Origin of the sequence: Comamonas sp. UBA7840 (assembly GCF_002501455.1) — a bacterium.
Classification (GTDB): Bacteria; Pseudomonadota; Gammaproteobacteria; order Burkholderiales; family Burkholderiaceae_C; genus Comamonas; species Comamonas jiangduensis.
This window is the reverse complement of record NZ_DLTI01000016.1, coordinates 1-56,803: the sequence shown is the minus strand read 5'-3', so window position 1 is coordinate 56,803 and position 56,803 is coordinate 1. Positions and strand designations below refer to the sequence as shown.

55 protein-coding genes (1 of these 55 cut by a window edge) are annotated in these 56,803 nt (G+C 57.6%); 33 read left to right on the top strand and 22 right to left on the bottom strand.

Translation table 11 applies throughout. From position 1 onward, the window contains the following. The 8 genes from B3R00_RS04865 to flgB form a co-directional block, all read right to left on the bottom strand. Positions 1-623, bottom strand: partial view of a flagellar basal body P-ring protein FlgI gene (locus tag B3R00_RS04865; protein WP_219163588.1) — the 5' portion only. 523 nt of this gene lie to the left of the window's left edge; the window shows 623 of its 1,146 coding nt (coding positions 1-623); it begins with the start codon at positions 621-623; its stop codon lies beyond the left edge, outside the window. 21 nt (positions 624-644) lie between these two features. Then, positions 645-1,388 carry a flagellar basal body L-ring protein FlgH gene (locus B3R00_RS04860; protein WP_219163589.1) on the bottom strand — a complete coding sequence of 248 codons (744 nt, stop codon included), beginning with the start codon at positions 1,386-1,388 and terminating at the stop codon, positions 645-647. A 120-nt stretch (positions 1,389-1,508) separates the two neighbouring features. After that, positions 1,509-2,291: a flagellar basal-body rod protein FlgG gene (flgG, locus tag B3R00_RS04855; RefSeq protein ID WP_286997766.1), complete on the bottom strand. Its 783-nt coding sequence runs from the start codon at positions 2,289-2,291 to the stop codon at positions 1,509-1,511. A 36-nt stretch (positions 2,292-2,327) separates the two neighbouring features. Continuing rightward, a complete protein-coding gene (gene flgF / locus B3R00_RS04850; protein ID WP_174862247.1) occupies positions 2,328-3,065 on the bottom strand; it encodes a flagellar basal-body rod protein FlgF in 738 nt (245 codons plus the stop codon). A 32-nt stretch (positions 3,066-3,097) separates the two neighbouring features. Further along, complete coding sequence (flgE, locus tag B3R00_RS04845; protein ID WP_286997765.1) at positions 3,098-4,396, bottom strand: flagellar hook protein FlgE; 1,299 nt, start codon at positions 4,394-4,396, stop codon at positions 3,098-3,100. A gap of 17 nt (positions 4,397-4,413) precedes the next feature. Then, positions 4,414-5,082, bottom strand: coding sequence for a flagellar hook assembly protein FlgD (locus B3R00_RS04840; RefSeq protein ID WP_286997764.1), 669 nt, complete (start codon positions 5,080-5,082; stop codon positions 4,414-4,416). Positions 5,083-5,101: 19 nt separating this feature from the next. Further along, on the bottom strand, positions 5,102-5,506 hold the full coding sequence (flgC, locus tag B3R00_RS04835; protein ID WP_286997763.1) for a flagellar basal body rod protein FlgC: 405 nt from the start codon (positions 5,504-5,506) through the stop codon (positions 5,102-5,104). Between the two features lie 28 nt (positions 5,507-5,534). Further along, complete coding sequence (flgB, locus tag B3R00_RS04830; RefSeq protein WP_284214384.1) at positions 5,535-5,960, bottom strand: flagellar basal body rod protein FlgB; 426 nt, start codon at positions 5,958-5,960, stop codon at positions 5,535-5,537. A gap of 170 nt (positions 5,961-6,130) precedes the next feature. Here flgB and flgA point away from each other — a divergent pair, with 170 nt between their 5' ends. The 3 genes from flgA to B3R00_RS04815 all read left to right on the top strand — a co-directional run bounded on the left by flgA (position 6,131) and on the right by B3R00_RS04815 (position 7,761). Continuing rightward, positions 6,131-6,874 (top strand): flagellar basal body P-ring formation chaperone FlgA, encoded by a 744-nt coding sequence (flgA, locus tag B3R00_RS04825; protein ID WP_286997762.1) that lies wholly within the window; start codon positions 6,131-6,133, stop codon positions 6,872-6,874. 90 nt (positions 6,875-6,964) lie between these two features. Then, a complete protein-coding gene (gene flgM / locus B3R00_RS04820) occupies positions 6,965-7,291 on the top strand; it encodes a flagellar biosynthesis anti-sigma factor FlgM (RefSeq protein WP_286997760.1) in 327 nt (108 codons plus the stop codon). A gap of 104 nt (positions 7,292-7,395) precedes the next feature. Then, entirely contained in the window at positions 7,396-7,761 is a 366-nt protein-coding gene (locus B3R00_RS04815; RefSeq protein WP_219163596.1) for a hypothetical protein, read from the top strand. A gap of 169 nt (positions 7,762-7,930) precedes the next feature. On the opposite strand, the gene B3R00_RS04810 is transcribed toward B3R00_RS04815, so the two are convergent. The 9 genes from B3R00_RS04810 to motA all read right to left on the bottom strand — a co-directional run bounded on the left by B3R00_RS04810 (position 7,931) and on the right by motA (position 17,589). Further along, a complete protein-coding gene (locus B3R00_RS04810; protein ID WP_174862257.1) occupies positions 7,931-8,647 on the bottom strand; it encodes an RNA polymerase sigma factor FliA in 717 nt (238 codons plus the stop codon). A 4-nt stretch (positions 8,648-8,651) separates the two neighbouring features. After that, positions 8,652-9,434 (bottom strand): hypothetical protein, encoded by a 783-nt coding sequence (locus B3R00_RS04805; protein WP_286997757.1) that lies wholly within the window; start codon positions 9,432-9,434, stop codon positions 8,652-8,654. Further along, positions 9,427-10,956, bottom strand: coding sequence for a flagellar biosynthesis protein FlhF (gene flhF / locus B3R00_RS04800; protein ID WP_286997756.1), 1,530 nt, complete (start codon positions 10,954-10,956; stop codon positions 9,427-9,429). The genes B3R00_RS04805 and flhF overlap by 8 nt, the downstream gene beginning before the upstream one ends. Next, positions 10,953-13,070, bottom strand: a complete 2,118-nt coding sequence (gene flhA / locus B3R00_RS04795; RefSeq protein WP_286997755.1) for a flagellar biosynthesis protein FlhA — start codon at positions 13,068-13,070, stop codon at positions 10,953-10,955. The genes flhF and flhA overlap by 4 nt, the downstream gene beginning before the upstream one ends. A gap of 21 nt (positions 13,071-13,091) precedes the next feature. Continuing rightward, complete coding sequence (locus B3R00_RS04790) at positions 13,092-14,243, bottom strand: EscU/YscU/HrcU family type III secretion system export apparatus switch protein (protein WP_286997754.1); 1,152 nt, start codon at positions 14,241-14,243, stop codon at positions 13,092-13,094. A gap of 250 nt (positions 14,244-14,493) precedes the next feature. After that, entirely contained in the window at positions 14,494-15,267 is a 774-nt protein-coding gene (locus tag B3R00_RS04785; RefSeq protein ID WP_286997753.1) for a protein phosphatase CheZ, read from the bottom strand. A gap of 4 nt (positions 15,268-15,271) precedes the next feature. Then, positions 15,272-15,664 carry a chemotaxis response regulator CheY gene (cheY, locus tag B3R00_RS04780; RefSeq protein WP_257469174.1) on the bottom strand — a complete coding sequence of 131 codons (393 nt, stop codon included), beginning with the start codon at positions 15,662-15,664 and terminating at the stop codon, positions 15,272-15,274. 77 nt (positions 15,665-15,741) lie between these two features. Beyond that, positions 15,742-16,728 (bottom strand): flagellar motor protein MotB, encoded by a 987-nt coding sequence (motB, locus tag B3R00_RS04775; RefSeq protein ID WP_286997751.1) that lies wholly within the window; start codon positions 16,726-16,728, stop codon positions 15,742-15,744. A gap of 3 nt (positions 16,729-16,731) precedes the next feature. Beyond that, positions 16,732-17,589 (bottom strand): flagellar motor stator protein MotA, encoded by an 858-nt coding sequence (motA, locus tag B3R00_RS04770; protein WP_219163604.1) that lies wholly within the window; start codon positions 17,587-17,589, stop codon positions 16,732-16,734. Between motA and B3R00_RS04765 the strand changes: the two genes are divergently transcribed. Beyond that, a complete protein-coding gene (locus B3R00_RS04765; protein WP_286997835.1) occupies positions 17,527-17,688 on the top strand; it encodes a hypothetical protein in 162 nt (53 codons plus the stop codon). The two genes, motA and B3R00_RS04765, sit on opposite strands and share 63 nt — an antisense overlap. A 116-nt stretch (positions 17,689-17,804) precedes the next feature. On the opposite strand, the gene B3R00_RS04760 is transcribed toward B3R00_RS04765, so the two are convergent. Further along, on the bottom strand, positions 17,805-19,556 hold the full coding sequence (locus B3R00_RS04760; RefSeq protein WP_286997748.1) for a flagellin: 1,752 nt from the start codon (positions 19,554-19,556) through the stop codon (positions 17,805-17,807). Positions 19,557-19,893: 337 nt separating this feature from the next. Here B3R00_RS04760 and B3R00_RS04755 point away from each other — a divergent pair, with 337 nt between their 5' ends. From B3R00_RS04755 to B3R00_RS04715, 9 genes are all read left to right on the top strand, one after another. Next, positions 19,894-21,711: a flagellin gene (locus B3R00_RS04755; RefSeq protein ID WP_286997747.1), complete on the top strand. Its 1,818-nt coding sequence runs from the start codon at positions 19,894-19,896 to the stop codon at positions 21,709-21,711. A 168-nt stretch (positions 21,712-21,879) separates the two neighbouring features. Continuing rightward, complete coding sequence (locus tag B3R00_RS04750; protein ID WP_286997745.1) at positions 21,880-23,610, top strand: flagellin; 1,731 nt, start codon at positions 21,880-21,882, stop codon at positions 23,608-23,610. 299 nt (positions 23,611-23,909) lie between these two features. Beyond that, complete coding sequence (locus B3R00_RS04745) at positions 23,910-25,292, top strand: flagellin (RefSeq protein WP_286997744.1); 1,383 nt, start codon at positions 23,910-23,912, stop codon at positions 25,290-25,292. Between the two features lie 280 nt (positions 25,293-25,572). Then, positions 25,573-27,345 (top strand): flagellin, encoded by a 1,773-nt coding sequence (locus tag B3R00_RS04740; protein WP_286997743.1) that lies wholly within the window; start codon positions 25,573-25,575, stop codon positions 27,343-27,345. Positions 27,346-27,472: 127 nt separating this feature from the next. Continuing rightward, positions 27,473-28,819, top strand: coding sequence for a flagellin (locus B3R00_RS04735; protein WP_286997742.1), 1,347 nt, complete (start codon positions 27,473-27,475; stop codon positions 28,817-28,819). A gap of 292 nt (positions 28,820-29,111) precedes the next feature. Beyond that, complete coding sequence (locus tag B3R00_RS04730; protein WP_286997741.1) at positions 29,112-30,914, top strand: flagellin; 1,803 nt, start codon at positions 29,112-29,114, stop codon at positions 30,912-30,914. Between the two features lie 343 nt (positions 30,915-31,257). Beyond that, positions 31,258-32,736, top strand: a complete 1,479-nt coding sequence (fliD, locus tag B3R00_RS04725) for a flagellar filament capping protein FliD (RefSeq protein WP_286997739.1) — start codon at positions 31,258-31,260, stop codon at positions 32,734-32,736. An 89-nt stretch (positions 32,737-32,825) separates the two neighbouring features. After that, positions 32,826-33,236, top strand: coding sequence for a flagellar export chaperone FliS (gene fliS / locus B3R00_RS04720; RefSeq protein WP_286997738.1), 411 nt, complete (start codon positions 32,826-32,828; stop codon positions 33,234-33,236). Positions 33,237-33,240: 4 nt separating this feature from the next. Then, entirely contained in the window at positions 33,241-33,552 is a 312-nt protein-coding gene (locus tag B3R00_RS04715; protein ID WP_286997737.1) for a flagellar protein FliT, read from the top strand. Between the two features lie 673 nt (positions 33,553-34,225). Here B3R00_RS04715 and fliE read toward each other — a convergent pair. Then, on the bottom strand, positions 34,226-34,549 hold the full coding sequence (gene fliE / locus B3R00_RS04710; RefSeq protein ID WP_174862267.1) for a flagellar hook-basal body complex protein FliE: 324 nt from the start codon (positions 34,547-34,549) through the stop codon (positions 34,226-34,228). Positions 34,550-34,735: 186 nt separating this feature from the next. On the opposite strand from fliE, the gene fliF reads away from it, so the two are divergent. From fliF to fliR, 13 genes are all read left to right on the top strand, one after another. After that, positions 34,736-36,421 carry a flagellar basal-body MS-ring/collar protein FliF gene (gene fliF / locus B3R00_RS04705; RefSeq protein WP_284214392.1) on the top strand — a complete coding sequence of 562 codons (1,686 nt, stop codon included), beginning with the start codon at positions 34,736-34,738 and terminating at the stop codon, positions 36,419-36,421. A 47-nt stretch (positions 36,422-36,468) separates the two neighbouring features. Beyond that, on the top strand, positions 36,469-37,464 hold the full coding sequence (gene fliG, locus B3R00_RS04700) for a flagellar motor switch protein FliG (protein WP_219163611.1): 996 nt from the start codon (positions 36,469-36,471) through the stop codon (positions 37,462-37,464). A gap of 30 nt (positions 37,465-37,494) precedes the next feature. Continuing rightward, complete coding sequence (locus B3R00_RS04695; RefSeq protein WP_286997736.1) at positions 37,495-38,304, top strand: FliH/SctL family protein; 810 nt, start codon at positions 37,495-37,497, stop codon at positions 38,302-38,304. A 40-nt stretch (positions 38,305-38,344) separates the two neighbouring features. Then, positions 38,345-39,712: a flagellar protein export ATPase FliI gene (gene fliI / locus B3R00_RS04690; RefSeq protein ID WP_286997831.1), complete on the top strand. Its 1,368-nt coding sequence runs from the start codon at positions 38,345-38,347 to the stop codon at positions 39,710-39,712. Positions 39,713-39,730: 18 nt separating this feature from the next. Further along, positions 39,731-40,195: a flagellar export protein FliJ gene (gene fliJ, locus B3R00_RS04685; protein WP_286997734.1), complete on the top strand. Its 465-nt coding sequence runs from the start codon at positions 39,731-39,733 to the stop codon at positions 40,193-40,195. Between the two features lie 2 nt (positions 40,196-40,197). Then, positions 40,198-41,457 carry a flagellar hook-length control protein FliK gene (locus B3R00_RS04680; RefSeq protein WP_286997733.1) on the top strand — a complete coding sequence of 420 codons (1,260 nt, stop codon included), beginning with the start codon at positions 40,198-40,200 and terminating at the stop codon, positions 41,455-41,457. A gap of 210 nt (positions 41,458-41,667) precedes the next feature. After that, positions 41,668-42,204: a flagellar basal body-associated FliL family protein gene (locus B3R00_RS04675; protein WP_286997732.1), complete on the top strand. Its 537-nt coding sequence runs from the start codon at positions 41,668-41,670 to the stop codon at positions 42,202-42,204. Positions 42,205-42,221: 17 nt separating this feature from the next. Then, positions 42,222-43,226, top strand: a complete 1,005-nt coding sequence (gene fliM / locus B3R00_RS04670; protein ID WP_219163617.1) for a flagellar motor switch protein FliM — start codon at positions 42,222-42,224, stop codon at positions 43,224-43,226. Next, positions 43,216-43,665, top strand: a complete 450-nt coding sequence (fliN, locus tag B3R00_RS04665; protein WP_219163618.1) for a flagellar motor switch protein FliN — start codon at positions 43,216-43,218, stop codon at positions 43,663-43,665. Before fliM ends, fliN begins: the two co-directional genes overlap by 11 nt. A 37-nt stretch (positions 43,666-43,702) precedes the next feature. After that, positions 43,703-44,011, top strand: coding sequence for a FliO/MopB family protein (locus B3R00_RS04660; protein WP_376747660.1), 309 nt, complete (start codon positions 43,703-43,705; stop codon positions 44,009-44,011). A gap of 8 nt (positions 44,012-44,019) precedes the next feature. Continuing rightward, positions 44,020-44,793, top strand: coding sequence for a flagellar type III secretion system pore protein FliP (fliP, locus tag B3R00_RS04655; RefSeq protein ID WP_370892292.1), 774 nt, complete (start codon positions 44,020-44,022; stop codon positions 44,791-44,793). 18 nt (positions 44,794-44,811) lie between these two features. Further along, on the top strand, positions 44,812-45,081 hold the full coding sequence (fliQ, locus tag B3R00_RS04650) for a flagellar biosynthesis protein FliQ (protein WP_219163619.1): 270 nt from the start codon (positions 44,812-44,814) through the stop codon (positions 45,079-45,081). Positions 45,082-45,108: 27 nt separating this feature from the next. After that, the gene (gene fliR / locus B3R00_RS04645) at positions 45,109-45,870 is read left to right on the top strand and encodes a flagellar biosynthetic protein FliR (RefSeq protein ID WP_286997728.1); all 762 of its coding nucleotides are present in this window, start codon (positions 45,109-45,111) and stop codon (positions 45,868-45,870) included. 99 nt (positions 45,871-45,969) lie between these two features. Here fliR and B3R00_RS04640 read toward each other — a convergent pair whose 3' ends face one another. Next, on the bottom strand, positions 45,970-46,599 hold the full coding sequence (locus B3R00_RS04640) for a response regulator (protein WP_284214396.1): 630 nt from the start codon (positions 46,597-46,599) through the stop codon (positions 45,970-45,972). 80 nt (positions 46,600-46,679) lie between these two features. After that, positions 46,680-47,768 (bottom strand): hybrid sensor histidine kinase/response regulator, encoded by a 1,089-nt coding sequence (locus B3R00_RS04635; protein ID WP_376747659.1) that lies wholly within the window; start codon positions 47,766-47,768, stop codon positions 46,680-46,682. Between the two features lie 141 nt (positions 47,769-47,909). Here B3R00_RS04635 and B3R00_RS04630 point away from each other — a divergent pair, with 141 nt between their 5' ends. From B3R00_RS04630 to B3R00_RS04600, 7 genes are all read left to right on the top strand, one after another. Continuing rightward, a complete protein-coding gene (locus B3R00_RS04630; protein WP_286997723.1) occupies positions 47,910-48,356 on the top strand; it encodes a hypothetical protein in 447 nt (148 codons plus the stop codon). Between the two features lie 50 nt (positions 48,357-48,406). Continuing rightward, complete coding sequence (locus B3R00_RS04625; RefSeq protein WP_219163624.1) at positions 48,407-48,769, top strand: response regulator; 363 nt, start codon at positions 48,407-48,409, stop codon at positions 48,767-48,769. 39 nt (positions 48,770-48,808) lie between these two features. After that, a complete protein-coding gene (locus tag B3R00_RS04620) occupies positions 48,809-50,956 on the top strand; it encodes a chemotaxis protein CheW (protein WP_286997722.1) in 2,148 nt (715 codons plus the stop codon). Between the two features lie 120 nt (positions 50,957-51,076). Further along, a complete protein-coding gene (locus B3R00_RS04615; RefSeq protein WP_174862276.1) occupies positions 51,077-51,565 on the top strand; it encodes a chemotaxis protein CheW in 489 nt (162 codons plus the stop codon). 98 nt (positions 51,566-51,663) lie between these two features. Continuing rightward, positions 51,664-52,530: a CheR family methyltransferase gene (locus tag B3R00_RS04610; protein WP_246253922.1), complete on the top strand. Its 867-nt coding sequence runs from the start codon at positions 51,664-51,666 to the stop codon at positions 52,528-52,530. Between the two features lie 102 nt (positions 52,531-52,632). After that, on the top strand, positions 52,633-53,271 hold the full coding sequence (cheD, locus tag B3R00_RS04605) for a chemoreceptor glutamine deamidase CheD (protein WP_376747661.1): 639 nt from the start codon (positions 52,633-52,635) through the stop codon (positions 53,269-53,271). A gap of 17 nt (positions 53,272-53,288) precedes the next feature. After that, a complete protein-coding gene (locus B3R00_RS04600) occupies positions 53,289-54,392 on the top strand; it encodes a protein-glutamate methylesterase/protein-glutamine glutaminase (RefSeq protein WP_286997717.1) in 1,104 nt (367 codons plus the stop codon). A 121-nt stretch (positions 54,393-54,513) separates the two neighbouring features. Here B3R00_RS04600 and B3R00_RS04595 read toward each other — a convergent pair whose 3' ends face one another. Next, positions 54,514-56,451, bottom strand: coding sequence for an ATP-binding cassette domain-containing protein (locus B3R00_RS04595; RefSeq protein WP_286997716.1), 1,938 nt, complete (start codon positions 56,449-56,451; stop codon positions 54,514-54,516). Positions 56,452-56,803 lie beyond the last annotated feature (352 nt).

The following is a 56,803-nucleotide window of genomic DNA, read 5'->3' as shown; positions in this document are numbered from 1 at the left end:
GTGTTCAGCCCCAGCTTGATGGTGTCGCCGTCATTGATGGGGGTGGGTACAGCACGCTCGACCTGTGCACCCAGCGGAATGCGTCCGGCACTCAGGTGGTTGATCTGTACCTTGGAGCCGCCTTGCGATGCGCCCGCACCGCCGATCACCAAATTGCCCTGAGCCAGCGCATAGATCTCGCCATCGGCGCCGCGCAGCGGGGTGGTGATCAGCGTGCCGCCCTTGAGCGACTTGGCATTGCCCATCGACGAGACGTTGATGTCGATCTGCTGGCCCGGCTGGGCAAAAGCCGGCAGCTCTGCCGTGACGATCACGGCGGCCACGTTTTTGAGCTGCAGGTTGTTGGTGTTGGCTGTGGCTGGCAGCGTGATGCCCATTTGCTGCAGGTAGTTGGACAGCGTCTGGGTGGTGTAGGGCATCTGGGTGGTCTGGTCGCCCGTGCCATCGAGGCCGACGACCAAACCGTAGCCGGTCAACTGGTTAGACCGCACGCCCTGAACCGAGGCCACTTCCTTGATGCGCAAGGCGTTGGCTGGAGTGGCCAGCAGACCGCCGCTGAGGGCGAGCAGCGCCAGGGCGAGGCGTGCTGGGCGGAATGTGGAGAGCGTGGACAGTACTTTCATACTGCCCAATTCTGGAGAGGATTAGAAAGGGATAAAGCTCAAAAAGAAACGGGACAACCAGCCAATTGCCTGCGCTGAATTTTGCTGGCCGCGGCCACGCGATTCCACACGCACATTGGCCACTTGGGTGGAACTGATGATGCTGTTGGGTGCCAGCAAATAGGGATCCACCGTGCCGGTAAAACGCAGCACATCCACGTTCTGGTTCACGCCGATTTGCTTTTCGCCGGTGACCAGCAAGTGACCGTTGGGCAGCACTTCCACCACCGTGGCCGTGATAGAGCCGGTGAACGTGTTGGCGCTGGTGGTGCCGCCACCGCCTTCAAAGTCGGTGTTGGAGCCTACGCCCAGCTTGCCGAGCTTTTGGGCCGTGCCCAGTGCGCCGCCGGTCAGCCCTGGCAGGTCTGTAATGCCTGCAGACATTTTGCTGTCGCGGTTGACTGTGGACGACGATTGCTGGCTGGCGGTGACCTTCTCTGCAATCTGGATGGTCACCAGGTCGCCCACCAGGCGTGCGCGGCGGCTTTCAAACGGGGGGCGGTAGCGATTGGCCTGAAACAGCCCACCGGTTGCCTGCGCTTGGGGCTGTGGCACGGCAATCGCCGTGGCTGGCAGGGGTTTGGTTTGGTCGTGCAGTTCTACGGGCGGCGGCTCGTTGAAGGCGCAGCCGCTGACCACCAAGCTGGCAGCCCCCCACAGCACAAGGCGTGGCGCGCGCTGTGCCAGCGCGAAAACAGGGTGGGTGGGGTGAGAGGCGGCGGACATAAGCGCTCCGAGAAAAACAAAAAAAGAGCTGCTTGCGCTTGTGTTTAAAAGGTTTTAGATGGTTTTGGATCTGAAAACCTTGTAAATCAATCGCTAGCTGCTCTGATTATCAAAGTGAAATTACAGCTGCGACAGCTTGGCCAGCATCTGGTCGCTGGTGGAGATGGCCTTGGAGTTCATCTCGTAAGCACGCTGGGTCTGGATCATTTGCACCAGCTCTTCCACCACGTTCACGTTGGACGATTCCAGAAAGCCCTGCATCACTGTGCCCAGATTGTTGGTGCCGGGGGTGCCGGTTTGTGGGGCGCCCGAAGCCGCACTTTCGCGGTACAGGTTCTCACCAATCGGCTCCAGACCCGGCGCGTTGACGAAGGAGGCGGTATTGAGCTGGCCGATTTGCTGGGGCTGTGCCTGGCCGGGCAGCGTCACCGATACGGCGCCCGAGCGGCTGATGCTCAGTTTGGTGGCGTCTTGCGGCACGGTAATGCCGTCCAGCAGCGGGTAGCCGCCGGCGGTTACCAGTTGGCCGTTGGCGTCCTTGCTGAACGTGCCGTCACGGGTGTAGGCGGTGGTGCCATCGGGCATTTGCACCTGGAAGAAACCGTCGCCGCTGATGGCCACGTCCAGGTCTTTGCCGCTTTCCAGGGGCGTGCCTTGGGTGAAATTGCGGGTGGTGGCCACGGTGCGCACACCCAGGCCCAGGTGCATGCCGGTGGGCAGAGTGTTTTGCTCGTCCGCTTGGGAACCCACCTGGCGCAGGTTCTGGTAGATCAAGTCTTCAAACACCGCGCTTTGGCGCTTGTAGCCGGTGGTGGAGACGTTGGACAAGTTGTGCGAGACCACGTCCATCTGCGTCTGCTGGGCAGACATACCAGTCTTGGCAATCCACAGGGAATTCATCATGGTGAAGTTTCCTTCCGTATTCGTTAGTGATCGGCTTTAGCCGTTCATGCTCAGCAGTTGGCTGGCGGTCTTGTCGTTGGTCTCGGCGGTGGTCAGCAGCTTCATTTGCTGTTCAAACTGGCGCGAGGCGGCGATCATGCCGACCATGGCTTCCACCGCATTCACGTTGGAGCCTTCCAGAGCACCCGCCACCATGGTGGCGTTGGCGTCTGCGGGCAAATCGCCTTGGGCGTTGCGAAACAGGCCATCATCGCCACGCTTGAGGGCCTGCTCCATATTGGGGGTCACCATCTTCAGGCGACCGATGTTGATGGGGTCTTGCCCATCCAGGGTGGCCACCACCGTGCCATCGCCGCCAAAGCTGATCTTGGCGTTCTGGGGCACATCCACGGGTGCACCGCCATCGGTGAGCACGGGCAAGCCGGTAGCGGTGACGAGCTGGCCGTCCGCAGTCACTTCCAGTGCACCGTTGCGGGTGTAGGCCTCCAGACCATCCAGGCCTTGCACGGCGAACCAGGAGTTGCCGCGCGCCATCAGGTCGGTGCTTTTGCCGGTTTGAATGGCCGGGCCTGCTTGCTCCAGGTAGCCGGAGGTGGCGTCCAATCCAAAGACACGCGTGCTGGAGCCCTGGCCTTCCAGCGGCACCGAACGGAAGGTGCTCAGCTCGGCACGGAAACCCGTGGTCGAGACGTTGGCCAAGTTGTTGGAAAGCACCGCCTGCCGTTGCGCAGCGGCGTTGGCGCCGGTCATGGTGGTGTAGATGATGCGGTCCATGTATTGCTCCTAGTCGCGCGTGTTCACACTGCTTAGCGCAGGTTGACCAAGGTCGAGAAGATTTGGTCTTGGGTCTTGATGGTCTGGGCGTTGGCCTGGTAGGCGCGCTGCGCAGTCATCATGCCCACCAGCTGGGCAGTCAGGTCGACGTTGGACTCTTCCAGCGCGCTGCCCTGGATGGTGCCGAAGCTGCCGGAGCCTGCCGCGCCATAGATGGCTGGGCCAGAGTCGCTGGAAGCCACCCAGTTGTTATTCCCATCGGGCTGCAGGCCCTGGGTGTTGGTGAATTTGGCCAGTGCAATCTGTGCCTCAGGGCGGGTGATGCCGTTGGAGTAAGTGGCCATCAAGGTGCCGTCCGAACCCACGTTCACCGATGTCAGCTCGCCCGAGGCGTAGCCATCTTGGGTCAATCGAGCCACCGAGAAAGCGCTGCCCAGTTGGGAGACGCCGCTCAGGTCGATGGAAACATTCCAAGGGCCTGGATTGGGGTTGTTCGGGTTGGTGGTTTGCACTTCAGTGGTCAAAGTAGTGCCAGCAGGTGCGTTAAAGGTATGGGTGTCGATGTAGCCTGGGTCTCCGGGGGCTACGCCATTGGCGTCGGTTCCTAAGCCAGCATAAGTGGAAACGCCTTGCAATTTGCCGGTGGAGTCAAACGTCAGCTGGCCAATCGGTGCATCCGTTGGATTGAGGCTGTCATACACCGTCCAGGTATTGCCATCAGTTTTTTCAAAGTACATGGCCAACGGCGTGGCCATACCTTGTTCGTCAAACACTTCCAGCGATGTGCCATAGGTTGCACGAGCCGGTGCGGGCACAGCGTCTTGGTTTACGCGTGCATCCAGGTTAATAGTGGCTTTGACGTTATCGGTTTGCTTTGCAGCAATTGGGGCGCCGGTGGGGAACACCAAATTGCTCAGTGCCACACTGGTGCGCACGCCAGTGTCCGGATTGATTGCATAGCCTTGCACTTTATCGCCGTTGACGGTGACCAGCTCGCCGGATTTGTTCAGTTGGAACGCGCCGTTGCGGGTGTAAGCAGTGCCGGTGCCGGTTTGCACGACAAAGAAGCCATCGCCATTGATCGCCATATCCAGGCCATTGGCGCTGGGGGTAATCACACCTTGGGTGAACTGTTGCGAAACGGCGGCCACGCTCACACCGATGCCGGTGTTGTTGGTGCTGGCGGCACCCATGGCGCTGGCGACCATTTCATTGAATTCAGCGCGGGAATTCTTGAAACCCACGGTGTTGCTGTTGGCGATGTTGTGGCCAATGACGTCCAGGTTTTTGCTGGAAGCGTTCAGGCCGGAAAGTCCGTGATGGAAACCCATGATTAGCTCCTACGAATTTAGAACACAGCCTTGACGCTGTTGTAGTTAACGCTGCTGCCATTAGCCAGCTCAAGCATGAGCGAACCATTGCTGATGCTGGTGGCAACCACGGCGTTGGGGGACAGGGTGGTGGCTTTGACGGTGGCATCGCCATTGGTGGCGGTGACCTTGAAGCGCAGATCCATGTTGTCGCCGGTGTAGTTGCTGCCGTCCCATGTAAAGTAGTTGCGACCGGAGGCTGCAGTGCCCAGATCCATGGTGTCTACCAACTGGCCGGAAGCGGTAGTGATGGTGACGGTGACATTGGCGGCAGAGCCTTCCAAGTCAAAGCCTGCAGTGCCGCTCAGACGGGTGCTGCCGTCTTCGTTTTGCGAGGCAGCCAGACCCAGCTGGTTGCCTTCGGAGAGCACAGTGTGGCCAATCATGGACGCGCCCTGCAGCATTTGCATGGACGAGAACTGGTTGGTCACGCTGGAGACGGTGTCGTTGAGCTTCTCGATGCCGCTGACGGTGCTGATTTGCGCCATCTGCGAGGTCATCTGTGCGTTGTCCATGGGGCTGGTGGGATCTTGGTTTTTGAGCTGGGCAACCAGCAAAGTCAAAAACTGATCCTGCATATCGGCAGCCGATGTGGCGCTGCCAGCTTTGTTTGCGGACGAGGTGGTGTTGGATACGCCGGAAATCATGTGCGCCTACTTTCTGTACTTATTGGCCCAGCTGCAGTGTTTTGAGCAGCAGCGACTTGGCGGTGTTCATGACTTCCACGTTGTTCTGGTACGAACGGGAAGCCGAGATCATGTTGACCATCTCATCGACGGCATTGACGTTGGAGTGGGTGACGTAGCCTTGTTCATCGGCCAGCGGGTGCTCAGGGTTGTGCACGCGGCGGCCGGGGGTGTTGTCTTCCGTGATGTCTTTGACCTTCACTCCTGCAGAGCCCTCGGGGCCCATGGGGTGGGTTTGGAAGACGACTTGGCGAGCCTTGTACGACTCGCCATCGGGGCCGGCGACGGCATCCACGTTGGCCAAGTTGGAGGCCACCACGTTCAAGCGCTGCGATTGCGCGCTGATGGCACTGCCTGAAACGCTGAAGATAGAAAACATAGACATGGCTGTTACTTCCTTGTGTCAGTGCGACTTACTGGCCAGTGATGGCGCTGAGCATGGTTTTGGACTGGCCATTGAGAAAGCGCAGCGTGGCTTCATAGCGCACGGCGTTATCCACAAAGTTGGCGCGCTCGCGGTCCAGATCTACGGTGTTGTTGTCCAGGCTGGGTTGCGATGCCAGTGCATAGCCCAAAGGGCCTTTGCCATCGGTGCCGAATTTTTCGGTGGGCAAAGGCATATGCTGGGTATGCGTCGTGCTGGCAGCTTGCAAGGCTTGGCGCACGGAGCCGTTTTCGCCCTGCGCCGCCTGCAGGGTTTTGGCGAAATTGAAGTCGCGGGCTACGTAACCGGGTGTGTCGGCGTTGGCAATATTGCTGGAAATCACACGCTGGCGCTCTGCGCGCAACAGCAGCGCATCGCTGTGGAAATCCAAACGACTTGTCATTTTGTTGAGCATGTGAATCCTTGCAAGAGATGAAAACGACAACGGGCTGCACCTGACCTCGACGGACTTCGGTGCGTGCAGCGATTATGGAAATTCGGGCGTTTTGCTAAAGCGCGAAGAAAGCGGGGTTGCAGGCGTACTTTGGCGCTTAGCAGGGCGGCATCTTCTCTACAGTGCGTGTCATGGTTGATTCTGTTTTTCCGCTTTCTTTGACCGCCTCGCGCATGGCGCGTGCAGTGGTGCGCGCTGGTGTGGGTTTGCTGGTGGCCGTGAGTGCCTCGACGGTCTGGGCAGAAGATTTGGCAGACATCAGCAACCAGTGGCTGCAAGGTGCGCTGGCGCAAACGGAGGCGCAGCAAAGCATGCCGCTGCGCATGGAAGTGCAGGTGGGAAAGCTGGACCCGCGCTTGAACCTGGCCCCCTGCCTGCGCGTGGAGCCCTATCTGCCCAGCGGCAGCAAGCTGTGGGGGCGCACCCGCATAGGTATGCGTTGCGTTGAAGGCGCCAAGCCCTGGAATGTGTTCATGCCCGTGACCATCAGGGCGTTTGGCCCGGCCTGGGTGCTGGTGAACAACGTCAGCATGGGAGAGGTGCTGACCCATGAGCATGCGATGCAATCTGAGGTGGACTGGGCGGAGTCGCCGCATTCCATCATCGCGTTGCCGGATGACTGGGTCGGACAAACGGCGGCGCGCAACCTGACCGCAGGCATGGCATTGCGCCAGACCATGGTCAAAGCGCCAGAAATTTTCAAGCCCGGCGCTGGCGTGAAGGTGGTGGTGCAAGGCAGCGGGTTTGCGGTGACTTCATCGGGCAAGGCCTTGGAGAGCGGCTCGGCCGGGCAGAATGTGCGCGTTCGCATGGAGAATGGCCGCACCGTGATTGGTACCGTCAATCAGCAAGGCGAAGTCGTTGTTGCACAGTGATACAAGCTTTTGAAAGAAAATCCTCAAGTTCCTTCTTGGGCGGTCGATAGCTAGACTACAGAGCCCTTGAGCGGGCAATTGGAGTAGGAAATGAAGGTCGGACAAAATACCAACGTTGAAATGCTGGCAGCCAAGTTGCAGCAAAACGCCACACAGCAAGCCCAGCAAAGCAAGAGCGGTACCGCCAGTGAGGTGGTGCAGCAAAGCCGCGCGAATGCCGCAGGTGTACCCGTGACCGTATCGAACTCGGTGCGTTCGCTGGATCAAAATTCCAAGTCTTCGTCGGATGTGGACATGGCCAAGGTCAATGCCATCCGCGAAGCCATTGCCAACGGCACGTTCAAAGTGAACGCCAGCGTGGTGGCCGACAAGATGCTGGTCGACGCCGCAGGCCTGCTGGGCGCCAGCCGCATTTAAGTTTTCTACGGGCGCTGTGCGCCGGTGCTGGCCTTCCGACCTTCGGCCTCACTGGTGTCTAGCGCCCGAACTCCGTCTCAACCCGCTCAACAGCTGATCTCCCCATGCAACTTCGTGAAGCTCTGGAACAAATTGACGGCATGATCGACTTGGTCAATGCCTTGGTGCTGGAAAACCAGCCTGAATCCACCGAACACGCCATTCGCCAGTTGCGCGACGGCATGCAGGCCTTTGCCGGGCTGGCGCAGCGCTTTGGCCCTGAGCAATTTACGCCCGAAAACATTGCACGCATGCAAGCCATGTCCGAGCGCATGACGCAAATGCGCGGCCATATTGCCAAGGTGTCGGCGATTGCCGCGCAGCAACTGGCCGCGTTGATGCCCGAGCAGTCCATCAGCCACACGTACGGCGGCAGCAAGCAGCCGGGCAATGCCGCTTCGGTGGCGCGGCTGTATCACATCAGCGGCTAACAAGTTTTCATTACATAGCCGCTGGCGCTTGTATAGCTTGGCTTTTCATATGAAATTGTGTTGAAAGCAAGTCTAGAAAAGCGCTAACAGCTATCAAAAAATATTCTCATAAAAAAAGCGCCTTGTCAGGCGCTTTTTTTATGGTGGGTGCAAAGCCTGCTGCGGCGCTTTAGTGGGCGCGCATCTTGGTGCGCAAACGGGCCACGGCCTGGCTGTGCAGCTGGCACACGCGGGACTCGGTCACTTCCAGCACGGCGGCAATCTCCTTGAGATTCATCTCGTGCTCGTAGTACATGCCCATCACGTATTTCTCGCGCTCGGGCAGATTTTCAATCGCGGCGACCAGGGCTGCACGCATGCGCTCATCGCGCAGCATGGCGAAGGGGTCGGCAGAGGCGTCGGCCACGTAACGGTCCAAAAAGCTGCCGCCATCATCTTCACCGGGGGAGATGTCTTCCAGATAAATTAGCTGCGTGCCGCGTACTTTGGAGAGCATGGACTGGTATTCGCCCAGTTCCAGCTCCATCGCACCGGCGATTTCGGACTCTTTGGGCGCGCGCCCCAGCTCTTGCTCCAGCTTGTGGATGGCGCGCTCGATGTCTTTTTGGCCTTTGCGCGAGCTGCGGCTCATCCAGTCGTTGTCGCGCAACTCGTCCAGCATCGCGCCGCGGATGCGCTGGCTGGCAAAGGTTTCAAATTGCACACCTTGGCTAGATTCGAAGCGGGACAGGGCGTCGGCCAAACCAATCATGCCAACCTGGATCAGGTCATCGAGCTCCACGTTCGGCGGGAGCTTGGCAATCATGTGTTGTGCGATGCGACGCACCAGCGGGGCATGCTGGCGAATCAGTGCATCGCGATCCAACTGGCCATGGGCGGTGTACATGGACTCAATGGCTCCACACAGCAGACGATGAAGAAAGGGCGGAAGATCCGGCGGTGGCGGCCTCTTGGGGCGCGCACACAGTCTCCGAATGCTCCAGACATTGTAGGGCCCAGCGTTGCAGCTGGCGGGGCTGCAGGGGATCGAACTGCTCGGACAAGGGCTCAGTATGCAAATGGTGCATGGCGCACTGTGACAGCGACTTGAGCACCGTATCCAGGCCATAACCGGCAGGGCGCATGGCGACCAAGCGCGGCATCAGGCCACAGCCGATGAACATGTGCTTGAGCGCACGGTAGCTGCTCAGCACATTGCGTGACTGCGCAGGCACCAGCTGAATGGGGGTGTGCGTGCAGCCTTGCAGCATGCCAGACAGCAGCGGTGCGGGTGCCCATAGCACCACCAGCGCATGGTTGCGTACGTAGCGGTAGAGCAAATCCAGCGGGCGCTCGCCCGTGATGGAGGCTTTGTGCTGCAGCTGTACCATGCCGCGTGCGGCAGGCAATGTGGCCACGCTCAGTGGGTTGTGCAGGTCTGCCGCCAGCGCACTGAAGGCATAGCCCTGGCGCGGTTGCAACATGTCTTGCAGGCCGGGGGCTGCATCGGATTCCTGTTCTGTGCCATCCAAGACCACCACCGGGTAGCCTTGCTGCTGCAGGTGCGCGCAGGCCATCCACACGGCGGTAGCGTCTGCGTTGTCGCCCGATGGCACCACGGGCAGCACACGCAGCGACGACTGCGCGCCTTGCCAGTGCAAGCCTGTTCCTTGGTGCCATGCGTTCTCAAGCATGCAGCGCTCCGTGGGCTGTGCCCGACGAGGATTCGGTGAAGTAAAAGTCCATGTCCAGCGTGGAAGGGTCAAACGCGGATTTGGTGTGCGCCCGCATGGAGGTGGCAACCAACTCGTTGGCATGGGCGCGGGCAAAATCTTCCGGCACGCGCTGGCCATTGGTGATGCCGCGCAGCACCAGCTGGTGGCGAATCAGCGCGTCCAGGGCCGGGGCCAGTTTGACGGCCTCATCCACCTTGGAGAGGATGGCTTGTTTGCAGCCCACGCGCTTGAAGGCCGCCAGGGCCTCGTCCAGCGTGTCGCCGTGCGCGCCGGCGTTGGCCACCAGCAAGCGCTCAATGCCTGGCAGGTCCAGCACTTCCAGAATGTCGTCCTTGCGCGGGTCGCGCGGCGCCACACCGGTGGTGTCGATGATGACCATTTTTTTGCCCGCCAGCAGGCCCAGCAAATCTTGCAGCGCGGCCTTGTCGTGTGCCAGGTGGGCCACCACGCCCAGCATGCGACCATAGGCTCGCAGCTGCTCGTGGCCGCCGACGCGGTAGGTGTCCAGGGTAATCAGGCCCACGCTGTTGGGGCCGTGCTTGGCCGCGCACAGCGCAGCCAGCTTGGCGGCGGTGGTGGTTTTACCCACACCGGTGGAGCCCACCAGCGCAAACACACCGCCCTTGTCCCAGATCGGCGCATCGGCGCTGTCGGTGCGCAGATTGCGCTCCAGCACCTTGACCAGCCACTTCATGGCCTCGGCAGGGCCGGCGTCTTGCGGCAGGCGTTCCATGATGGTGCGCGACAGGGCGGGCGAGTAGCCGGAGCGAATCAGCTTGAGCATCAGGTTGCTGTGCAGCGGATTGGCGCGGGTCTGGTTCATCCAGGTCAGGGTGTTGAAGCGCTCTTCAATCAGCTCCTTGACGGATTGCAGCTCGTTCAGCAAGGCAGGCGTGGCTGCCGGTGCCGCCATCGCCGTCTTGCGGGGCTGCTCTGTGGGCAGCTCCACGGCCAAGCCACGCAGCGGGTTGTGCTTGATCACGGAAGGCGCCTTGGGCAGCGGCGCGTTGTCACGCACGGCGTCCAGACGGTTTTTGCGTGCAAACGTGGGCATGGCTTGCGGGGCGACTTCGCCGCTCATCTCTTCATTGCGGCGGCGCAGCATGCGCTCGCGCACATAGTCCTGGAAAGACAGGGTGCTCATGGCCAGTTGCTCGGTGTCCTCTGCCACGCTTTGGCGTGGATTGGCCTTGACCACGGGCTTGGACTGCAGCAGCGCATCCATGCGCAAAGGCGCCTTGGGGGCTTGCTTGGGCGCACGGGTTTCATCCGCTTCGCGCGCCTGGATGGCGGCCATCAGGCCGGGGCTGGTCTGGCTGCCTTGGTCCAGCTGGCCCAGTGCATCTTCTGCGGTGGCCATGACTTCTACGCCGCCGGGCGTAGGGCGATTGGACAAAATCAGGGTGTGGTCACCGAAAACGGCACGCGCCTTGTCCAGGGCCTCACGGGCAGTGGGGGCTATGAAGCGTTGGATGTTCATGCGTTTGCACCTTTAAGAATGGGGCCGATGCGGATGGTGTGGGTCTCGGGGATCTCGCTGTGCGCCAGCACTTGGAGACGCGGAGCCACACGGCGCACCAGGCGTGCGATGGCGTTGCGAATGGCGTCCGGCACCAGCAAGCAAGCGGGCAGGCCCAGCTCTTCTTGCTTGTTGGCGACTTCGGCCGCGCGTTGGGTCAGCAGGTCTGCCACACCGGGGTCTAAGGAGGGCGCTTGGGGGTTGGCCAGGGCTTGCACCAGCAGGCGCTCCAGGCCGGGTTCAATCGCAATCACATTCAACTCACGGGTGGGGCCGTAGATCTGCTGCACGATGGCAGGTGCCAGTGCAATGCGCACGCGGCGGGCCAGCTCTACGGGGTCTTGGGTCTGTGTGGCGTGCTCGGCCAGTGTCTCGATGATGGTGCGAATGTCACGGATGTGCACAGCATCCTCCAGCAACAGCTGGAGTACTTTCTGGAACGCAGTGATGGACACCATTTTGGGAATAACTTCTTCGATCAACTTGGGCGCGGTTTTCGCCACGTGCTCCACCAGTTGTTGCACCTCGTTACGGCTCAACAGCTTGGCAGCATGCATTTGCATCAAGTGTGACAAATGTGTCGCCATCACAGTTTCCGAATCAACGACGGTAAAACCAGCCATTTGTGCCGCTTCCTTTTGGCGCTCGTCGATCCAGTGCGCGGGCAGGCCAAAGGCAGGGTCGGTCGTGGGTGTGCCAATCAGCGGCGTGGTGATGCCACCGGGGTTGATCGCCAGGTACATGCCAGGGAAGGCTTCGCCTTCGCCCACCATCACGCCGCGCAGCGTCAGGCGATAGGCGCTGGGCTTGAGCTCCAGGTTGTCACGCACATGCACGGCGGGGGGCAAAAAGCCCACTTCCTGCGCAAACTTGCGGCGCACGCCCTTGATGCGGGTGAGCAAGTCGCCCTGGCGCTTTTTGTCGACCAGTGCAATCAGGCGGTAACCCAGCTCCAGGCCCAGCAAGTCCACAGGCTGCAGGTCGTCCCAGGTGGCTTCGGTGTCTTGCTGCGGCGCAGCCAGTGCGCCGGGCGTGGGAGCTTCGGTCGTGCCTGCCTTGCCTTGCTCTGCCTGCTTTTGGGTCTTGCGGTACACCGTCCATGCGCCGTAGCCAAATAAAGCGCCCATCGCCAAGAACACGGTGTGGGGCATGTTGGGGATCAGGCCCAGCATGATCAAGATGGCCGAGGTAATGGCCAGCGCGCGGGGCGAGGCCATCATCTGGTTGGAAATTTGCTTGCCGGTGTTGTTGTCTTTGCCTACGCGCGAGATCACCATGGCGGATGCCACCGAGATCAGCAGGGCAGGAATCTGGGCCACCAGCGCATCACCAACGGCCAGCAAGACGTAGCTGTTGGCGGCGTCACCTGCACTCAGGCCGTGCTGTGCCATGCCGATGATAAAACCACCGACGATGGTGATGATCAAAATCAAAATGCCGGCCATCGCGTCGCCGCGCACAAATTTGGAGGCGCCGTCCATCGAGCCAAAGAAGTTCGCTTCTTCTTGCACTTCGGCACGGCGGCGCTTGGCTTCTGCTTCGTCAATCAGGCCCGCGTTCAAGTCCGCATCCACGGCCATTTGCTTGCCGGGCATGGCGTCCAGGGTAAAGCGTGCCGACACTTCCGCAATACGCTCGGCGCCCTTGGTAATCACCACAAAGTTAATCACCACCAAAATCGCAAACACGATCAGGCCCACAGCAAAGTTGCCGCCAATCAGGAAGTGGCCAAAGGATTCAATCACCGCGCCCGCAGCGCCGGGGCCGGTGTGCCCTTCCAGCAGCACCACGCGGGTGGATGCCACGTTCAGCGACAGGCGCATCAGCGTGGTAAGCAGCAGCACCGAGGGGAAGGCCGAGAAGTCCAGCGGGCGCACCATGTACGCAGCAATCATCATCACCATCAAGGCGGTGGCAATGTTCAGCGTAAAGAAGGTGTCCAGCATCCATGGCGGCATGGGCAGCACCATCAGCGCCAGAATGGCAATCACCAAAATAGGCGCAGCCAAGCCCTGGAATGCCAAGCCGTTCTTGGTGCTCCAGGTTTGCAGGTTTTTGAACAAGGCGGTGTTCATGGTGGCAGTGCTTTCTAACGCTTAAGGCTTTGCAGCCGCAGCACGCTTAGTGTGCGGATCAAGTTCTGGGGGCACGTGGGGCTGAGGCAGCTCACCAGGTGCAGGTGCCTCGCCGCGCATGGAGGCTTTGAGGCGGTATACATAGGCCAAAATCTGTGCCACGGCGGTGTACAGCGTGGAAGGAATGGACTGGTCAATCTCTGCGTGGGCGTACAGTGCGCGGGCCAGCATGGGCGACTCCAGCACCGGAATGCTGTGCGCCTTGGCCACTTCGCGAATCTTGAGCGCTACCAAATCGGCACCCATGGCCACCACCTGCGGCGCAGCCATGGTGGCTTCGTCATAGCGCAAGGCCACGGAGTAGTGGGTGGGGTTGGTCACCACAAAATCTGCCTTGGGCACGGCAGAAATGCTGGCGCGCTGGGAAATTTCGCGCTGCTTTTGGCGGATCTTGCCTTTGAGTTCGGGGCTGCCCTCGGACTCTTTGTGTTCTTGCTTGACCTCTTGGTGGCTCATCTTCAAGCGCTGCAGGAACAGCACTTTTTGCAATGGCACATCAATCATGGCTACCGCAAACACCACCACCAGCAGCATGATCAGGCCGCTGATGATCCAGTCACCCACCTGGCCCAAAGCCGCTTGGCCGCCCAGTGCCGGAATGCTGGCCAGCTCCACGATGCCCGACTTGATATGGAACCAGCCCACGGTGGCCAAAATCAACATCAGCGCCACGTTCTTGAGGGCGGTCACCATCTGCTGCTTGGAGAAAACGTTGCCCAGACCCGAGATGGGGTTGATGCGCTTGAACTGCGGCATGATGGGCTTGAGGCTGTAGATCCAGCCGCCGGACATCAGCGTCGTGATGATGGAGACCGCGTTGATGGCCAGGGCAAAAATCACGCAGCCCAGAATGCCCACCACGGCCATATCCACCAGCCGCTCCAGCATCAATTGCGGCACCAGCACCGTGTCCGCGCTGAAGGACATCTGCTTGCTCATGGCAATGCGCAAATGCTGCATCAGGGTGGGGCCGCCCATGATCACCATCAACGAGCCCATGCCCAACACCGCCAGGTGGCCGAGATCGCGCGAACGCGATGTCTGCCCGTCCTTGCGGGTTTTCTGTAGCTTCCTTTCGGTTGCTGGTAGGGATTTGTCTTGGCTCGATTCCATGGTGGCATGAGAGAGGGGTCTCATGCCATTGTCCGCAAGCCGCCAAATTGCTAAAGCTGGAAAAGCGCGCCACAGGGGGTGCTATTTCAGCGCCCGCTGGGCTGGCGGCTGCCAAGCAATCTGCTAACGCGGTGGGTGATTGCTCTGAAAATAAGAGCTTGTTGCGCTCTTCTTACAAGGGTTTTGGCTGTAAACAGCCTTGAATCCTAATAAAGAAGAGCGCCAACAGCTCTTTTTTGTATAGCTAGGGCTAGAAGCCCAGACTGGCCAGCAAATCATCCACTTGCGATTGCGAGGTCACCACGTCGTGGGCGCTGGGGTCCACCACCGGCCCTTGCAGTTTGGGGTGTGCTGCGGGCGCTTCGGCAACAGGGGCTGGTGCCGCAGGTGCTGGTGCGGCCTCGGCCAAAGCCGCAGCCCACAGATCATCGGCCTGGTTGGTGGCGACCTGGCCCGTGGCCATGGCGGCCGCGGCCAGTACCTCGCCCTCATCCAGTTGCGTGCTGCTGCCTGCCACTTGCGGTGCCGTTTGCAGCAGCAGCTCCACCAGCTGGTTTTCCAGATCACCGGCCAGACGCACGACCTTGGCAATCACTTGTCCGGTCAGGTCATGGAAGTCCTGGGCCATCATGATGTCGGTCAACTGGTTGTCCACGATTTCCGTGGCTTTTTCCATGTCTTCCAGGTAATTCATGATGTGGCCCTTGGCCACCGCTGCCACGGGGTCGGCAATCATCGCTTGGCGCATTTTTTTGGTCTGCGCCACGATGTCGGTCTGCCGGTCCTTGGCGTCATCCACCAAAGTCAGCACCTTCTCTGCAGCTTCGCCCGTCAAACGCGCAATGTACGAAAGGCGGTTTTGCGCATCCGGCAACTCTTCGGTGGCGCCACGCAAGCGGTCTGCATAACCCAGCTCGCGCAGGGAATCATGCAGCTGCCGCGTGAGCATGCCGATTTTGTTGTGGACATTGCCCTGGTCAAAAGCGCAGGGCGATGCGTCGCTGTGAGGCGTTGCTTGGTCCATGGGTTTAACTCAGGCCAACCTTCTTCAAGATCAGATTGACCTTTTCTTCCAGCGTGGCCTTGGTAAAAGGCTTGACGATGTAACCGGCCGCGCCCCCCTGGGCGGCAGCCACGATGTCTTCCTTGCGGGCTTCGGCGGTCACCATCAGCACCGGCAGGTGTTTGAGCTTCTCGTCTGCCTTGATTTCTGTCAGCAGCTGGAAGCCGTTCATGTTGGGCATGTTGATGTCGGTCACGACAAAGTCGAACTTGCTGTTGCGCAGCTTGTGCAGCGCAGCCACACCGTCTTCGGCCTCATCGGCCTCAGTAAAGCCGCTTTCCTTCAGCAAATTACGCACGATGCGGCGCATGGTGGAGAAGTCGTCAACGATCAAAAAGCGAAGGGCATTGGTAGCCACGGAGGACCCTTTCGGTCAAATAAGCTCTTGAATGAAACCGTTGCCAAGGCGCAGGTTCCGTCCGATTTCACAAATTGTCACGGAGTTTGGCGTGCAGGGGGGGAGTTGTCCTGCTTTTCCATATTTTCCGATTCCAATTTGTTGTCTTGTTGCGCCGAAGGTGCTTGCTTGCCCAGCAAGCGCTCTTCGGCCTCATGCGTCAGCACGGTGATCGTGATGCGCCGGTTTTGCGGCGCGCGTGGGTCGTCTGGGTGGAGCAAATCGCTGGCCGCCAGACCGACTACGCGCGCCAATTTGTCGTTGGGCATACCGGCCACCACCAACTCGCGCCGCGAGGCGTTGGCCCGGTCGGTAGAAAGTTCCCAGTTGCTATAGCCTTTTTCACCCGTGCCATAAGGCGCGGCGTCGGTGTGGCCAGCCAGGCTGATGCGGTTTTCCACACCACCCAGGGCGGAGCCCACCTCGCGCAAGATATCGCGCATATAGGGTTTGACGATGGCGCTGCCAATGTCAAACATGGGGCGGTTTTGCTCGTCCACGATCTGAATTTGCAGGCCATCGGGCGTCACATCCATGCGGATCTGCGACTTGTATTCGTTGAGCGTGGCGTTGCTGGAGATCATGGCGTCAATCTTGGCGCGCAGTGCTTTGATGCGCTGAGCATCTTGCTGGGCACGCTGGTGGCGCAGGCTCTGGCGGCTTTGGTCGTTGGAGTCGGCCTCGGAGCGTTTGACCTGGCCATGAATCCTTGCCAAATCCGTGCCACCGCCGGGAATGATGCTGGAGCTATTGCCTGAGCCATCGCCACCGTTCATGGCCACTTTCAACGGCGAGTTGAAGTACGCCGCAATGCCTTGTAAATCACCCTTGGAGGTAGAGCCCAGCAGCCACATCAGCAAAAAGAAAGCCATCATCGCCGTCATAAAGTCGGCATATGCAATCTTCCACGCGCCGCCGTGGTGACCGTGGTCCCCCTTTTTGACGCGTTTGATGATGATGGGCTGCAGCTTTTTTTCGTTGGCTGCTCCGGCTTGTGCGCCGCCGGGAGCGTTGGGGGGCGGCATGGCTTACTTCCTCTTGACGTGCTCTTCCAGCTCCAAGAAGCCGGGGCGCTCCGTCGAATACAGCACCTTGCGGCCAAACTCAATCGCCGTAGGTGGGTTGTAGCCTTGCATGCTGGCAATCAAGGTGCACTTGATGCATTCAAACTCTTTGGCGCCGTCTTGCTGGCGTTGCTCAATCAGACCGGCCAAAGGTTCCACCAGCGCGTAGGCCAGCAAAATACCCAAAAACGTACCGACCAGCGCTGAGGCAATCATGCCGCCCAGCACTGAAGGAGGCTGGCCGACAGAGCCCATGGTGTTCACCACCCCCAACACCGCCGCCACAATACCGAAAGCAGGCAACGCACCTGCCAAGCGCTGCAGGGCCACGACGACGCGGTGCTCTTCCTGGTGATGGGCATCGATTTCGTTGTCCATCAGCGTTTCAATCTCGTGTGAATTCAAGTTGCCCGAAACCATCATGCGCAGATAGTCGGTAATGAATTCCACCAAGTGCTGATCGGCCAGCAGCTCGGGGTATTTTTGGAAAATTTCTGAGTTCTCTGGCTCTTCCACATCCATTTCAATCGCCATCAAGCCCTCTTTGCGGGCTTTTTGCAGCACGTCATACAACAGTGCCAGCAAGCTCATGAAGCGTGCTTTGTTGTGCTTGGAGCTTTTGAGCACGCCTGCCAGGGCCGAAACCGTGGCTTTGAGTACCTTGGGCGGGTTGGTCACGATGAACGCGCCAATCGCAGAGCCGCCAATGGTGGCCATTTCAAACGGGAGGGCTTTGCCAAGTACGCTCATGTTTCCGCCGTGAAGGGCGTAAACACCAAAGACGCAACCGAAGGCGATGATGTAACCAATAAGGACAAGCATGGGGAAATTGTGTCAGAACCTAAACAAAGCCAAGCGCAGGAATGGTGCGTAAAAAGCCGTCTTGTTTGTGGCTTAGCAGTTTTTGCATTAGCTGGTTGATGTAGGTAAAGCTGCGAAGCAGCCCGTCCATACCGTGAGGCACAAGCAAAAAAACCACTGGAGGCTTTATCGGCATCCAGTGGAAATTCTGAAGGGAAAACTTGTGCAGAAACCGTTTAGCTTTGCAGCAACTGCAGCACGTTCTGTGGAATCTGGTTGGCCTGCGCCACCATGGCAGTACCCGCTTGCTGCAGAATCTGTGTGCGACTCAGGTTCGCGGTTTCTACGGCGAAGTCGGCATCCATGATGCGCCCACGTGCAGCAGACAGGTTTTCTACCTGAATGTCGATATTGTTCACGGCGTTTTCAAAGCGGGTCTGCATGGCACCTAGTGTGGCGCGTGCACCGTTGATTTGGTCAACCGCGCTGTCAATCTTTTTCAGGGCAATCCAGGCGCCTTCTTGGGTGGTGACGTCAATGCTGTCCACGCCACGCTCGTTCAATTGGGCATGCTCTGCCGTGATATTCATGCTTTCTGGCAGGCCCGCGGCTTTTTCCAACGTGGTAATTTCGGCCAGTGCAGTCTTTAGCTCGGTGTGCGTGGTCGTGCCACCCAAAGCAGTCGCGTAAGCGTTGGCCTTGGCGAGGTCGGTTTCATACCCTGCGTTGGCTGTCTTGGCGGCCAGCGCATTATTAAGTGTAGTTACAGTGCCGTTGAAGGCTGTGACCTGGCCATTAATTGCTGTTTGTAGTGCATTCGCGGCAGCTGATGCAGCATCCCAGTCAGCAGCTGTTGATCCTCCGCGGGCAGCGGCAATCTTGGTGTCGTAGTCTGCTTTGAGTGCACTCCAAGCACTCCCGCTCAATTGGCTGTTTGCCGGATCATTGAAAAATGCCGCCAAAGCAGCGTCGAATTCATTTGCTTTTGTAATAGCAGCCCCTGCTGCTGGAGGCACTACAGCAGGATCCCATTGACCTGTGGCTGCGGTTGGGGTGGCAGCAGTCAAAACGGCGGATGTACTACCTGCTGCTGTAGATATGGCTGTGCGTACAGGTGGAGTTCCCAGACCTGTTGTGGTGGTGGAAAAGCCATTGAATGTCACGGCCAAGGGCTCATTGTTTTCGTCCAACTTGCTGGACATGAACGCAATGCTGTATTCCTGCGTACCTTCCTTCAAGGTCATGTAAGCGGTCACACCAGTATCTGCAGTCTTGTTATTGATGGCGGTAATGACTTGGCCCAGGCGCTCCAGGCTGCTGTTGGCGGGGTCAATGCCTTCCAAGCTGGTGGTGAACTCGCCCACGGTGATCGACAGCGCGTCAGCTGGAATGGCTTGATCGGCGTTGGCGATAGCCATGGTGGGAGGGGTGTCCTTGGTGTCGAACTCGACGGTGTGCTTGGAATAGCTGACGTTCGATACCATGCTGGCACGCGTGTCGGCCAGTGCGCCCAACGTCACGTTGTCGCCAGAGTTGGCGCCCACTTGGAAGACGGCGCCTGCAAAAGAGCCATCCAGAATTTTTTGACCGTTGAAATTGGTTTGTTTGGCCACGCGGTCAATTTCCGAGGAAAGCTGCTTCACTTCGGCTTGCAGGGCCTTGCGGTCGCTGGCGCTGTTGGTGGCGTTCGATGCTTGTACGGCCAGCTCACGCATGCGTTGCAGCATATCGCCTACTTTGCCTAGTGCACCTTCTGCGGTTTGCGCCAGCGAAATGCCATCGTTGGCATTGCGCGCGGCCACAGTCAAACCCTTGACCTGGGTGTTCATGCGCTCGGCGATGGCCAGGCCTGCGGCGTCGTCCTTGGCGCTGTTGACACGTAAGCCCGATGACAGGCGTTGCATGGTGGTGTTCAAAGACTGACCCGACAACGACAGGTTTCGCTGCGCGTTGATGGAGGCGATATTCGTATTGATAGTTGCGGCCATTGCTTCGTTTCCTTCAGAAAAAGCGAGTTGCTTGCATCGCTCACATAAACCATGGGCATAGAGGTGTACGACAGGCAACGCTAGCGATGGGGCCAATTCTTCTATGTGTGCTCCTGGTGCACTAAAGGAAATAAAGGTGGGAAAGTAGGCTATCTCACTGCTTTCCTTGGGTTCGGCGCGCCGTTTGTCGGATTTTTTGCAGACAGCTGCCGCTTATCCCCCTCTTCCTTAAGAGGAACCGGGGTATTCCGAAAACGTGAAGGACGGAGATCAAGCAAGGTTGCAAGCCCGGCCATGGGTTAGCAACTGTACGAGTCCACCTTCTTAGGAGCAGACCATGGCCATGACCATCAACACGAACATCGTGTCCCTCAATGCCCAGCGCAATTTGGGGCTTTCCGGTAATTCTTTAAGCAGCTCCATGCAGCGCCTGTCATCGGGCTTACGTGTCAACAGCGCCAAGGACGACGCCGCAGGCCTGGCCATCGCCGAGCGTATGAATGCTCAAGCAAAGGGTTTGGCTGTGGCCGCGCGCAATGCCAACGACGGCATTTCGCTGGCACAAACCGCTGAAGGAGCCTTGGGCAAGATGGGTGACATGCTGCAGCGCATGCGTGAGCTGGCCGTACAGTCTTCCAACGCCACCAACAGCTACAACGATCGCAAGGCGCTGCAGGCTGAAGTGAGCCAGTTGCGCTCTGAAATTGACCGTGTGGCGAAAACTACCACCTTCAATGGCACCAAGATTCTGGATGGCAGCTTTGCGGGCGGCGTGTTCCAAGTGGGCGCTGGCGCAGGTGACAACATTACCGTGGGTGGCATCACCAATGCCAAAGCCTCGGCACTGTCGAACGTCACTTATGGCAGCAATGTGACCGCCACCGTGAAGGCTTCCAGTATTACCAATCTGGATGCTATTGCCACGAACACCTTGAGCATCCGTGTGGGTTCGGATGCAGCCATCAACCTGGGCCCTATCGCGGAAGCCAGCTCGGGCCAAGAGCGTCTGGGCCAGGTGGTGTCTGCCATCAACGCCAAGACCGCTGATACCGGCGTGACCGCTTTCTTGGTGGCGGGTGATGTGGAAGGTGATTACACCGTGGAGCTGCGCTCGGAATCGGGCAAGGGTGTGTCGCTGAATGGTTTTACGGAGGCAACTACAGGAGTGGGGCGTAATACCAGCGTCGGCCTCTCTTCTGCGATGGATACTGCCTACAAAAACGTGGTAGCTAGTATTGATGCATTACTGGCAAAAACAGGCTTGGCTTCTGACAACGCAGCGGCCACGGCAACGACCATCACTGTTGCGGAGGTAAAAGCGATTGTTACTGCTGCAGATGCTGGCGCTCTGGCTTTTACGGGGCTGGCTGACGGCACGAGAGATGCTGCTGTCAGTGCCTTGCAAGCCGTGGTCACGAACAATGGGCGCACTACTGCCAATGCCGATGCAGCAACTTATGCAGATGCCACAGAGTGGGCAGACGGTACAGAATCTCCCGCTTTGCCTGCCGCTGCAGTCGCTGCGATTCATGCGGGTTTGACGGCTATGAAGGATGCGTTGGCCAACGCAATGCCGCAGCAGCAAACTATTAATCTGGCAACGGTTCAAACCAACTTCACCGCCGTTCAGAACGCTGCAGGCGGTACAGCGTTTGATACAGCACTCGGTGATTTGAATACCTCTTTGTCTGCGGCAGGCATGACTGCGATTGCTGCCCCGACATTGGGCGCCACAGCCACTGCGGAGCAATTGAAGGCAGCCAAAGACTTGGCCGTTGCAGATGCCAACTACCAGCTGGAGTCTGGCTTTGGTATCAAAACCTCCCAAGTCACTGCCCACAAAGGCATGGATGCGCTGGACATCGGCACTCAGGCAGGCGCTTGGGAAGCGCTGAAATCCATCGACAGCGCGATTGACCAGGTGAACTCGGCGCGTGCGGATCTGGGTGCACTGCAGACCCGCTTTGAGAAGTCGATCGAGAACATCGACATCATGAATGAGAACATTTCTGCTGCCCGTGGCCGCATCGTAGATGCGGACTTTGCCTCCGAAACCGCGAACCTCAGCCGTGCGCAGATCCTGCAGCAAGCGGGTACAGCGATGGTGGCGCAGGCCAACCAGCTGCCCCAGCAAGTGCTGAGCCTGCTTCAATAAAAAGAGCTTTTGGCGCTTATCAAATAAAGGATTAAGAGTAGTTTGTGTTTGAAATGCTTGTTTTTACTGCGCAGGCTGCTCTTCTTTTATAAGTTCCTGTGGGTTTTGCCAGGCCATTCGTGTCTATCTCGGCGCACAGGTTAAGGGTTTTTTGAAGGGGAATACAAAATGGCAATGACCATTAATACCAATGTGGTGTCTTTGAATGCGCAGCGCAACCTGGGTTTGTCGGGTGGTTCGTTGGCCAGTTCCATGCAGCGCTTGTCTTCGGGTCTGCGTGTGAACAGTGCCAAGGACGACGCGGCCGGCTTGGCGATTGCCGAGCGCATGAACGCACAGACCAAGGGTTTGGCTGTAGCGGCGCGCAATGCCAACGATGGCATTTCGCTGGCGCAAACTGCAGAAGGCGCGTTGGGCAAAGTGGGTGACATGCTGCAGCGTGCGCGTGAATTGGCGGTGCAAGCCTCCAATGCCACCAACAGTGACACGGACCGCAAGGCCCTGCAGGCAGAAGTGAGCCAGCTGATGTCGGAAGTGGACCGTGTGGCCAAAACCACCACGTTCAACGGCCGCAAGTTGCTGGATGGCTCTTTCAGCGGTGGCGTGTTTCAGGTGGGGGCAGGCGCTGGTGACAACATTACCGTGGGTGCTTTGCAAAACACGAAGATTGATTCGCTGTCTTCGGTGGCATTTGGTACTTCCGAGCAAACCGTGAAATCTGCCGACATGGTGAGCTATGCCTCGGAAATTAAAGCCGACGAACTGTCTATCCAAGTAGGTACTAAGGAGGCCGTAAAACTGGGGGCGATTGATAAAGCCAGCTCTGCGCAAGAGCGTCTGGGCCAGGTGGTTGCCGCGATCAACGCCAAAACTGCAGACACCGGCGTGACCGCTTTCTTGGAGGGTGGCGACAACGGTGAATACACCGTGCAACTGCGCTCGGACTCCGGGGATGCAGTTTCTATGCGCGGCTTCTCGCAGGCTGCAACGGGCATCGGCAGTGATATCAAAGTTGGCTTGGCGACGGCAGCAGGTGCGGCAGCGGGTGCGGCGCAATCAACCTTGAAAGGTTTGGTTGGTCAAGATTCGGCAGCGCTCTATGCATCCGTGAAAAGTGCGGCGTATACAACTGCAATGACTGTTGGCGATGCCGCTTTTGGATCGTTGGCTGCGAGCGGTGGCGCTGCTTGGACTGCTGCTAAAGATGCTTTCAAGGCAGTGGTTGCGGCTAACACGGATGGCGCAGGGTTCCTTGCTGGTGGTGAGGCTAAAGTGCGCGAAGCGGTTGACGCACTGCAGGCAGGCTTTGCAGATGCGGTGGCAGTTGAGTCCAAAACTAACCGCGATGCTGTGTATTCGAAGCTGGACGCCGCTCTGTCGACTACTGACACGGCAGGCATTGGAGCATTAAATACCGCATTAGCGGCGGCGGGTGCTGCAGCGGCGCAGCAAGTTACACCTGCCACTGTGGCAGCGGGCGCAACAGCTGAGCAACTTGCAGCAATTCGCCAGACGATCATCAGCCAAGTGGATGCCTACATGTCTGGCGGCTTGGGCGTGCAGACAGCAGACGCGCAAAAGAAAACGGGTCTTGATGAGCTGAGCGTGGAAACCCAAGCCGGTGCTTGGGAAGCTATCAAGCAACTGGACTCGGCGATTGATCAGGTGAATGCTGCCCGTGGTGACTTGGGTGCGTTGCAGACACGTTTTGAAAAGACGGTGGAGAACATCGACATTCAGAACGAAAACATCTCTGCCGCCCGTGGCCGCATTGTGGATGCGGACTTTGCCACCGAAACGGCCAACCTGAGCCGCTCGCAAATTCTGCAGCAGGCAGGCACCGCCATGGTGGCGCAGGCCAACCAGCTGCCCCAGAACGTGTTGAGCCTGCTGCGTTAATAGCAAGCTCCCTGACCGTGCACACCATGGCGTGTACCGTCTTGTATCTAGTGTGTTTGATAGGCCGACCTCTTGCGAGGTTGGCCTTTTTTATGCCTTCTAGACAGTGAGGCGACGGGTTAGGTGTTGGATGCTGAACTGGGAAGGTCGGCAGGACGATGAAATATGTCGGTGCTCCAAAAAAATGCGTGAAACCTCTAAAGTTCTGATAAATGGTTCCGATAAATGGTTCAAAGGGCGCAACAAAGCGTTCCACACACCACACACAGATTTTTGAAGTCTTGCAAAGGATTTGAGCCATGGCCATGACCATCAACACCAACGTCGTATCGCTGAACGCACAACGTAACCTGGGCTTGTCGGGCGGTTCGTTGTCCACTTCCATGCAACGTTTGTCTTCGGGCCTGCGCGTGAACAGCGCCAAGGACGATGCAGCAGGTCTGGCCATTGCCGAGCGCATGAATGCCCAATCCAAGGGTTTGGCCGTGGCTGCGCGTAACGCCAACGACGGCATCTCGCTGGCGCAGACCGCAGAAGGCGCCTTGGGCAAGGTGGGCGACATGCTGCAGCGCATGCGTGAGTTGGCCGTGCAAGCCTCTAACGCGACCAACAGCGAGGCAGACCGTAAGGCGCTGCAGGCCGAAGTGGGCCAACTGACCTCGGAAATTGACCGCATCGCCAAGACATCGTCGTTCAATGGCCAGAAAATTCTGGATGGTTCCTTTGCCGGAGGCGTGTTCCAGATTGGCGCCAGTGCAGGCGACAACATCACGGTGGGTGCGATCACCAATGCCAAGGCATCGAGCCTGTCGAGCATCAGCTATGGCGAGCGTACGTTCGGTAGCTTGGATGCTGACACTTTCAAACTGACAACTACAGGTACTCCTGCGGAGGATGTGTTTGGCTACGCTGTTGAGGTCGAAGCTGGCGACTTGCAGGTCAATGGCATCAAGTTGGATGGTTTTGCTGCTGCTTCCAGCGCACAAGAGCGTTTGGGTCAGGTGGTTGCAGCCATCAATGCCAAAACCGCGGATACAGGCGTGACCGCCTTCCTGGAAGCGGATGCCAACAACCCCGCGCAGTACCAAATTCGGCTGATGTCCGAGAAGCTGGATGCCAATGGTGACGTGCAAGACGTCACGCTGACTGGCTTCCACGCCCAAGTCACAGGATTGGCAGGTGTAGGGGCTGGTACGGCTGCTACAGCAACTGCGGATGCGGCATCTACGTTGGCAGCCATTCAGACTGAATTTGATGCTGTGAAGGGTACAGGTGGTGCCGCTGAAACACAGACGGTGATTGACGCTGGCACTGCGGCTGCTGATGTGGATGACGCTGCAGCAACTGCTGCAGTCAAAGCCAACCAAACTGGCATTGACGAACTGAGCGTGACGACACAGGCCGATGCCTGGAAGGCGCTGAAATCGATTGACAACGCGATTGACCAGGTGAACTCTGCCCGCGCGGATCTGGGTGCACTGCAGACCCGTTTTGAGAAGTCGATCGAGAACATCGACATCATGAACGAGAACATCTCTGCAGCCCGTGGTCGCATTGTGGATGCGGACTTCGCCACCGAAACCGCCAACCTCAGCCGTGCGCAGATCTTGCAGCAAGCGGGCACCGCCATGGTGGCACAGGCGAACCAGCTGCCCCAGCAAGTGCTGAGTCTGCTGCAGTAATAAGAGCTAATAGCGCTTGCTGGGTAGGCGCTAGAGGCTGATTTTGCAAGAAAACTCTGGTTTGCTTGCAAGCTGCATGTGCAGCCAACCTCTGGCTACAACCCTTGCTCCCCGGCACAGCAAGCGCTGTATCCATACATCCAGTCCACGCCCATGTCTTTGAAATGCAAAGCGCAAGACAGGCATGGCTGGTGCACAACCACCATGGGAATGCGTCTGAGTGAATGGCTCGGTGGGCAGCCCTTGGTGGTGTTTTGGTTTTTTGAAGGGGAACTAAAAAATGGCAATGACCATTAATACCAACGTTGTTTCGTTGAACTCGCAACGTAATCTGGGTTTGTCGGGTGGTTCTTTGGCAACTTCCATGCAGCGCCTGTCTTCGGGCCTGCGTGTGAACAGCGCCAAGGACGACGCGGCAGGCTTGGCCATTGCCGAGCGTATGAATGCCACCACCAAGGGCTTGGCCGTGGCGGCACGCAATGCCAACGACGGCATTTCGCTGGCGCAAACCGCAGAAGGCGCACTGGGTAAGGTGGGTGACATGCTGCAGCGCGCCCGTGAGCTGGCGGTGCAGTCTTCCAACGCCACCAACAGTGCGGATGACCGCAAGGCCTTGCAAGCAGAAGTTTCGCAGTTGATGGCCGAAGTGGACCGCGTGGCCAAGACCACTACGTTCAACGGCAAGAACCTGCTGGATGGTTCGTTCAGCGGCGCTGTTTTCCAAATTGGTAGCAATGCGGGCGACAACATCACCGTGGGTGCATTGCAAAACACCAAGGTGGATGCGTTGTCGAACGCCACGTTTGGTGTCAGCAAGAGCGCAGAAGTTCAGGCTGCTGCCATTACCAACTTTGACAGTGAGATCAAGTCCGGAAGCTTGCAAATTCGTGTGGGCACTAAAGAGGCAATTGATCTCGGCGAAATTGCTGCTGCCTCTAGCGGTACAGAGCGCATGGGCCAAGTGGTTGCAGCGATCAACGCCAAGACAGCAGATACGGGTGTCACTGCCTTTTTGGAAGATGGCGACAACGGTGGCAAGGTGCTGCAGCTGCGCTCGGCCTCGGGCGATGCGGTGTCGTTGGAAGGCTTTAACACGGCGCAGACGGGTTTTGGCGCCGCGGTGACGGTGGGGTCGGATGTGACGACCGTGGAATATGATGCGGCAGTCGCTGCGTTGAAGGCGCTGGAGAGCGGTGATGCGGCGGCTTTTGAAGGATTGCTAGATGACTTGACTGCCGCAAGTCCAGCTTTCGACGCCAATGCTGCATTGGATGATGTGGAGGCGGCGCTTGCCGCCAATGCCGGGAGTGCAGAGTTTGCCGCTGCTTTTGGCGCGTTCAAAAGTGCAGTAGAGAGCAGCTTGGTGGATACAGATCTCGCCGGTACTTACGCTTGGGAAGTCGATCCCGCCAAGGTGGATGATCTGCAAAAAGCCGCAGCCGCTTTCAAATCGGTGCTGGAAACCTCGGTGCTGGCCAATGGTGTTAGCAACCGTGATGCTGTGTACGCCGAGCTGGACACTATCCTGTCGCAAACCGATGCGACGACCGCGATTGACCTGACAGACTTAAACACCGCAATCACTGCTGCTGGTGGTGCAAATATCACATCCAGCATTACCCTTGGAGCCAACAGCACGGCAGAGGATCTGAAGGCTGCCCAAAACGAAATTCTGGGTAAGGTGGATGAGTTTATGTCCGGCAGCCTGGGCGTTCAAGTCTCGGAAGCCAAGGTGCAAAAAGGTTTGGACACTCTGAGTGTGACCACCCAGGCGGGAGCGTGGGAAGCCATTCAAAAGCTGGATTCCGCCATCGACCAAGTGAATGCTGCCCGTGGTGACTTGGGGGCGCTGCAAACCCGTTTTGAAAAGACGGTGGAGAACATCGACATTCAAAACGAAAACATCTCTGCAGCCCGTGGCCGCATTGTGGATGCGGACTTTGCCACCGAAACGGCCAACCTGAGCCGCTCGCAAATTCTGCAGCAGGCCGGCACCGCCATGGTGGCACAGGCCAACCAGCTGCCACAGAACGTGCTGAGTCTGCTGCGCTAAACCCGCTAATACTTAAATTACATAGCTTAAGACGCTTGATAGATAAGGGGTGGAGGTGTTTTTACTTTCATACCCTTGCATCGGTCTGTATGCATGCAGACAAAAGATTTTTGAAGGGGAATAAAAAATGGCAATGACCATCAATACCAACGTTGTTTCGTTGAACTCGCAACGTAATCTGAGCTTGTCGGGTGGTTCTTTGGCAACTTCCATGCAGCGCCTGTCTTCGGGCCTGCGTGTGAACAGCGCCAAAGACGACGCAGCTGGCTTGGCGATCGCCGAGCGCATGAATGCCACCACCAAGGGCTTGGCCGTGGCGGCACGCAATGCCAACGATGGCATTTCGCTGGCGCAAACCGCAGAAGGTGCTTTGGGCAAGATGGGCGACATGCTGCAGCGCATGCGCGAGCTGGCCGTGCAGTCTTCCAACGCGACCAACAGTGCGGATGACCGCAAGGCGCTGCAAGCGGAAGTGAAGCAGCTGACATCGGAAATTGACCGTGTGGCCAAGACCACTACGTTCAACGGCAAGAACCTGCTGGATGGCTCGTTTGGCGGTGCGGTGTTCCAGGTCGGCAGCAATGCGGGCGACAACATCACCGTGGGCGGTATCACCAATGCCAAGGCAGAGTCGCTGTCGAAGGTGAGCTATGGCGAAGTGGAGTTCAAGGATATTGATGCTGCGAGCATGACGATCAAGGGCGGTGCTGTTGGCGCAGAGTTTGAGCTCAAAGGCTGGGAGCAAGAAATCAAGGGCGGCACGTTGAAGATTGATGTGGGCGGTGAAGAAGTCACCATCAAGGAAGACATCGCTGCAGCCTCTTCGGCGCAAGAGCGTTTGGGTCAAGTGGTCTCGGCCATTAACTCCAAGACAGCTGACACGGGTGTGACCGCATTCTTGACAGAGAAGGATGGCAAGTACTCGGTGAGCCTGCTGTCGGAGAAGACCGATGCGAATGGCGTGGCACAGGATGTAAAGCTGACAGGCTTTACAGATGTGACTACAGGTATTGGTTCTAAGGTGGCAGCGGCGGGTACTCCGGCCACAGATACCACAGTATTGGCGCAGGGGCGTATTGATACGGCTGCCGCAGTTGTGGAAACAGTGGTGGAAGCCGATTCCACCACCGCTGCAATTGCTGCGGCTGCAAAGAGCAATACCGGTATTGCCAGCTTGTCCGTGGAAACCCAGGGCGATGCCTGGAAGGCACTGAAGCAAATTGACAGTGCCATCGACCAGGTGAACGCTGCCCGTGGTGACCTGGGTGCGCTGCAGACCCGTTTTGAAAAGACGGTGGAGAACATCGACATTCAAAACGAAAACATCTCTGCAGCCCGTGGCCGTATTGTGGATGCGGATTTCGCCACCGAAACTGCCAACCTGAGCCGCTCGCAAATTCTGCAGCAGGCCGGTACGGCCATGGTGGCTCAGGCCAACCAGCTGCCCCAGAACGTGTTGAGCCTGCTGCGTTAATTCTTGCTGGAATGCGCTTTATGGCGCGTTCCAGCAATGAATGCTTGCTATGAAAACCTTCTTGTCGTCAGGCGAGAAGGTTTTTTTATTGGTAGGGGGAACGGTATGCGCAGTCTGGATGCACAGTTATAAGTTTGTAACAAAGTAAATTTTTCGCTCAAGAAATTCCGCTGTGGTTCGATAACTCTTTTGTAGGCGCTGCACCAGAGATCTGCCAAGCAGACAAGCAGCGACGAACACAAGCCACCCATCGGCTTTGTCTCAACGGAACACGGAATAAAGAGGATTCATCATGGCAATGACCATCAACACCAACATCGTTTCTGTCAACGCGCAGCGCAATCTGGGCTTGTCGGGCAACTCGCTGTCGACTTCGATGCAGCGCTTGTCTTCCGGCCTGCGTGTCAACAGCGCCAAGGACGATGCAGCGGGTCTGGCTATTGCCGAGCGTATGAATGCTCAATCCAAGGGTTTGGCTGTAGCAGCGCGCAATGCCAACGACGGTATCTCGCTGGCGCAAACCGCGGAAGGCGCGCTGGGTAAGGTGGGCGATATGCTGCAGCGTATGCGTGAACTGGCCGTGCAGTCTTCCAATGCGACCAACAGTGCGGATGACCGCAAGGCGCTGCAGGCCGAAGTGAACCAGCTGCGCTCTGAAATTGACCGTGTGGCCAAGACCACCTCTTTTAACGGTCAAAAGATTCTGGATGGTTCGTTTGCGGGTGGCGTGTTCCAGGTGGGGGCAGGCGCTGGTGACAACATCACCGTGGGTGCCATCACCAACGGCAAGGCCAGCGCACTGAGCAATGTGACCTTTGGCTCCAGCACCAGTGCTAAGGTGCAGGCCAGCGATGTGTCGGCTTATGGCACCAAGATTGACAAGGGTAGCCTGCAAATTCGTGTGGGCAGCGCGGCTGCCGTTGATTTGGGGGAAATTGCCGAAGCATCCAGCGGCCAAGAACGCATGGGTCAGGTAATCGCGGCGATCAACGCCAAGACAGCAGACACGGGCGTTACCGCCTTCTTGGAAGGTGATGTGGATAGCGGCTTTACCATGCAGCTGCGTTCGGCATCGGGTGAATCCGTTTCTTTGGAAGGTTTCAACACTGCACAGACTGGTTTTGGCTCTGCAGTTACCGTGGGTGTATCTGCTGCGAATGCGACAACCTATACAACCAATATTGCAGAGGTGAGCACATGGAGCTCTGAAACAGCGGCCAATTTGCTGACTGACTTGGTGACTACGCCAACCGCTGCAACCCCGGGCTTCAATACAGGAAATGCCGCACTGACGGCGCTGACAGGTCTGTTTGGTGCAGGTGCAGCTGGTAAGGCTGACTTTGATGCAGCGTATGCTTCGTTCCAAGCAGCGGTGACGGGCAACCTGGTGGATCACGACACCAACACTACCGACGCTGTCTATGACTTTAAGTTCACCGCAGAAGGTGCAGCCAATGTGCAAAAGGCTGCCGTAGAGTTCAGGGCAGCCATTGACGCAGCGCTGTGGAAGAACGGCGAAGCCAATCGTGACGATGTATACGCCAAGCTGGATGCGCTGAACGCTGCAGATGGCGCGGGTTTTAATGCTGCACGAGGTGATTTGACTACTGCATTGACTGCTGCAGGTATGGCGGATGTCACAGCCATTACTGCAGTCACGGCCACGGGCACTAGCACACCGGAGGCGGTGAAGGCAGCGAAGGCCTCCGTGATGGGTATGGTGGATGACTATATGTCTGGCAAGTTGGGTATTAATTCGACTGCTGAGGCTCAAATGCGCACCGGTATTGAGACCCTGAATGTCTCTACCCAGGCAGGTGCTTGGGAAGCGCTGCAAAAGATTGACAGCGCGATCGATCAGGTGAACTCGGCCCGTGCGGATCTGGGTGCCTTGCAGACCCGTTTTGAGAAGTCGATTGAGAACATCGACATCATGAACGAGAACATCTCTGCAGCCCGTGGTCGAATCGTGGATGCGGACTTCGCTTCCGAAACAGCCAACCTGAGCCGCGCACAGATCCTGCAGCAAGCCGGTACTGCTATGGTGGCGCAGGCCAACCAATTGCCACAGCAAGTGTTGAGTCTGCTGCAATAAAAATAAAGGAGCCTGGGCAGGCCCCGGGCTTCTTGTCGGCCATCTTTGTGGGTGGCTGAGGGGTATGTACAAGTTCCGTTGAGGCGGTGTAGGTTGTGAAGGCCTGCACCGCTTTTTTTATGACCATGTGAGTGATGGCTCAAGTTGGCGGAAAATTTGCCGATATAGCTGGAGTAACAATAGTTATAAATTGGAGTAGCTCAAGAAGCTGAGTAAGTCTGTGCTTCTAAGTGGTGCTCACCTTTTTATTCAGGCTTTTGGCTTGGGTATAACCCAAGCACAATAGGCTAGTTCTATGGCATAGGCGCCTTGCCATGTCGCGGTGTTCTTCAAGGAGTGTGTGATGGCTATTTCTTCAGTGGGTATCGGTAGCGGCTTGGATGTTGAGAGCATCATCACGCAAATGGTGGCCTTGGAGAAACAGCCCATCAAGACCTTGGAAGTGAAGGCGGAGACCATCAGCAGCAAGATTTCGACCTACGGTCAGATCAAGTCTTTGGTGGATACGCTCAATGGCGCTGTGCGTGATTTGACGCTGGACAGCGGCTTTGGTGCGGTAAAGATCAATTCGTCCAATTCGTCAGCGGTGAATGCCACGATGACGGGGTTGGCGGCTCAAGGCTCTTACAACGTGAACGTGGAAAAGTTGGCGCAAAGCCAGACGTCCGTCAGTATCAAACTGGGTGCCAAGGACACCATGGGGGCAGCAGGCACCATGCGCTTTGTGATCGGCAACCCTGGCAAAGCGGGCGCAGAGCTGAAAACGGTGGATTTGAGCATCACCTCCACAGACACGCTGGAGAGCATTGTTGCCAAGATCAACGGTAATGCCGACTTGAGTAAGTCGATGGTGGCTAGTGTGATTACCGACAGCACCGGCAAGCAGCAGTTGATGGTGCGTTCGCGTGAGACGGGGCTAGACAATCAGTTCAGCATGAGCATGGGCACATTGGTGACGCAAGCGGATGTGGACGCTTGGGGCGGAGATCCTGCACAAAAGCCGGTGGTTGGAACTATCAAACCTATTGATGCTGCGGGTTCGAATTTCGAAGCGCTGGGTGCTAGTGGCGGAATTACTTTGGCTCAAGGGGCAGAAAATGCCAAGATCACGCTGAATGGTGTGGCAATCGAGTCCAACACGAACACGTTTAAGGACATCATTCCGGGCTTGTCGATGTCGGTGTCTGCAGAGGGTAAATCCTTGCTGTCCATCAATCAGGACAAAGATGCCACGCAAGAGAAGATTCAAAAATTTGTAGACGCGTACAACGCAGTCAATGAGTTATTGGCTGCATCGACCAAGTACGACCAAGAGTCTAAAGCCGCTGGTGTGTTGCAGGGCGATAGCAGCACGGTGAGCTTACAGAACTCTTTGCGCATGTTGACGCAGGGTATTGCAGGCAATGCCACGGGCAAGTTCAATCGCCTGTCTGACATCGGCATTCAGATGCAGCAAGGTGGTGCGTTAAAGCTGGATGCTGCCAAATTGAAGGAAGCCTTGGGCGATATGGATTCGGTGAAATCCATGTTTGCCGCGAAACCGGATGCGCTGGGCAATGGCGGCGGTATTGCGGTGAATTTTAAGACTTTGACGGATGAGCTGCTGGCGTATGAAGGCACGCTCAACAACAAGACTGATTCGCTGGAAAAGCAGATCAAGCTCAACAAGGCCGAGGTTGAAAAGGTTGAAAAGCGGGCAGAAACGGTGGAAGAGCGCTTGCGTAAGCAGTACACCGCTTTGGATGTGAAGATGGCTTCGCTCAGTTCGTTGGACTCTTACATCTCGCAGATGGTGACTTCGTGGAATAAGTCCAAAGACTAAAAACACATCCCGTTGCTTTTGAGTATTTAAGTTTGGTGGAATTGGGTCGAAAACAGTCTCAATCCCATAGATAGTTTGTAAGGATTCACATGTTCTCTTCTACAGGTTACGGCGCTGCGAATGCTTATCGTCAGGTGAGTGCCCATTCGGGGGTGGAGAACGCGTCTCCTCACCAACTGATTCAAATGTTGTTTGATGGTTTGTTCCAGTCGCTGAACGCCGCGCGTGGCGCGATGGAGCGCAGCGAGGTGGAAGAAAAAGGGCGCCACATTTCCAAGTCTGTGCGTATTTTGCAAGAGGGCCTGGTGATGGGTTTGGACTTGGAAAAGGGCGGTGAATTGGCGGCTAATCTGAAGCTGCTGTATGACTATTCTGTGGCCCAATTGACCAAGGCCAACATTCACAGCGATGTGGTGTTGGTGGAAGAAGTGATCAAGCTTTTGCAACCAGTGGCGCAAGGCTGGAAAGAAATTGGACCCACCGCCAACCAAACGATGTGAGGTGATGGCTGTGCAGGAGAACAGATTGTTGGATTACTACAAGGCTATTGAAGCTAAAAGCGCTGAGATGCTGTCCGCCGCTTTGCAGCAGAACTGGGATTCTGTGGTGGAGTGTGAGAAGTCTTGTGCCGTGTTGATTGGTGAGTTGCGTGTGCAGTCCCAAGAGGTGCAGTTGACAGCCATGCAGCGCAAAGAAAAGACGCGCATCATGCAGAGCATTTTGCGTAATGATGCACAGATTCGTGTGCTGGCGGAGCCGTGGTTGGCGACGCTGGAGCACATGGGCAGACTGCCTGCAAGTCCTGTCTTGCACTAAAGCCCACTCGATTACGCTATTCCTCCAAGGTTTGGCCAAAGCCCATCAGCTGCAAAGCTGGTGGGCTTTTTTGTGGGCGATTTTATTGTTTTGATAGCTGCTATCGCTTTCTGGATAAGCGTTATAGGCCAATTTCATTCTAATTAATGGGGTGGTGTGCAGCAGCAGGGGCTGCGACAGAGGCTGGAAGTATGTGGGGCGGCCGAGTGACCGGGGGCTTGGTGCCTTGTGCATGGTTTGTTGGTGGCCCAGGAGGTTGCAAACTCGCGCGTTCCCACTCAAAGCTGGCGGGTACGTCCGCTGTGCATAACGGCCAAGTACACGCAACCAGGGTGCAAGTCAGGCGGGGTGTCATCCAGCTTGCTGCCGCAGTGCATTGCTGTGGCTGGCCTGCGCACACTGCTGCATCCGTAGTGCTGTACTTTGTATGCCGGAGAGCGTTTGGGTATGCTGATTTGATAGCTGCTTGCGCCTGATGTGCGTGCGTTGCAGGTAATTTTTATTGTTTTTTCGTTCCAAGTTGGACGGTAAAGCGAAGTGGGGCCGTGTAAAGGGTGGGCGCAGCAGACAAAAAAAGACCGCAACCCGAAGGGTGCGGCCATAAAGTTTTTTGAAGGGGTGAGCGTTAGGTGCGGAGCAAAGCGCGAGCCTTACTCCACACACAAGCAGGTGCTCAGACCTGCATGTTCATGACATCGGTGTAGGCCTGTACCAGGCGGTTGCGTACATGCAAAGTAGCTTGGAAGCCGATTTGGGCTTTTTGCATGGCAACCATGGTTTCTTCCAGGCTGACCGATGGGTTCTCCAGTTGCACTTCTTTTTGCAAGTGGGAAGAGTGATTTTGCGAAGCGCTGACGGAGCGCAATGCGTTCTCCAGGGCAGAGCTGAAGCCATGGCCTTCGGCTTCGGACTTTTGCACAGGCTTGGTCAAGCGTTGTGCCATATCGCTGGACATGGTGGTCAACGGCGAAGTGGCGCTATGAAGGCGAAGGTCCATGATGTTGTTTCCTTGAACTCGTTATTGGTTCGATGGGTGCAATCGTAGGCAATTGCAAACTATCCATCTGGGTAAATAAATGGGGAAACGGCGGCTTTATCTGGGGAACGCCCAAGCGGGAAGTTTGAATAATCGGCATCACGTTGGGCTCCGTGTCGGGCCCAAGCACCCCATTTGGAAAAGAACATGTCCGCAGTTGCTGAAATTCCTGTTGAACCAAGTCCTCCCGCCGCAAGCCCTGCCAATTGGCAGCAGCGGCTGGCAGGCCTCGACCGTAATCAACGCATCTTGATTGGTGCTGTGGGCGCTTTGGTGGTGGCGGGGGTGATTGCGGCCATGATGTTCAGCCGCCAGCCTGACTACCGCGTGCTGTTCAGCAACCTGAGCGACAAAGATGGTGGCGCAATCGTCTCGCAGTTGGCTTCCATGAACGTGCCTTACAAGTACACCGAAGGTGGTGGCGCGATCATGATTCCAGCGGATCGCATCCATGATGTGCGTTTGAAGCTGGCGACGCAGGGCTTGCCCAAGGGGGCGGTGTCTGGCTTTGAAATCATGGAAGCCAGCAAGTTTGGTATTACGCAGTTTCAAGAGCGTGTGAATTACCAGCGCGCCTTGGAGGGGGAGTTGACACGCTCCATCCTGGGGCTGTCTGCGGTGCAAAACGCCCGCGTGCATTTGGCGCTGCCGAATCAGAACGGTTTTTTCCGCGAGCAGCAAAAGCCTTCGGCTTCGGTGTTGCTGACGTTGTACCCCGGCCGTTTGCTGGATCGCACGCAGATTGCGGGCATCGTGCATCTGATCTCTTCCAGCGTGCCTGAAATGCTGCCCGGTGCAGTGAGCGTGGTGGACGATTCGGGCAAGCTGTTGTCGCAAACCACGAACCCCGAAGACAGTCCTGTGAACCTGCAGCAGCTGATGTACCAGCAGCAGCTGGAAAAGCAGTACACCCAGCGTATTTTGGACATTTTGGAGCCGGTGGTGGGCAAGGGCAATGTGAAGGCCCAGGTGACCGCCGAGGTGGATTTTTCGCGCACAGAGTCGACCTCTGAGTTGCACGCACCGAACCAAGGTCAGGCACCCAGCGCGATTCGTAGCCAGCAAGTGCTGGAAGCGACCGGTGAAAAAGAGCCGGTTCCACCTACCGGTGTGCCTGGTGCGGTGAGCAATCAGCCACCCCAGACTGCTGCGGCACCCATCAATGGCCAAGCGCAGCCTTTGCAGGCAGCCAATGGGCAAAACACCAACATCTTGGCCATTCCTGGCAGCAAGCGTGAGTCGGTGACCAACTACGAAGTGGACAAGACGGTGCGCGTGACACGCAACAGCACGGGCTCTATCAAGCGCATGACCGCTGCGGTGGTGGTGAATTATTTGCCCGGCACACCTGCGGAGCCTGGTGCCGCTGTATCGCCGCAAGCCATGACGGCTGCACAGCAAGCGCAAATGCTGGCCCTGGTGCGCGAGACGATTGGCTTTAACGCGGAACGTGGTGACTCGGTGAATTTGATGAATACGCCGTTCCAGCAAGAAGCGCGTTTGGCGTCCGATCTGCCGGTGTGGCAGCAGCCTGAAACCATTGAGCTGATCAAGACCATCATGTGGCCGGTGGGCTTGGTGCTGGCTGCCTTGATTTTGATGTTTGGCGTGGTGCGCCCCATTCTCAAGGCGCGCAAGAAGAAGGAGTTGGCACAACAACTGGATCTGCTGGAAGCCGAAGAGCTGGAGCGCCCTGCTTTGGCGGCGCCGCTCAAGCCCGGTGAGCCTAGCCCTGAGCAGTTGCGCTTGGAGCAAGCCCGTGCGCTGGCGAAGCAAAACCCGATTGCGGTGGCCAATATTGTCAAGACTTGGGTCAATGGCGAGAGCCACTAAGCGCTGCCCCCACGCACTAACTATTCACAGAATACAAAGAGTTTGTTATGGATGATCGAGGTCTGAACGACGCCGCCATTTTGCTGATGTCCTTGGGTGAGGAAGAGGCGGCTGAGGTGTTCAAGCACCTGTCGCCCAAAGAAGTGCAAAAGCTGGGCGAAACCATTGCGCGTATGCGCGGGGTGTCCAAAGAAAAAGTGGACTTTGTGATTGCGCGCTTCACCGATGACTGCGCCGCACAAAGCCTGCTGGTGGAAGATGCCAGCGACTACGTGAAATCGGTGCTGCGCCGTGCGTTGGGTGATGACAAGGCGGCGCTGCTGCTTGACCGCATTTTGCAAGGTGGCGATGTTTCAGGCATTGAAAGCCTGAAGTGGATGGATCCGGTGTCGGTGGCTGAATTGCTGCGCAATGAGCACCCACAGATCGTGGCGGCTATCTTGGTGCACCTGGAGTTCGATCAGGCGGCGGCTGTGTTGATGCAGCTGCCAGAGCGCTTGCGCAGCGAAGTGGTGCTGCGTGTGGCGACCCTGGAGGGTATCCAGCCTTCGGCCCTGAAAGACTTGAATGAAGTGCTCTACAAGGTGTTGGCCGGTGGCGACAAGATTCGCAAGACCTCACTGGGTGGCGTGAAGACGGCGGCCGAAATGATCAACTTGCTGGGCGGCAATGCCGATGTGGCCGTGCTGGACACGATCCGCAATTACGACGCGGACTTGGCACAGAAGATCATGGACAAGATGTTTGTGTTTGACGACCTGGTCAAGCTGGACGACCGTTCGCTGCAGCTGGTGCTGCGCGAGGTGGCTTCCGAGACGCTGATCGTGGCGCTCAAGGGGGGCTCTATGGAAGTGCGCGACAAGATTCTGGCGAATATGTCCATGCGCGCTGCCGCAGCACTGCGCGAAGACTTGGAAGCGCGTGGCCCTATGCGTTTGTCCGAAGTCGAAACGCAGCAAAAGGAAATCCTCAAGGTGGTGCGTCGCCTGGCCGACGAGAACCAGATCACGCTGGGTGGTGGCCCAGAAGACAGTTTTGTCTAAGGCACACATCCAGCGTACGAGTAGGCGAACATGACCCGTTTTATTCCCAGCGAAGAAATCGACCACCAGCATGTGCGGCAATGGCACTTTGGTGGTGTGCGCAGCGGCACTCTCCATGGCTTTACCGCCATGCCAGAGATGACGCTGGATCCCGCATTGTTGCCCCCTGCGCCAGAGGTGGAGGCTCAGTCGCAGCCCGCCTCTGCAGAAGAGGCACCTGACGAAGTTGTGCAGGCCGAGGAGGTGGAGCCTGCTGCGCCTTCTTATTCCGAAGAGGTGTTGCAGCAGCAACTGGAGCAAGCGCGCCAAGAGGCGTACCAGCAAGGTCTGGAGCAAGGTCAGCAGCAGGCAGCCCAAGAGTGGCAAGCGCGCATGGCGGACTACCAGAACAATCTGGGACGTGAAACCGCGCAGCGTTTGAGCGAAGTGCTGCACGCGGCGCAAATAGGTTTGCAAGGTTTGCAGCAGCAAATAGCGCCGGATCTGCTGCAGCTGGCCTGCGATATTGCCCGGCAAGTGGTGCGCCAAGAATTGCGCTGCAATCCGCAGGCTTTGCAGCCTGTGGTGGCAGAAGCACTGGACATGCTGGGTGCAGAAACCAAGCCTGCACTGGTGCGGTTAAACCCCGAAGACTTTAAAAACTTGGAAGCGCATTTGCGCGCTGCGCTGCCCAACCCCAAGGTGGAATGGCTGGCCGACCCCAGCGTGGCAGCGGGTGGCTGCATGGTGGAGAGCCAGGGCGCGCACATTGATGGCAGCCTGGAGCGCCGCTGGCAGCGTGCGGTAGCAGCGTTGGGTCTGGTGTCTACCTGGTATGAGGGTGCTCCGCATGGCAACTGAGCAAGTGCAGATAGATGCACCGATTGCACCGCTGAAAGCGATGCTGCGCGTAGGGCGCGAGCGTGTGAATCAGCCTTTGCCTTTGCACAGCCACGGAACCTTGACCCGTTTGACGGGGCTGGTGCTGGAAGCCAGCGGGCTGCGTGTGCCCGTGGGTTCGCAATGCCATTTGCAAATGCCAGGTGCAGAGCCTGTCTTGGCCGAAGTGGTGGGGTTTGCGGGCGATAGAGCATTTTTGATGCCTGCGGGCGATATTCAAGGCTTGTCGTGCGGCGCTACGGTCACACCGGCAGAGCCGTTTGCACCGCCCCTGCGCTGGGGGGATACCGAAGCGCCAACGCTGGCGACGGGCATGTTGCGCTTGCCGATGGGCGATGGTTTGCTGGGGCGGGTGGTGAACTCGCAAGGGATTCCGCTGGATCATGCAGGCGCATTAGATAACGTGGTGGCCGAGCCGCTGGACCGCGAGCCCATCAACGCCATGGAGCGCGCACCTGTGCGCGAGAGCTTGGATACGGGTGTGCGTGCGATCAACAGCTTGCTGACCGTGGGCCGTGGTCAACGCCTGGGGCTGTTTGCGGGTTCGGGGGTGGGTAAGTCGGTGCTGCTGGGCATGATGGCGCGCTACACCAAGGCCGATGTGATCGTGGTGGGGCTGATTGGCGAGCGTGGCCGCGAAGTGAAAGAGTTCGTGGAAGACATCTTGGGTGCCCAAGACCGTTCGCGGGCGGTGGTGGTGGCGGCCCCTGCGGATGCGCCGCCTTTGCTGCGCATGCAAGGCGCCAGCTATGCCACCGCGATTGCCGAGCATTTTCGAGACAAAGGCAAGCATGTGCTGCTGCTCATGGATTCGCTCACCCGCTATGCACAAGCCCAGCGTGAAATTGCGCTGGCGATTGGTGAGCCTCCTGCAACCAAGGGCTACCCGCCATCGTGTTTTGCCAAATTGCCTGCACTGGTAGAGCGCAGCGGCAATGGCTTGAACGGCGTGGGCTCGATCACGGCTTTTTATACGGTGCTGTCAGAAGGTGATGACCAGCAAGATCCGATTGCCGACGCATCACGTGCGATTTTGGATGGGCACTACGTGTTGTCGCGTGCATTGGCGGAGCAGGGGCATTACCCCGCCATTGATGTAGAGCAATCCGCTTCGCGGGTGATGCACAACGTGGTCTCACAAGAGCACTTCGAGTTAGCTAGACGCTTTAGAGCCGTCTATTCGCGCTATCAAAAAAGCAAGGATTTGATACAAGTAGGAGCCTACGTTAGCGGCTCTGACCCGCAGGTGGATGAGGCGATCCGTTTGCAGCCTGCGATGGCGAGTTTTCTGCAGCAGACGATGTTTGAGTCTGCTTCGATGGAAGAGAGCCTGGCGCAGATGGCTGCGGTGTTGAATCCGCAAAATTGATAACCAGAGGGATGTGGAATGTCGTCACTCAATGCATTGATGATCGCCATTGATATGGCAGTACGTAAACGCGATGAAGCGCGCAATGCGCTTCGTGAGCGTCAGCGTGCCCATGACGCGGCCAAGTCCCAGATGGAGCAACTGCAAAGCTATGCCCTTGAGATGCAGCAGCGCTGGGGCGCCAGCGAAGGGGCCACCATGAAGCCGGAAGTGATGCTGCATCACCGGCAGTTCATGGATCGCTTGCAGCATGCGATGGATCTGCAAGTCAAGGTGATGGCTGATCAAGCCATTCGCTTGGAGGCAGCACAAAAAGCCTTGATGGCGACCGAGCTGCGTTTGACCAGCTTGAACAAAGTGGTCGAAACGCGTCGCCGTGATATCGCGCTGGCGCAAATGCGCCGTGAACAGAAACAAACCGATGAGCGCGCGGCGCTGCAGTTCATTGGGCGAACTTTTGGTTTGCAGTTCCAGGAGGTCTAACCATGGATATGAAGCAAGCTATTGCACCCACAGCGACCAAGTCGCCCAAGCCGCAAACCCCAGAAAAAATAGACAAAGCCAAAGAGGTAACAGAAGGCCAGACGTCAGCGCCTGTGTTTTCGCAGTTGCTGCAAGGCTTGCAAGATGCTGAGGCAGGCACAAGTACCCCCTCCTTCGGGGCGCAGGCAATCGACCTGGCGGTGCCGCCGGATGCAGCCCTGTTGACCGATGCGCTGCAATCCTTGCCTTTGGGGTTGAGCTTGGAGAGTTTGGTCGGCCAAACTCAGCAATTGGACAAATTGGATGCCGATGCGGCATTGCAAGATGGCAGCTTTTTGCAGGCCAAACAAGATGCAGGCTTGTTGTGGGCCACCGCGGGCGGTTTGATCGCGGGGGCACAGCCTGATGTGGCTGTGGGGCAGCGTATAGCGACCGTTGCCGCGGGTGTGCAGTCGGTGGTGGCCGCGCCCGTGCAGACCGGGGCATCTGCTGCTGTGGCAGTCGCTTCCGCCGTGCTGGCAGAAGCGACGGACCTCGCAGACGCGGTGGCGCAGACCGTATCAGAGGGCTTGTCTACGGATACGGATGCACAAGGTCGCGTGGCGTTGCACGGTGCTTGGAAGCTGGAAGACCCGCAAATGCCTGTAAACCCTGCGTTGCAGCGCTTGATGGGGCAGGTCGAACAGTGGGCTGCCGCCAGCGCAGGGGCTCGGCCCCAAGCTGCCGAGCGCAGCGAAAGCGCAAAAAGTGCTGCCAATACGGCAGAGTGGCTGTCTGCTGGGCAGGGTAGCGGTACCCGCTTGACAGAGGCCGCAGTGCAAGAGGCGCAGTCTGCGCAAGATGCGATGCTGGATCCCCAAGCGGAAGCGCCAGTGGAAGATATGCGCTTTTGGCTGCAAGGGAAGAACCAGCGCGCGGAAGTCGTGTTGGAAAAAGATGGGCAGCCTGTACGGGTTCAAGTATCGGTGCGCGGCAATGAAGCCCATGTCACCTTCCGGGCGGACCAGGCGCAAACACGTGAATTGTTGGATGCCAGCTTGACGCAGCTGCGTGAAATGCTAGAGCAGCAGGGTGTGCAACTGGCGGGTGTCTCGGTGCAAGCCGACGGCCAGGGGCAAGGCGGTAATGGATCGCCCCAGCAAGGTTCGCGCAATCCTTGGGAGGCTTCGCCGGTGCAGCAGGCGCAGGTGGCAGTCCCGGTGGTGCCGGAGGTGCCTGCAGCGCGTTCACAGCGCGCCCAAGGCCTGGATTTGTACGCTTAACCTCGTTGTGCAAGGCCCTTCGCCAAGCAGAGAAAGCGAGTGACGGGCTCAGACGATTGATTTGCTGGATATTTGCGCCTTTTATTCTGGCTATGATTTCTGGCTTTCAAGAAATAATCAGCCTATAAGCACGTGTTACGTGCGAGCGCTTAGCGCAGGTTCAGTTCAAGGTTGGTTTGCCAACTTTCTTTATCCATCAAGGAATACAACGTGGCCGCAACCAATTCTGCCGCCGCTCCGGCGCCAGCCAAGAGCAAGAAATTGATCGTCATCGGCGCTTTGGTCGCCTTGCTCGTTGTCGCGGTAGCGGCGGTCTTGCTGGTGATGACAAACAAGTCGCAGGGGGACGTGTACGGTGAGGATGCCCCCGCCAAAACTGCCACCCTGGTTCCCACTTTCCTGCCACTGGAGAATATGGTGGTGAATTTGGCAGACCCGGGCGGTGACCGTTTTGCGCAAATTGGCATCACTTTAGAGCTGCAAGACGAGGCCACGAGCACGCTGGTGAAACAGTACATGCCCAGTATCCGCAACGGTGTCTTGATGCTGGTTTCGCAACGCACGGCCGATGAGTTGCTGCTGCGCGAAGGCAAGGAAAAGCTGGCGGCAGATATTTTGCGCGAAGTGACGCGTCCGCTGGGCGCTGGTTCTGCGCGCGCAGACGCTGCAGAGCCAGAGGATGACCGTCCACGCCGTCGCAGCAGCCCGGTTCGCCGTGTGCTGTTCTCCAGCTTCATTATTCAGTAAGCGCGAGGAGCAACGGCATGAGTGATTCTTTCCTGTCACAAGAGGAAGTCGACGCCCTTTTGGAAGGGGTGACGGGCGAGCGCCAGAAATCGGATATCGAAGACGTTGATGAGAGTTCGGTTCGCAATTACGACATTTCGAGCCAAGAACGTATCGTCCGGGGGCGTATGCCCACCATGGAAATTGTGAATGAGCGATTTGCCCGCAATTTCCGTATTGGTCTGTTTAACTTCATTCGCCGCAGCCCTGAAGTTTCAGTGGGCACGGTGACTGTGCAGCGCTACAGCGCTTTCCTGCGCCGCCTGGCTGTGCCCACCAACTTCAACATCGTTGCCATTCGCCCTTTGCGCGGCAATGGTCTGATCGTGTGCGAGCCTTCGCTGGTGTTCGGCATCATCGATACCTTGTACGGTGGCGCGGGCCGTTTGCAAACGCGTATCGAAGGCCGCGATTTCTCTGCCACCGAGCAACGCGTGATCAATCGTCTGGTCGATGTGATCAGCGAGGAATACAAAAAAGCGTGGCACGGCATTTACCCGCTGGAGCTGGCTTACCAGCGCTCGGAAATGCAGCCGCAGTTTGCCAACATTGCCACTCCCAGTGAAATTGTTGTGTCTACTGCGTTCCAGCTGGAAATTGGCGATGTGTCGGGCTCGATCCATGTGTGCATGCCCTACGCCACGCTGGAGCCCATCCGCGACATCTTGTACTCGTCTACCCAAGGCGACTCCATGGAAGTGGATCGCCGCTGGGTGAAGGTGCTGAAGCGAGAAATTCAATCGGCGGAAGTGACGCTGGTGGCAGAGCTTGCGCGCGCCGAAGCTACGGTGGAGCAGATGCTGGCCATGAAGCCTGGCGACTTTATCGAGCTAGACCGCCAGCCACGGATTCGTGCATCGATTGGCGGCGTACCAATTTTTGAGTGCCAGTACGGCACGCACAACAACAAATATGCCGTGCGCATCGAGCAATGTTTGCGCGGTGTGGATGGAAATTCGACCGGAGAGACGAATGGCAACTGACCCAAACAACAACGGCAGCGTTCCAGGTGATGATCCCTTCTCGGATTGGGCGGAAGCGCTGGATGAGCAAAAGCAGACCGACGATGCACAAGCAGCGCTGGATGCAGAGCAAGGTGGCCCATTGAGCGGCAACCCCGCCTACCCTGCGGGAACAGCGGGCACCGAAGTGCCCGTGAACGACATCAATATGGTGCTCGACATTCCCGTGCAGTTGTCGGTGGAGTTGGGCCGCACCAAGGTGCCTATCAAATACATCTTGCAACTGGCACAAGGTTCTGTGGTGGAGCTGGACGCCTTGGCTGGCGAGCCCATGGACGTGCTGGTCAATGGCTATCTGATTGCACAAGGTGAAGTGGTGGTGGTGAACGACAAGTTCGGTATCCGCTTGACCGACGTGGTGACACCTTCGGAGCGCCTGCGCCGCGTCAGCCGTGGATAACACCGGCTTTACCTCCTCGCTGCTGGTGCTGCTCGTCATGATCGGTGCGTTGGCCTGCCTGCCCTGGTTGCTCAAGCGCTGGCAGCAGCGTCAGCAAGCGGGGCGCAATGTCACGGGCACCAGCGCGCAGGTGTTGGCATCGGTGGCGGTGGGGCCGGGCCAGCGCGTGGTGACGGTGGAGGTGGGGCATGGCGCACAAAAAACTTGCCTGGTACTGGGCGTTACGGCCCAAAGCATTCATTGTTTGCACGTTCTGGGGCAAGCTGCTGCGCAGCAGCCCGCGCCTGTGAGTTTTGCAGGTGCAATGTCGCAAGCCCAAGAGGGCGTGCAAGCTCCGCAATCATGAGAGCACACATGCGATTCGGCTTTTTTGCCACGAAGGCCCCTTGGGCCGCAGCAGCCGCCGCTTTGGCGGCTTTTTGCTGGATGCCCGCCGCCCTGGCGCAAACTGCTGCGCCCAGCTTGCCGATCCTGGTGGGATCGGGCAGCGGCGGGAACAGTTTTTCCGTGCCCATTCAGACCTTGCTGTTCTTTACGGCCTTGTCGTTTTTGCCTGCCATTTTGTTGATGATGACGGGCTTTACCCGCATCGTGATTGTGCTGAGCCTGCTGCGCCAGGCGCTGGGTACGCAGTCTTCGCCGCCCAACCAGGTGATCATTGGTCTGTCGCTGTTTTTGACCTTGTTTGTGATGGGGCCGACGCTGGATCGGGTGTACGAAGAGGCTTACTTGCCGTACACCAAGAACACCATGCAGTTTGAAGAGGCTGTCAAAAAAGCCGAAGTGCCCATGCGTGAGTTCATGGTGCGCCAAACACGCCAGACCGATTACGCGCTGTTTGCGCGCCTGGCCAAGCTGGAGCCAGGCACCCAGATTGAAGATGCGCCCTTTCGCGTGGTGGTGCCTGCATTTGTGATCAGTGAGCTGAAAACGGCGTTTCAGATCGGCTTCATGATCTTTATTCCGTTTTTGATCATCGACATGGTGGTGTCATCCATTCTGATGTCGTTGGGCATGATGATGCTCTCGCCCGTGCTGGTGGCGCTGCCGTTCAAGATCATGCTGTTTGTGCTGGCCGATGGCTGGAACCTGATGATTGGCTCGCTGGCCTCCAGCTTTGCCATCTAGACCTGAAAGGCTTGTGTCATGACGCCCCAAATGGTGTTGACCTTCGGTCGCGAAGCGCTGACCTTGTTGCTGATGATTTCACTGCCGGTACTGCTGACGGTGCTGGCGGTGGGTTTGGTGGTCAGTATTTTTCAGGCCGTCACGCAGATCAATGAAAACACCTTGTCGTTTGTGCCCAAACTGGTGGCCGCAGTGCTGGTGTTTGCAGTGGCCGGCCCGTGGATGTTGAGTACGACGGTGGATTTCATCCGCCGCACGATTGAAAACATCCCGAATGCGCTGGGCTAGCTAGGTACACAGAAAGAAGGCGCAGGCGTGATCGGTATTTCCGAAGAGCAATTGATGGCGTGGCTCTCACCCATCATCTGGCCGTTTTTGCGCACCTTGGCTATGTTCACGGCCGCGCCGGTGTTTTCGCAAAAAGCCATTCCCATGCGGGTCAAGGTGGGGCTGGCTTTTTTGGTGGCCGTGTGCGCCCAGGCGGTGCTGGACCAGCCCAGGGTGGCGGTGAACTCACCGCAGGCGCTGACATGCGTCATCCAGCAAGTGGGCATTGGTTTGGCGATTGGTTTTTCTGCCCGTCTCATCATCGCCGTGATGGAGGTGGCTGGCGAAGCGATTGGCCTGCAAATGGGGCTGAGCTTTGCGTCGTTCTTTGACCCCACCAGCGGCGCGCAACTCAGCGCCGTTTCGCGCTTTCTGGTGCAAATCTTCACGCTGTTTTTTATCGTCGTTAACGGCCACTTGGTGGTGCTGATGGCAGTCATCAAAAGCTTTGATGCTTTTCCCGTGGATGGCTCGTTCTTGCAGGCAGTGGCCCAAATGCGCATTCACGAGCTGGGCAGTGCCGTGTTTTCCAGCGCGCTGTGGATTGCCCTGCCCATGATGGCGCTGCTGCTGTTTGTGAACCTGACCATGGGGGTGATTGCGCGCATTGCGCCACAGATGAACGTGTTTGCCGTAGGCTTTCCGGTCACGTTGACGGTGGGCATGCTGGGCATTACGGCCACTTTGCCCATGATGGAGCAGCCTTTTTTGAGCATGATTGACCGAACGCTGTCGATTTTTGGTGTCTAGAAAACGACTAAAAGTAGAGCGGCTGGCGCTTGAAAATAAAGGACTTCAAGATGTTTTTCATCTGGAGTCCTTTATTTTTAACCGCTACCAGCTATGGTTTTAGACCAAATTGTTCCGGATGGCGTACACCGTCAGCTCAGCGTTATTGCCCAGTTGCAGCTTCTCCAGCACGCGGGCGCGGTAGACGCTGACGGTTTTGGGGCTGAGCATCAGCTCCTCGGCAATGTCCGTCAGGCGCTTGCCGGTGGCAATTTTTTGCAGGGTTTGCATTTCGCGCTCAGACAGGGACTCGTGCGGCACTTCAGGCGCAGGCTGGGAGAAACTGTCGGCCAGCATCTGCGCCACTTCCGGAGTGAGGAATTTGCGCCCCATGCTCACCACGCGCACGGCTTCCACCAGTTGCAGCGGATCGCCTGCTTTGTTGGCATAGCCGTGGGCGCCGGCCTTGAGGCAGCGCAGTGCGTACTGGTCTTCCGGGTACATGGAGACCATCAGTACTTTGATTTCGGGATAGCTCTCGCGCACGCTCACCAGCACTTCCAGTCCATTGCGCCCCGGCATGTTGATGTCCAGCAGCAGCACGTGGCAGGGGGTGGCGCGTAGCACTTCTCGCAACTCGGTGTAGCCGGCGGCCTCTGCGCGTACCTTGATATCCGTCGCTTCGGACAGCGTGTCACGGATGCCCCGTCGCAGTACGGCGTGGTCGTCGCAAATCACAACATCAATCAATATGTCACCTCTAGGAAAGCTTCTCAGCGACGTAAGGTGCGCAGAAAAAGCCTATGTCCAGTCCTGCGCACGCAGCTATCTTACGGGAGCGGGATGGAAACAATAATGCTCGTGCCTTTTCCGACCTGGCTGCTCACGTCTAGCCAGCCGCCCACGGTGCGTGCTCGTTCTGCCAGGCCGCGCAGTCCAAAAGCCTTGGGCTTGCTGCGCTGCTCGGCCCCCATGCCACGCCCGTTGTCACGCACTTCCAGCGTCAAATGCCCCTCGGCGTTCGACATATCAATGTGTACAGCCGTAGCGTGCGCATACTTGCTGACATTGGTCAGCGCTTCCTGGGCCGTGCGGTACGCGACAACCTGTACCTCCGAGGGCACCTCAATGTGAGAGGGGGCATCCATGCGCACCACGATGCCTGTGCGCCGCTCAAAATTCTCTGCCAGCCATTGCACCGCAGCCACCAGCCCCTGGTCCAGCACGGGGGGGCGCAAATTCATCATGATGCGTTGGCTGGCGCCCAGAGCGTGTTGCAGCATCTCCAAGGCTGCCCGGGCGTGCTCCTGCACCTCGGGCGCTGTCGCATTTCGGTCAATCCACGACAGATCAAATTTGACGGATGTCAAAGAACCGCCAATGTCATCATGGATCTCGCGGGCAATCGCAGCACGCTCTTGCTCAATCGATTGCTGCAGATGCTCTGTCAACTCGGCCAGTTGGCGCTCCGAGCGCTCCAACTCCTGCATGGCTTGGTCTTTGGCCAGCCGCGCCTCGTGCACTTCGAGGGCGCGCAGCAGCACGTGGGGCAGGCGTGCCATGTCGTCTTTGAGCAAGTAATCGGCAATGCCCTGGCGGATGGCGTCAACGGCCGCGGTTTCTCCAATCGCGCCCGAAAGCAAGACAAAAGGCGGGCATTGCGCCAGCGTGCGTGCGCGTTCCCAGGCATCGAGCGCGGTAAAGCCCAGAAGATGGTAGTCAGCCAGCACCAAATCAAACCTTTGCAATTGCAAGAGCTTGATAAAGTCCTGCAAGTTATCTGTGCAGGAGATGTTGCAGATGATGCCCGCTTTGCGCAGCGTGATTTGCGCCAAGCGCTGATCGGCAGCGGAATCTTCAAGGTGCAGCAAAAGCAAAGGCTTCTGCGCTGGATTATCAGAGCCGTTGGGCGCTATCATTGGATACATCTTGGAACATACTTGTCGGGTGTGGATTCCTTCATGCCGTGAGCGCGCGCTTTTGTGAGTACGCCATAGGCCAAACAATGGCTTGTGAGTGCCAGAAAAGCATGCTGCGGGTGCCCCCATCTTGGAGAAACAATGCAATCAACGCAAACGCCATCTACAGAGCCTGTTGTGCAGGTTCCTGTCATGGTTGCGGCTGAATTACAGGATTCCCTGTTGGTTGTGATGCGGGATTTGCACAGGTTGGAAGGCTTGCTCAATCATGCCACGACGAATTTGTTAGAGCGCTTCAGCGAAGCCAATGTTTTGCTCTCCGGAGACAGCGTTGGTGCAGAACCTGGCGTAGATGCGGCGCGCGCCGCATTGCGCAGCGCGGTGACGGAGCTGCAGTTCCATGACATGGCAACACAGCTGATTGTGCATACCACCCAGGTTTTACAGGGCTGTGCGTTCCGCCTAGCCTCGGAGACGATGGGCCGTGAAGAGGACGAGCTGGATGCCCCCATCATGGCCCTCCAACCCGATCGCCCCAACCCCGTTACGCAAAGTGAGATGGATGCAGGTTCAATTGAACTGTTTTGATCTCAAGCGCTTACACACACTCAAAACTTAAAAGTCCGTTGGAGTTTTACATGCATACGATCCTCGCTGTTGATGACTCTCCATCCATGCGAAAAATGGTCTCTTTCACATTGACAGGGGCCGGCTACAAGGTGGTTGAAGCCGTTGACGGTATGGACGCTTTGGAAAAGGCTGAGGCACAGCATATTGACCTGGTGCTGGCAGACCAGAATATGCCCCGCTTGGATGGGATTGGCCTGACGCGTCGTCTGCGTGAGCATCCGCGTTTCAAAGGCACGCCCATTTTGATTTTGACGACGGAGTCCAGCGATCAGATGAAACAAGCCGGTCGCGCGGCAGGGGCAACAGGCTGGCTGGTGAAGCCGTTTGATCCCAACCGGTTGATTGAAGTATTGCAGAAGGTGATTCGCTAAGACAGTTCAGCGGATGCTAATAACAAGATAGGAACCGACATGGCGGATACACATCAAGGCGGAGCGGAAGCGGACTTCGACCTGACTCAGTTCTATCAGATCTTCTTTGAAGAAGCTGGTGAAAACCTCGACCAGATGGAGCAGATGCTGCTGAACCTGGATTTGAGCGAGGCCAATGACGAAGAGCTCAATGGCATCTTCCGTTGTGCGCACTCCATCAAAGGCGGCTCGGCAACCTTCGGTTTTTCGGATGTCGCAGAGCTGACCCACAAGATGGAGTCGTTGCTCGATCGTTTGCGCCGCCACGAAATCAAAGCCATTCCGGAGATGGTGGATGTCTTGCTGGAATCGGCAGATGCTTCACGCAGCTTGCTGGCCCGCCACCAGGCGGGGGGCGAAGGCGATGTGCTGCCGACCGCAGATTTGGTCGCGCGTATTAGCCGATTAGCGGCTGGCGAAGGGGCGCAAGTAGCGGCATCTGCGGCCCCTGTCCCGGCCCCCGCCCCAGCGGTGGCAGCCCCCGCTCCAGCACCTGTGGTGCAAGCCGCGCCGCAGCCTGCCCCAGCGGCTCCTAATGGTCTGCGTCACCTGCACATCAAAATCGGGCCTTTGGAGGTGATCGAGTCTGTGGATGCGGTCAAAGAATTGTTCCGCGACATTCCCGGCTTGGGCAGCATAGAGGATTTGCCATGTGATGAGCCCCAGACGCGCTTGTTCGCTGTGCAAACGCACTCCACCGACGACGATTTGCTGGATCTGATGGCGTTTCACGTGTCGAAAGAGCAGGTGCGAATCAGCTCCCAGGATGCGGTAGCTGCCGCTACGCCGGTGTCCGCTGCTGCGCCGGTTGAAGCCAATTCTGAAGCCGCTGCGGAGGTGCACTCCGCAGATGAAGTGACCCACCCTGCTGCTGCCGTGCCAGAAGGCGAAGCCTATGGCATTTTCGACGGTGCACCGGGTGCGCCTTCCATCAAACCTGTGGCTGCGGCTGCCAAGACCGCCACCCGCCCGAACATGGCGCAGATGGAATCCACCAGCATCCGTGTGGATGTGAAAAAGGTGGACCAGCTGATCAATTTGGCCGGTGAGCTGGTGATCATTCAGGCCATGCTGGCACAAAACAGCCGTGCACTGGATCCTTCTGCCAACCAGCAATTGCTGGCGGGGTTGGCAGATTTGGATCGCAACACGCGTGACTTGCAAGAAGCGGTGATGTCGATCCGCATGATCCCCATGTCTACCGTCTTCAGCCGTTTCCCGCGCATGTTGCGTGATCTGGCGAATAAGCTGGACAAGAAGATCAACCTGGTCACGCAAGGTGAGGCCACCGAACTGGACAAGGGCCTGGTCGAAAAGATCACAGACCCATTGACGCACTTGGTGCGCAATAGTCTGGACCACGGGATTGAGTCTCCCGAGGATCGCATCAAGGCTGGCAAGTCTGAAACTGGCACCTTGACCCTGGCGGCTTCGCACCAGGGCGGCTCTATCGTGATCGAAGTACGCGATGACGGTAAGGGTATGAACCGCGAAAAAATCCTGAAGAAGGCGCGTGAGCGGGGCATGGATGTGTCTGACAGCATGCCCGACAGCGAAGTCTGGATGCTGATTTTTGCGCCGGGTTTCTCCACGGCCGATGTCGTGACGGACGTGTCTGGCCGTGGCGTGGGCATGGACGTGGTGCGCAAGAACATTGCCGCACTGAACGGATCAGTAGAGATCGATTCGGTGGAAGGTGTGGGCATGCGGGTGTCGATTCGCTTGCCGCTGACGTTGGCCATCATGGATGGTATGTCGGTAGGGGTCGGCGAAGAGGTCTACATTCTGCCGCTGTCTTCGGTGGTGGAGTCCTTCCAGGTGAATGCGGCAGACGTCAGCAGCGTCACGCAGGGCTCGCAACTGGTCAAGGTGCGTGACGAATACATGCCTGTGATCGAACTGGAGAAAGTGTTCGGCGTGCCGCGTACAGAAGCCAGCCAGCGCAGCGACATCATGGTGGTGGTGGAGTCTGACGGCAGCCGCGTGGCGCTGCTGGTGGACGAGCTGCTGGGGCAACACCAAGTGGTGGTGAAGAACCTGGAGAGCAACTACCGCAAGGTACCGAATGTCTCTGGCGCCACGATTTTGGGTGATGGCACGGTGGCTTTGATTTTGGACACCAGCAGTTTGGTGCGCCGCGCGCGTTGAGCGTGAGGCAGAGTAGTGAATGGCAGGCCGCGTGGCTGTAGCGACAGACAGGCGGCGGTTAAACAAAGTTTTTGGTGGTTTGAGGGTGTTGAAAAAGCCCTGCCGCTTTAGGAGAAAGCAATGAGCATCATGGGAAAGAATGCGGGGAGCAAAGCCTCGGGTGCCCGCGAATACTTGACCTTCCGTTTGGGCGATGAGGAATACGGCATCGACATCCTGAAGGTGCAAGAAATCCGTGGCTATGAGCAGCCCACACGCATCGCCAATGCGCCGGAGTTCATCAAGGGCGTGGTGAATCTGCGCGGCACCATCGTGCCGATTGTGGATATGCGCCTGAAATTCAACTGCTCAACCGTGGAGTACAACAGCTTCACGGTGGTCATCATCTTGAATTTGCGCAATCGCGTGGTTGGCATTGTGGTCGACTCCGTGAGCGATGTGATGGAGCTGGCACCTGAGGCCATCCGTCCCGCACCAGACATTGAGAGCGCCATTGACAATGGCTGCATCTTGGGCCTGGGCTCTGTGGGTGATCGCATGCTGATCTTGCTAGACATTGAAAAGCAAATGTCGAACGTGGATATGGGCCTGGTGGCGCCTGTCGAGTAATCGACACTGCGTTTTAGGTTTCTGGCAGCCTGCCTTGGCGCGGGTTGCCAGGTTTTGGCAGCGCTTTGCCATGCGCCTCAATTGGGTGATCACTATTCATGCTTCGCACTGCTCCACACACTGACACCGCACAGGCCTCTGGACCGATGTCGCAGGGCCGCGAGTTCACATGGACTTCGGCAGATTTCAGTCGTGTACAAGCGTTGATTTACAAGCATGCGGGCATTAGCTTGCATGATGGTAAACATGCCATGGTGTACAGCCGTCTCTCGCGCCGCTTGCGGGAGACCGGTTATGAAAGTTTTGATGACTACCTCACTTGGCTGGAAAAGCAAGGGGATGCCCGTGAGTGGCAAGAGTTCGTCAACGCCCTGACTACCAACCTGACCTCGTTTTTTAGAGAGCAGCACCACTTCGACATCTTGGCGCAGCACCTCAAGAGCAAGCCTGCCAGCACGCCATGGCGCGTATGGTGCAATGCGGCCTCCACCGGTGAAGAGCCTTACTCGATTGTGCTGACGGCACAAGAAGCACTGGGGCCGAATGCCAACTTCAAGCTCACGGCCAGTGATATTGATTCCAAGGTGCTGCAAACGGCCTCCAATGGCGTCTACCGGATGGAGAACGTCAAGAGCCTGAGCCAGGAGCGGTTACATAAATTCTTTATGCGTGGCAAAGCCTCAAATGCGGGCATGGTGCGCGTGAAGCCAGAGTTGCGCCGCATGATCGATTTCATGCAGGTCAATTTGATTCGTGACGACTGGCCCTTCAAGGAGCCGTTTGACATTGTGTTTTGCCGCAACGTCATGATTTATTTCGATGCTCCCACGCAGCGCAAAGTCCTAGAGCGGATTCACCGTGTGATGAAACCCGGTGGCATGCTGTTTGTAGGGCATGCAGAAAACTTCAGCGAATCGCGTGACCTGTTTATCTTGCGCGGCAAGACCGTGTATGAGCGGGTCTAAATTGAATTGCCGCGTGCATGCCCAGCACCGGATTGCAAAGGTGCAGCCATGAGTACACAGCCGTTTGGTGCCAGTGGTGCATCTTGGGCCGCGCGCCAGCCGTTGCAGGCTGGGCTAAGCACGGCAGGGTTGGAAGCGCTGCGCAAGCGACCGCGCAAGCCGGGCGAAGCCTCTTTTTTCTACTTTGACCATCACTTCCAATACCACGCGGTCAAAGTGCTGCCCGGTGAATACTTTGTCACTGGGGAAAACATCGTCATCTGCACGGTGCTTGGCTCATGCATTGCCGCCTGTCTGTGGGATCGCACCCTGAACATTGGTGGCATGAACCACTTTATGCTGCCCGAAGGCGATAGCGCAGATGTCAGCGGCCGTTATGGCTCCTTTGCGATGGAAATGCTGATCAATGAAATGGTCAAGCTGGGCGCGCGGCGTGAGAGCATGCAGGCCAAAATTTTTGGGGGTGGTCAGGTGATGGCCAACTTCACTACCATGAATGTGGGGGAGCGAAACACTGATTTCGTGACCCAGTATTTGCAGACCGAGCGGATTCCGATTGTTTCGGAAGATGTGCTGGATATTTATCCGCGCAAGGTCGTTTATTTTCCTGCCACCGGCAAAGCCATGGTCAAACGTTTGGCCCATGCGCATCCAGAAGCCTTGGTGGAACAAGAACGTTTACGAGGCAGTGCGGCGCAGTTGGCCAAGACCAACGCGGGCGGCAGCGTGGACTTGTTTTGAGTGAGGGTGCAGTAAGAATGAATCGCAAGACTCGTGTGATCGTGGTGGACGACTCTGCGCTGGTGCGCAGTTTGCTCGCCGAAATCATCAACCGTCAGCCGGATATGGAGTGCATTGGCACGGCCAATGACCCTCTGGTCGCGCGCGAGATGATTCGCGAAAAAAATCCGGACGTGATCACGCTGGACATCGAGATGCCCAAGATGGACGGCATCGATTTTCTGGGGCGCATCATGCGCCTGCGTCCTATGCCGGTGCTGATGATCTCCACCCTGACCGAGCGCGGTGCTGAAATCACCATGCGCGCGCTGGAGCTGGGTGCGGTGGATTTTGTCTCCAAGCCCCGCGTGGGGGTGGCCAATGGGCTGAGCCAGCTGTCCACCGAAATCGTCGAAAAAATTCGCATCGCTGCTTCGGCGCACGTGCACCGCATGGTCAAGCCAGCGCCTGCCGCGGTAGAGCACGGCGCAGCCCCCGTGGTCAAGCCAGCCCTCAGCAGTGCCACCTTGCTGGGCAAGTTGTCCACGGAAAAGCTGATTGCGATTGGTGCTTCGACGGGGGGCACCGAGGCCATCCGGGAAGTGTTGACACAAATGCCGGCCGATGCGCCGGCGATTGTCATCACCCAGCACATGCCGCCGGGCTTTACCACCAGTTTTGCGGCGCGCCTGAACAGCCTGTGCCAGATCACGGTGAAAGAAGCCACCCATGGTGAGCGTTTGCTGCCCGGTCACGCCTACATTGCCCCGGGCGGCAAGCAGTTTGCGATTTCGCGCAGTGGCGCCAACTATGTGGCCGTGGTGGATGAGCAAGCTCCGCCGGTGAATCGCCACAAGCCTTCGGTGGAAGTGCTGTTCAAATCCGTGGCGCAGTTTGCGGGCCGCAATGCCACGGGCGTCATGCTCACCGGCATGGGTGCCGATGGCGCAGCGGCGATGCGCGAGATGAAAGACGCGGGCAGCTACAACTATGTGCAAGACGAGGCCAGCTGCATTGTGTTTGGCATGCCGCGTGAAGCGATTGCCCACGGCGCTGCCGATGAGGTGCTGCCTTTGACGCAGATTGCCCCCGCGCTGCTGGCCAAGCTGCGCGCATCGCCCGACGTGCGCCACCGCATTTAAGCCTGTATATAAAAAAGGAGCTGCTAGCGCCTTTGAATCAATGGTTTCAAATAGTTTTCTATCTGAAACCATTGCATATCAAGCGCCAGCAGCTCCTTTTTTTTCTATCGCTATCACGCTATCAGTTGGACAGCGCTTCCCAGCGTTCCAAGGCGATCATCAGTGCGGCATCAATCTCACCATCGCGGGTGTGCAGTTGCATGGCGCGTGCATTGTCTGTTGCGTAGAGTGTGCCGTCCTCCAATGCCTTGCGGATTGCGGCTTGCTCGGTTTCCAGGGTTTCAATCTGGGCGGGTAACTGTTCCAACTCGCGCTGCTCTTTGTAGCTGAGCTTGCGCTTGGGCACTGCGGGCGCAACAGCTGCGGGAGCCGCTGACGTTGCAACTGGGGCTTTGGCAGCAGACTTGCCGGCATCTTTTTTGGCGGCTTGCTCTTGCATGGCCTTGGCACGCTTGGACTGGGTCAGCCAGTCTTGCACGCCACCTTCGTACTCGCGCCATTTGCCGTTGCCTTCGTAGGCAATGGTGCTGGTGACCACGTTATCTAAGAAGGTTCGGTCATGGCTGACCAAGAACACCGTGCCGTCATAGTTTTGCAGCAAGTCTTCCAGCAACTCCAGCGTGTCAATGTCCAGGTCGTTGGTCGGCTCGTCCAGCACCAGTACGTTGGTCGGACGGGCAAACAGACGGGCTAACAGCAAGCGGTTGCGTTCACCACCCGAGAGGCTGCGCACGGGCGAGTTCGCACGGGCGGGCGAGAACAGGAAGTCACCCAGATAGCTCTTGACGTGCTTGCGCTGGTTGCCAATTTCAATCCACTCACTGCCGGGGCTGATGAAATCTTCCAGCGTGGCATCCAAGTCCAGGGCGTTGCGCATCTGGTCAAAATAGGCCACGGTGACGTTCGTGCCCAAACGCACGGTGCCCCATGGGCTGTTGCCGGGCTCGGGTGCAGGGGCGTTGGCAGGTGCTGGGTCAGGTTGCAGTTGGCCCAAGATCAGTTTGAGCAAGGTGGTCTTGCCTGCGCCGTTGGGCCCCAGTAGGCCAATCTTGTCACCGCGCAAAATCGTGGCGCTGAAGTCATCCACGATCACGCGGTCGCCAAAGGTCTTGCTCACATGGGTCAGTTCGGACACCAGCTTGCCGCTCTTTTCGCCACTGCTCACGTCCATCTTCACATTGCCTTGCGCCGTGCGGCGGGCAGCGTGTTCAGCACGCAACTCTTGCAGTCGCGTAATGCGGGCGGTGGCCTTGGTGCGGCGGGCTTCCACACCTCTGCGAATCCACACCTCTTCTTGCGCCAACAACTTGTCGGCTTTGGCGTTGATCACCGCCTCTTGTGCCAACTGCTCGGCCTTGTTGGTCACGTACGCCGCAAAGTTGCCGGGGTAAGACATCAACTGGCCACGGTCCAGTTCCACAATGCGCGTGGCTACGTTGTCTAGGAACGAGCGGTCGTGCGTAATCAGTACGATCGAACCCTTGAATTCCTTGAGCAAACCTTCCAGCCACTCAATCGAATCCAAATCCAAATGGTTGGTAGGCTCGTCAAGGAACAACACATCGGGCTGCATCACCAAGGCCTGTGCCAAAGCAACACGCTTGCGCACACCGCCCGACAAGCTGCTCACTTTGGCTTCCGGGTTCAAGTGCAGGCGCTGTAGCGCTTCTTCTACGCGCTGCTCCCAGTTCCAAGCGTCCTGTGCCTCAATGCGAGACTGCAGCGCATCCAGATCCACGCCTTCCGCGCCCGATAAATACAGGTCGCGGATAGCCGCGACTTCTGCCAAACCTTCAGAAGCAGATTCAAAGATGGTGTGCTCTGGATTGAGGTTGGGCTCTTGAGCCACATAGGCAATACGAACGCCAGACTGCACTTGCAAAGTGCCGTCATCCGCATGTGCCATGCCTGCCAAGATTTTCAACAGCGAAGACTTGCCGGTGCCGTTGCGCCCGATCAGTCCCACGCGTTCATTGGTTTCCAGAGAAAAACTGGTGTGATCCAGCAGTGCCACATGCCCGAATGCGAGCTGTGCGTCTATTAAGGTAATAAGTGCCATGTTGTCGCCATTATCCAAGGCAGCGCAAAGCGCTGCCTCAAGCCCTGCCATCGAGATGGCAGGGCTTGAAAAGGTTTTTTCTAAAAACATGGCCGAACGGTGCTATAGTTCGGCTCCTTGCTAGCGCAGACAGTTGTTTTGCGAAAGTTGCTGAAAAGGTCTTTGCAGGAAATTCTGCAACACTCAAAAAGTGATGTACAATGCGGGTCTTCGTTGAGCAGTTCAGCTGCTTGATAAAGATGATAAAGATTAAAAATTCTTTTTCAAACACCAAAAAATTGGTGCTACAATACAAGGCTTCGCTGATCGCAGCGAGTCAGGTTTGAAAGAAATTTCAGACGGTATTCTTTAA

Excerpts from the sequence above, each read along its gene's own strand:
- B3R00_RS04660 (WP_376747660.1), top strand. The coding sequence starts at position 43,703 with ATGATCGGTGCGTTGGCCTGCCTGCCCTGGTTGCTCAAGCGCTGGCAG.
- flgA (WP_286997762.1), top strand. The coding sequence starts at position 6,131 with ATGGTTGATTCTGTTTTTCCGCTTTCTTTGACCGCCTCGCGCATGGCG.
- fliE (WP_174862267.1), bottom strand. The coding sequence starts at position 34,549 with ATGGACCTTCGCCTTCATAGCGCCACTTCGCCGTTGACCACCATGTCC.
- B3R00_RS04620 (WP_286997722.1), top strand. The coding sequence starts at position 48,809 with ATGGCGGATACACATCAAGGCGGAGCGGAAGCGGACTTCGACCTGACT.
- flgC (WP_286997763.1), bottom strand. The coding sequence starts at position 5,506 with ATGTCTATGTTTTCTATCTTCAGCGTTTCAGGCAGTGCCATCAGCGCG.
- B3R00_RS04785 (WP_286997753.1), bottom strand. The coding sequence starts at position 15,267 with ATGGACCAAGCAACGCCTCACAGCGACGCATCGCCCTGCGCTTTTGAC.
- flgB (WP_284214384.1), bottom strand. The coding sequence starts at position 5,960 with ATGCTCAACAAAATGACAAGTCGTTTGGATTTCCACAGCGATGCGCTG.
- fliP (WP_370892292.1), top strand. The coding sequence starts at position 44,020 with ATGCGATTCGGCTTTTTTGCCACGAAGGCCCCTTGGGCCGCAGCAGCC.
- B3R00_RS04615 (WP_174862276.1), top strand. The coding sequence starts at position 51,077 with ATGAGCATCATGGGAAAGAATGCGGGGAGCAAAGCCTCGGGTGCCCGC.
- flhA (WP_286997755.1), bottom strand. The coding sequence starts at position 13,070 with ATGAACACCGCCTTGTTCAAAAACCTGCAAACCTGGAGCACCAAGAAC.
- flgG (WP_286997766.1), bottom strand. The coding sequence starts at position 2,291 with ATGATGAATTCCCTGTGGATTGCCAAGACTGGTATGTCTGCCCAGCAG.
- fliF (WP_284214392.1), top strand. The coding sequence starts at position 34,736 with ATGTCCGCAGTTGCTGAAATTCCTGTTGAACCAAGTCCTCCCGCCGCA.
- B3R00_RS04740 (WP_286997743.1), top strand. The coding sequence starts at position 25,573 with ATGGCAATGACCATTAATACCAACGTTGTTTCGTTGAACTCGCAACGT.
- B3R00_RS04745 (WP_286997744.1), top strand. The coding sequence starts at position 23,910 with ATGGCCATGACCATCAACACCAACGTCGTATCGCTGAACGCACAACGT.
- fliJ (WP_286997734.1), top strand. The coding sequence starts at position 39,731 with ATGTCGTCACTCAATGCATTGATGATCGCCATTGATATGGCAGTACGT.
- B3R00_RS04810 (WP_174862257.1), bottom strand. The coding sequence starts at position 8,647 with ATGTACACCGCCCATGGCCAGTTGGATCGCGATGCACTGATTCGCCAG.
- B3R00_RS04735 (WP_286997742.1), top strand. The coding sequence starts at position 27,473 with ATGGCAATGACCATCAATACCAACGTTGTTTCGTTGAACTCGCAACGT.
- B3R00_RS04805 (WP_286997757.1), bottom strand. The coding sequence starts at position 9,434 with ATGCTTGAGAACGCATGGCACCAAGGAACAGGCTTGCACTGGCAAGGC.
- B3R00_RS04760 (WP_286997748.1), bottom strand. The coding sequence starts at position 19,556 with ATGGCCGCAACTATCAATACGAATATCGCCTCCATCAACGCGCAGCGA.
- B3R00_RS04860 (WP_219163589.1), bottom strand. The coding sequence starts at position 1,388 with ATGTCCGCCGCCTCTCACCCCACCCACCCTGTTTTCGCGCTGGCACAG.
- B3R00_RS04750 (WP_286997745.1), top strand. The coding sequence starts at position 21,880 with ATGGCAATGACCATTAATACCAATGTGGTGTCTTTGAATGCGCAGCGC.
- fliS (WP_286997738.1), top strand. The coding sequence starts at position 32,826 with ATGTTCTCTTCTACAGGTTACGGCGCTGCGAATGCTTATCGTCAGGTG.
- flgE (WP_286997765.1), bottom strand. The coding sequence starts at position 4,396 with ATGGGTTTCCATCACGGACTTTCCGGCCTGAACGCTTCCAGCAAAAAC.
- fliN (WP_219163618.1), top strand. The coding sequence starts at position 43,216 with ATGGCAACTGACCCAAACAACAACGGCAGCGTTCCAGGTGATGATCCC.
- fliG (WP_219163611.1), top strand. The coding sequence starts at position 36,469 with ATGGATGATCGAGGTCTGAACGACGCCGCCATTTTGCTGATGTCCTTG.
- B3R00_RS04635 (WP_376747659.1), bottom strand. The coding sequence starts at position 47,768 with ATGATAGCGCCCAACGGCTCTGATAATCCAGCGCAGAAGCCTTTGCTT.
- fliQ (WP_219163619.1), top strand. The coding sequence starts at position 44,812 with ATGACGCCCCAAATGGTGTTGACCTTCGGTCGCGAAGCGCTGACCTTG.
- motB (WP_286997751.1), bottom strand. The coding sequence starts at position 16,728 with ATGCCGCCCCCCAACGCTCCCGGCGGCGCACAAGCCGGAGCAGCCAAC.
- B3R00_RS04625 (WP_219163624.1), top strand. The coding sequence starts at position 48,407 with ATGCATACGATCCTCGCTGTTGATGACTCTCCATCCATGCGAAAAATG.
- B3R00_RS04755 (WP_286997747.1), top strand. The coding sequence starts at position 19,894 with ATGGCCATGACCATCAACACGAACATCGTGTCCCTCAATGCCCAGCGC.
- B3R00_RS04680 (WP_286997733.1), top strand. The coding sequence starts at position 40,198 with ATGGATATGAAGCAAGCTATTGCACCCACAGCGACCAAGTCGCCCAAG.
- flgM (WP_286997760.1), top strand. The coding sequence starts at position 6,965 with ATGAAGGTCGGACAAAATACCAACGTTGAAATGCTGGCAGCCAAGTTG.
- B3R00_RS04630 (WP_286997723.1), top strand. The coding sequence starts at position 47,910 with ATGCAATCAACGCAAACGCCATCTACAGAGCCTGTTGTGCAGGTTCCT.
- motA (WP_219163604.1), bottom strand. The coding sequence starts at position 17,589 with ATGCTTGTCCTTATTGGTTACATCATCGCCTTCGGTTGCGTCTTTGGT.
- B3R00_RS04600 (WP_286997717.1), top strand. The coding sequence starts at position 53,289 with ATGAATCGCAAGACTCGTGTGATCGTGGTGGACGACTCTGCGCTGGTG.
- flhF (WP_286997756.1), bottom strand. The coding sequence starts at position 10,956 with ATGAACATCCAACGCTTCATAGCCCCCACTGCCCGTGAGGCCCTGGAC.
- fliI (WP_286997831.1), top strand. The coding sequence starts at position 38,345 with ATGCTGCGCGTAGGGCGCGAGCGTGTGAATCAGCCTTTGCCTTTGCAC.
- B3R00_RS04815 (WP_219163596.1), top strand. The coding sequence starts at position 7,396 with ATGCAACTTCGTGAAGCTCTGGAACAAATTGACGGCATGATCGACTTG.
- B3R00_RS04610 (WP_246253922.1), top strand. The coding sequence starts at position 51,664 with ATGCTTCGCACTGCTCCACACACTGACACCGCACAGGCCTCTGGACCG.
- B3R00_RS04730 (WP_286997741.1), top strand. The coding sequence starts at position 29,112 with ATGGCAATGACCATCAACACCAACATCGTTTCTGTCAACGCGCAGCGC.
- B3R00_RS04715 (WP_286997737.1), top strand. The coding sequence starts at position 33,241 with ATGGCTGTGCAGGAGAACAGATTGTTGGATTACTACAAGGCTATTGAA.
- fliM (WP_219163617.1), top strand. The coding sequence starts at position 42,222 with ATGAGTGATTCTTTCCTGTCACAAGAGGAAGTCGACGCCCTTTTGGAA.
- B3R00_RS04790 (WP_286997754.1), bottom strand. The coding sequence starts at position 14,243 with ATGGAATCGAGCCAAGACAAATCCCTACCAGCAACCGAAAGGAAGCTA.
- B3R00_RS04840 (WP_286997764.1), bottom strand. The coding sequence starts at position 5,082 with ATGATTTCCGGCGTATCCAACACCACCTCGTCCGCAAACAAAGCTGGC.
- flgF (WP_174862247.1), bottom strand. The coding sequence starts at position 3,065 with ATGGACCGCATCATCTACACCACCATGACCGGCGCCAACGCCGCTGCG.
- B3R00_RS04695 (WP_286997736.1), top strand. The coding sequence starts at position 37,495 with ATGACCCGTTTTATTCCCAGCGAAGAAATCGACCACCAGCATGTGCGG.
- fliD (WP_286997739.1), top strand. The coding sequence starts at position 31,258 with ATGGCTATTTCTTCAGTGGGTATCGGTAGCGGCTTGGATGTTGAGAGC.
- B3R00_RS04595 (WP_286997716.1), bottom strand. The coding sequence starts at position 56,451 with ATGGCACTTATTACCTTAATAGACGCACAGCTCGCATTCGGGCATGTG.